The sequence below is a fragment of the Streptomyces sp. Edi4 genome (assembly GCF_040253615.1).
Classification (GTDB): domain Bacteria; phylum Actinomycetota; class Actinomycetes; order Streptomycetales; family Streptomycetaceae; genus Streptomyces.
In genome coordinates this window covers 2,172,160-2,229,830 of the sequence record NZ_JBEJGY010000004.1, presented here as the reverse complement: position 1 = coordinate 2,229,830, position 57,671 = coordinate 2,172,160, and the positions used below count along the sequence as shown (strand labels likewise).

The following is a 57,671-nucleotide window of genomic DNA, read 5'->3' as shown; positions in this document are numbered from 1 at the left end:
CGATCCCGAGGAAGACCGGGCTGATCCGCCGGTCGTGGTGGCGGGAGGGTGCGGTGGCCATGCGGTGTGCTCCAGTGCTGGCGGGACGGGCGGGCAGGTCGCGCGCCCGACCGTACAGGGGTGAGCGTCAAACGTCCCGGCCCCCCGTGTGAGTTCCCCGGCCCCGCCGCGAGTTACCCACCCCGGGGCCGGGAGATCGCCGCGTCCATGAGAATGGGGGGCGTGCGCTACCGGATTCTCGGCAACACCCAGGTCCACCACCCCGACGGCACCCCCGTCGCCCTCGGGGGCGCTCGGCTGCGCGCCCTGTTGACGGTGCTCGCGCTGCGGCCCGGACGGGCCGTCCCCGGAAGTGTCCTCGTCGGTGAGGTGTGGGGCGAGACGCCGCCCGCCGACGCGCCGGGCGCGTTGCAGGCGCTGGTCGGCCGGCTGCGCCGGGTCCTTGGCCACGAGGCGGTCTTCTCGGCCGAAAGCGGCGGCTACGGACTCGCCGCCGAGGCGGAGGACGTCGATCTGCACCGCTTCGAGCGGCTGACGGCGGACGGCGCCCGCGCCCTTGAGGAGGGCGATCCGGCCAAGGCGGCGACGCTGCTGGATGACGCGCTCGGGCTGTGGGCGGGCGCCGCGCTCGCCGACCTGCCCGACCCCGGCGCCCTCGCCGCCCGCGCCGAGGCCCGCCGGCTCGACGCCCGCCGGCTGCGGCTCGCCGCCGCCCTTTCGCTGGGCCGCGCCGATGAGACGCTGGCCGAACTCGCCGCCCTGTGCGCGAGCCACCCGCTGGACGAGCCGCTGCACGCCCTGCGGATCAGGGCACTGCGTGCCGCGGGCCGCCCCGCCGAGGCGCTGGCCGCCTACGAGAGCGTACGCACCACACTCGCCGACGGGCTCGGCGCCGATCCCGGGCCCGAACTGCGCGCCATTCACGCCGAGTTGCTGAACCCCGAGCCCGCGCCTTCGCCGCCCGCGCCCGGCGCGCGCGGCAATCTGCGGGCCCGGCTGACCTCCTTCGTCGGGCGCCAGGACGATCTGGCGGCCATCCGCGGCGACCTCGCGGCAGCCCGGCTCGTCACACTGCTCGGACCCGGCGGCGCCGGCAAGACGCGGCTCTCGCAGGAGGCCGCCGAAGGGGTCGCCGACCGCTGGCCCGACGGGGTGTGGCTGGCCGAACTGGCCCCCGTCAAGGGCACCGCGGGCCCCGCCGACCCGGCCGGGGTGGCCGCCGCCGTGCTCACCGCCGTGGGCGCCCGCAAGACGGTGCTGCACTCGGCGGGCGCCGAGGAGCTGAGGACCGCCGCCGACCGGCACGCCGACGACCCCCTGGTCCGGCTCGCCGAACACTGCGGGCCGCGCCGCATGCTGCTGCTCCTGGACAACTGCGAGCACGTGATCGGCGCCGCGGCGGCCCTCGCGGAGCATCTGCTGGCCCGCTGCCCGCACTTGGTGATCCTCGCCACGAGCCGTGAACCGCTGGGCGTACCGGGGGAGTTGGTGCGCCCCGTCGAGCCGCTGCCCGCGCCCTTCGCGCTGCGGCTGCTCGCTGAACGGGGCGCCTCGGCGCGGCCCGGGTTCCGGGTGGAGGACGATCCTGCGGCGGCCGAGGAGATCTGCCGGCGCCTGGACGGACTTCCGCTCGCCATCGAACTGGCCGCCGCGCGCCTCCGCATGCTGACGCCCCGTCAGATCGCGGACCGGCTCGACGACCGCTTCCGGCTGCTCACCAGCGGCAGCCGCACCGTGCTGCCGCGCCAGCAGACCCTGCGCGCCGTCGTCGACTGGTCCTGGGAGCTGCTTGAGGCCGCCGAGCGCGCCGTGCTCGGGCGGCTCGCCGTCTTCGCGGGCGGCTGCGACCTGACGGCGGCCGAAGCGGTGTGCGCCGAGGAGACCGGGCCCGGCGAGGCGGCCGGGGTGAGCGCCTATGCCGTGCCGGAGGTGCTGGGCTCGCTCGTCGACAAGTCGCTCGTGGTGGCCGCGCCGGACGACACCGGCCAGATGCGCTACCGGCTGCTCGAAACCGTCGCCGAGTACGCCGGCGAGCGCCTTGACGACGCGGGGGGCCGCGCCGGCGCCGAGCGGCGCCACCTCACGTACTACCGCGAGTTCGCCCGCCGCACCGACGCCGGGCTTCGCGGCCCGGGCCAGCGGGTCGCCATCGACGCCTTCGAGCGCGAGTACGAGAACCTGCGGACCGCGCTCGGCCGCTCGGTGGCGCTGCGCGACGAGCAGGAGGCGCTGTGCCTGGTGCACGCCATGCTCTGGTACTGGCAGATGCGCGACCTGCGCAGCGAGTCACGGCACTGGTCGCGGGAGGCGGCGGAACTCGGCCCCGACCCCTTCGCCCCGCCCGTGACGCCCGCGCCGCCGGTGTACACGCGGTGCGTGGACGCCCCGCCGCCCCTCGACCCCGAGGTGCTGTGGGAGGCGCGGCGCGGCGTACGCCTGGTGCAGCTGGCCTCGATGGACCACGCCAGGGACGAGTGGACCTCGCCCGACGCCCTGGAGCGCGTCCACGCGATCGTCTCCGCCTACCGCCCCGGCCTGCCCCAGACCTGCCACATGCCGGGATCGCTCTGGTTCTTCCCGCTGGTGCTCACCGGGGACCAGAACCGGCTGCAAGTGGTCCTGGACGCGACGGTGAGCGCCTGCGAAGAGCTGGGTCACGAGTGGGAGCTGGCCGCCGCCCTCCAGATGCGCGCCAACGTCCTGGCCAACCGCACCGCCTGGGCGGGCGACGCGGCCGGTGACGCCGAGGCCAGTCTGCTGCTGTTCCAGCGGCTCGGGGACGCCTGGGGCGCGGCGGAGGCGCTGGCGGCCAGGGGCGAGGCCCGGGAGAAGCGGCGCGCGTTCGCCCTGGCCGCGCAGGACTTCTCCGACGCCCTGCGCTACGCCGAACAGCTCGGCGCCCACGCCCAGGTGACGCTGCTCAGGGCCAGGCTCGCCTCCACCCTCCTGGAGACGGGGCAGGCCGAGCGAGGCGAGCCGATGCTGCGCGAGATCCTGGCCGACGACCGCCGCGCGGGCGTCGAGGCGCGGCTCGCGGCGCGCCTGGTGCTCGCCGTGTGGCTGGGCCGCACCCGCCGCTACGACGAGGCGCGCGAGCACATCGAGGTGATGCTGCGGGACTTCGGCTCCGCCACCCTCCTGCTGTTCGAGGGGTTCGTGCTCGGCGTCCGGGCCTGGCTGGACAACGAAGAGGGCCGTTATCGCGAGGCGCTGACCGGGGCGCTGGCCGCGCTGGAGCGGGCCCTTGAACCGCTGGCGCAGATGGTCGCGCCCGAGATGATCGCCGTCCACCTGCTCACGGCGGCCTGGGCGATCGCGGGACTCGGCGGCGATCGGAACGGCCTGGACGCGGCCCGCCTGATCGGCGCGCACGACGCGCTGCTTCCGGCCGGCCACTTCTCCTCGCCGGTGGAGGCGCAGCAGCGGGCCTCGGCGGAGCGGGCCGTGCGCGCCATGCTCGACGACGACGCCTACGCCGCCGCCCACGCCGAAGGCGGTGGCCTCTCCCGGGAGGAGGCCATCGCCCTGGCGCGGCGCGAAAGCAAGTCCTGACACAGCGTCAGGATCAGGTGCGCTTACGGAACTTGGCGACCGCCAGCGGCGCCATCACCAGGGTGATCCCCGCCGACCAGGCCAGCGTCATCAGGGCCGAGTGGGCGACGGGGCCGCCGCTGATCAGGCCGCGGGCCGCGTCCGCCAGGTTGGACAGCGGGTTGTAGTCGGTGAAGGACTGGAGCCAGCCCGGCATCGTGGTCGGCTTGGCGAAGATGGACGAACCGAACTGGAGCGGCATCAGAACGAGCATGGCCACTCCCTGGACGGCCTGCGCCGTCTTCATCGTGAGTCCGAGCAGGATGAAGATCCACATGAGGGACGCGCCGAACACCAGCGACAGACCGACGGCGGCGAGCAGGCCGAACACCGAGGTGCTGACGGTCAGGCCCAGGATGAAGCCCATGATCAGCAGGATCGTGGTGGCCACCAGCATGCGGCCGACCTCGACCACCATCTTGGCGATCAGGACGGAGGACCGGGCGATGGGCATCGTCCGGAACCGGTCCATCACGCCCTTCTTGAAGTCGTCGTTGACGCCGGTGCCGACCGCCATCGCGATGTTGATGCCCATCATCGCCATCAGGCCGGGCACCAGGTAGTTGACGTACTGGCCCCGGTTCCCGTCGCCGAACATCGCGCCGCCGAAGACGTACACGAAGAGCAGTACGAAGATGATCGGCATCAGGACGGCGTCGAACATCGACTCCGGGTCGGCCTTGATCTGGAGCATGTTGCGGCGCGCCAGGGCGCCGATGTGGCGCAGATTGGCGCGCGCTCCGATCCGCGCGTCGTCCCCGCCCCTGGCCGGCACCGGCGCCCTGGGGGCCGGCTGGGCAGGGGCGTTGACGGTGGCAGTGGTGGTGGTGCTCATGCCGCGACCTCCTCGGTCTGACGGGTGGCGTCCTGGGAGTCGGCGGTCTTCTGGCCGGTGATGGCCAAGAACACCTCGTCCAGGCTGGGAAGGTGGGTGCCTATGTGGGCTATGCCGAAGCCGCGCGCCCCCAACAGGCCGATGACCGCGGTCAGTTGCTCGTCGCTGAGGATCGGTACGTTCAGGACGTTCTCGTCGGGCACGGCCTGGGTGCCGGCGGCGCCGCCCAGGCCCGCCTCGGTGACGGCCCGCGCCATCGCGCCGAGCTGCCCGGGGTCCACGGGCCGGATCTGAAGCGTGCGGCCGCCGACCCGGGCCTTCAGCTCGTCCACCTCGCCCTCGGCGATGACCCGGCCCCGGTCGATGACGGTGAGCTCGCTCGCCAGCTGCTCGGCCTCCTCCATGTACTGCGTGGTCAGCAGCACGGTGGCGCCCTCGGCGACCATCCGGCGCACCTCGTCCCACACCTCGTTGCGGGTGCGCGGGTCCAGGCCCGTGGTCGGCTCGTCCAGGTAGAGCACGGCCGGGTGGCCGATCATGGAGGCGGCCAGGTCGAGCCGGCGGCGCATACCGCCGGAGTAGGTCATCGCGGGCCGCTTGGCGGCCTCCGTCAGCGAGAAGCGCTCCAGGAGCTCGTCCGCCCGCGAACGCGCCTCCTTGCGGGGCAGGTCGAGCAGCCGGCCGATCATGTACAGGTTCTCGCGGCCGGACAGCTTCTCGTCGACCGAGGCGTACTGCCCGGTCAGGCCGATCGTGCGGCGCAGCTGGCGCGGCTGGCTCACCACGTCGTAACCGGCCACGGTCGCGGTGCCGGCGTCGGGCACGAGCAGGGTCGAAAGGCAGCGCACGAGCGTGGTCTTGCCGGCGCCGTTGGGGCCGAGGACACCGAGCACGGTGCCCTCGCGGACGTCCAGGTCCACGCCGTCCAGTGCCAAGGTGTCGCCGAAGTGCTTCACCAGCCCCCGCACGGAGACGGCGATCCCGGCACCGGCTCCGTTGTTGTCGGGCTTCTTGTCGATTCGCGTCATGGACACCAAGGTGCCAGGCGTCACCGACAATCCGCCGACATGCCGCCGACAGCCGCGGCCCGCACCGCCGACAGTCCCCGCCCGCACCGCCGACAGGCGCGGTCACCGCTCCGACAAGCGCCGTCACGCCCCCGAAAGGCGCCGCGCGGCGGCCGGGGCCTGCAACGACGGACAGCCCGCCGATGGGGGAAGTCGGCGGACTGTCGTCGTGACCGCAGTGGCTGGTGGAGGAAGCCCGGAGGCTGCCAGGAGCTAGTGGAAGGTGTGCTCCTCGGCCGGGAAGGAGCCGCCGACGACCTCGCCGGCGAACGCCTTCGCCGCGTCCCCGAGGGACTGGCGCAGGTTGACGTACTGCTTGCTGAAGCGGGGGGCCTTGCCGGGAGTGAGGCCCACCATGTCGGTGTAGACGAGCACCTGCGCGTCGCACTCGATGCCCGCGCCGATGCCCACCGTCGGGATGTGCAGGATGCGGGTCACCTCGGCGGCGAGCTCCGCGGGGACCAGTTCGAGCACGATCGCGAACGCCCCCGCGTCCTGGACCGCCTTGGCGTCGCGCAGCAGCTGGTGCGCCGCCTCGTCGCCCCGGCCCTGCACCCGGTAGCCCAGTGTGTTCACCGACTGCGGGGTGAGGCCGATGTGGCCGACGACGGGGATGCCGGAGTCGACGAGCAGCCGGATCTGCTCGTGGCTGCGCTCGCCGCCCTCCAGCTTGACCGCGCCGACCCCCGCGTCCTTGACCAGGCGCATGGCCGAGCGCAGCGCCTGCACCGGGCCCTCCTGGTAGGACCCGAAGGGCAGGTCGGCCACGACCAGGGCGCGCGAGGTGCCCCGGACGACGGCGGCGGAGAGCATGGTGATCTCGTCGAGGGTGACCGGGACGGTCGTCTCGTATCCGAGGTGGCAGTTGCCCATGGAGTCGCCCACGAGCAGGACCGGGATGCCGGCCTCGTCGAAGACGGACGCGGTCATCGCGTCGTAGGCGGTGAGCATGGGCCACTTCTCGCCGCGCGCCTTGGCGGCGGCGATGTCGTGCACGGTGATGCGCCGGGTGCCCTTGCCCCCGTACAGCGCCTTGGGGTCGCTGCTGTCGGAAGTCTTCTGATTCTGGGCAGCCTGAAGGTGTTGCGTCATCGCAACGGCTCCTGTTCGTCATCTCGAAGCGCCCTTACGGCGTCTCCGGACCACATCCATGGTGGCACCCCGTGCCCCCTGCCGGGAAGTGGGGTGTGTCGGGAAAGACACGGCCCCGCGCGCCCGGCCATCGCCGTCCGGTGGCCCGAAAAGTAAAGTCCTCCCTATACGAGACGGTTCCGTTTCGAAATGGACTTAGGCTGTGCGCATGTCAACCACGTCTGCCGCGTCCGGCGCCCCGGCCGCACCCCGGATACCCGAAGCCGTCCACCGCCGGCGCTGGGCGATACTCGCCGTCCTGATGCTCAGCCTGCTGATCGTCGTCCTGGACAACTCGATCCTGAACGTCGCCGTCAAGACGATCGCGAGCCCAGCCCCCACCGGCATCGGCGCCACCCAGAGCGAGCTGGAATGGGCGATCAACGCCTACACCCTCGTCTTCGCCGGACTGCTCTTCACCTCCGGACTGCTCGGCGACCGGCTCGGCCGCAAGAAGATCCTGCTCTTCGGCATCACGGTCTTCGGCTTCGGCTCGGTCCTCGCCGCGTTCTCCGCCTCCCCCGACCAGCTCATCGCCTTCCGCGCCCTGATGGGCCTCGGCGGCGCCTTCGTGATGCCCGCCACCCTCGCCGTCCTCATGAACGTCTTCGAGCGCGAGGAGCAGCCCAAGGCGATCGGCATCTGGGCCGGCGGCGTGGGCCTCGCCATCGCGATCGGCCCCATCACCGGCGGCGTACTGCTCCAGCACTTCTGGTGGGGCTCGGTCTTCCTGGTCAACGTGCCGGTCGTGCTCATCGCCCTGATCGCCATGATCGTGCTCGTACCGGACTCCAAGGACCCGAACCCCGGCAGGCTCGACCCGGTGGGCGTGCTGCTGTCGGTGGTGGGCCTGGTGCTGCTGGTGTACGGGATCATCCACGGCGGCGAGCTCGCCGACTTCACCGACACGACGGTGCTCGCCACCACCCTCGGCGGCATCGCGGTCCTGGTCGGCTTCGTGGCGTACGAGAAGCGCTGCGAGCATCCCGCCATCGACATCGGTTACTTCAAGAAGCCCGCGTTCTCGGCCGCCGTCGTCGCCATCGCGCTGACGTTCTTCGCCCTGATGGGCGTGACCTTCTTCTCGGTCTTCTACATGCAGAGCGTGCGCGGCTACAGCGCCCTGCGCTCCGGACTGCTCATCCTGCCGCTCGCCGCCGCCCAGATGATCTTCGCGCCGCGCGCCCGGCTGGTCGTCGACCGCTTCGGCGCCCGCGCCGTGTGCACGGCGGGCCTTGTCCTGGTGGCCGTCGGCCTCGCCGCCTTCGGCGTGTTCGGCGTGGACACGCCCATCTGGGTCATGGAGGTCGTCTTCTTCGTCCAGGGCGCCGGAATGGCCCACATCATGCCGCCCGTCACCGTCTCGATCATGCAGGCGCTGCCGCGTGAGAAGGCCGGCTCGGGCTCGGCCGTCAACAACACCTTCCGCCAGGTCGGCGGGGCGCTCGGCATCGCCGTGCTCGGCTCGCTGCTGTCCACCGTCTACCGGGGCCGCATCCAGAGCCACCTCGACGCGGTCCCCGAAGGGGCGCGCAAGGCGGCCGGCGAGTCCATCGAGGCGACCCTCGGCGTCGCCGAACGGATGGGCCCGGCGGGCAAGGCCCTGATCGGCCCCGCCGACGACGCCTTCCTCCACGCCATGCACATCACCGCCTTCGCCTCCTCGGGCGTGGCCCTGCTCGGCGCCCTCGTCGTCGCCCTGTTCCTGCCGGGCAGGCCCGCCCAGGACCAGGCGCCCACCGCGCGGGACCGGCCCGCCGAGGCCGCCCGCCGATAGCCAGGGCCGCCCGCGGCAGGGCCGGGGGCCTTCGGGACAATCAACGGGCCGGTCGAGACGAAACGGAGCGGGCGTGACCTCGATGGACAAGCAGCACAAGGACGGCGGACCCCGGCGCGGGCGGCCCCGCTCGCAGGCCGCGGAGCGCCAGATCCTGGAAGCCGTCATCAAGCTGCTGGAGGAAGGCGTCTCGCTCGCCGACCTCTCCATCGAACGCATCGCGCGCACCGCCGGCGTCGGCAAGGCCACCATCTACCGGCGCTGGGCCGGCAAGGAGGAGCTGTACGTCGAGGTCGTGCGGTCCATGGAGTCGCCGAGCCCGTCGCCGGCCGGCCGCTGTCTGCGCGACGACCTCGTCGCGATGGTCGACAACGTACGGGTGCGCGGCGCGGCCAAGCAGTCCTCCGCCCTGCTGCACAACGTCTTCGCCCAGATGCAGAGTTACCCCAGGCTGTGGTCCAAGTACCACAGCCTGGTCATCGACCCCCGCCGCCGGCTCTTCGACGAAGTGCTGCGGCGGGGCATCGAGAACGGCGAGATCCGCGCCGGGATCGACCTGGAGATGGCCGGCGACCTCTTCGTCGCCCCGATGCTGGTACGCACCATGCTGCGGCCCGGCCGCGAACTGCCCGGGCCCGAGCTCGCCGAGCGCATCGTCGACGCCGTACTCGAAGGGCTGCGCCCGGAGCGCTGAATATGCGCGTTGTGTCACAGGGCTCCGCGCCGCGCCCCGGCTTGGAACCCCCCGCCGCGCCCACTCGTCCTGCTGGCCGTGGAGATGTCGTGCGCGAGGCACGACGGCAGGCAAGGCCGCCCCGTTTTCGCCTAGGGTCGAAGGACGGGGAACGGAGCACGAGATCAGCAGTGAGGACAGCGGTATGGCGCGGGCGTACATGACGGAGACGGGCGACGGCAGCGCGGAGGACGAGCGCAGCGGGTCCCGGTTCCGGCGCCTGGTCGACGGCTGGCGGGGCGACCGGGGCATCTGGCGCCGGGGCATGGTGCTCACGGGGATCGCCGTCGTGATCGCCCTCGTGATGATCCTGCACTCGCACATCCCCAACTCGGTGGGCAATCTCGGCTCGCTCTCCGAGACCTTCCTGCCCTGGCTCGGCCTGTTCGTGCCCGTCTTGCTCGGCCTCGCGCTGTGGCGCCGCTCGGCGACCGCGCTGATCGCGCTGCTGCTCCCGACGATCGTCTGGCTCAACATGTTCGGCGGGCTGCTCACCGACAAGCAGAGCGCGGGCGGCAATCTGATCGTGGCCACCCACAACGTCAACGCCGACAACCCCGACCCGGCCGGCACCGCCCGCCAGGTCGCGTCGTCCGGCGCGCAGGTCCTGGCCCTTGAGGAGATCCCGGGCGACGAGGTCGACACGTACAAGAAGGCGCTCGCGGGCCTCTACCCGTACCACTCGGTGCAGGGCACGGTGGGCCTGTGGTCCAAGTACGAGCTGAGCGACAGCCGTCCCGTCGACATCAAGATGGGCTGGACGCGCGCCATGCGCTCCACCGTGAAGACCCCGACCGGCGACGTCGCGGTCTATGTGGCCCACATGCCCTCGGTACGGGTGAAGCTGAACGCCGGGTTCACCGCCAACCAGCGGGACAACAGCGCCTACACCCTGGGTGAGGCGATCTCCGCCGAGCCGAACAAGAAGGTGATCCTGCTCGGCGACCTCAACGGCACGATGAACGACCGCTCCCTGAACAACATCACCGCCCAGATGCGCTCCACCCAGGGCGCCGCGGGCGACGGCTACGGGTTCAGCTGGCCGGCCTCGTTCCCGATGGCCCGGATCGACCAGATCATGGTCAAGGGCATCCAGCCCAAGTCGTCGTGGACCCTGGCCCGCACCAAGAGCGACCACCTCCCGGTCGCGGCCCGGCTCCAGGTGTGAGACGGGTCCGGGGCGTGGCCCGAGGCACGGCTCCGAGCCGCCCGCTCAGCGCGACTCGCGCCAGCGGTTGGTGATCGGCAGCCTGCGGTCCTTGCCGAAGCCCTTCGGTGAGATCTTCGTGCCCGGCGGGTACTGGCGGCGCTTGTACTCCGCCATGTCCACCATCCACAGAGTCCGGCGCACCAGTTCCGCGTCGTACCCGGCCGCCACGATCGCGTCCGCGCCCTGGTCCCGGTCGACGTACAGGGCCAGGATCGCGTCGAGTACGGGGTAGTCGGGCAGCGAGTCCGTGTCGACCTGGCCGGGGCGCAGTTCGGCGCTCGGGGGCTTGGAAATGGAGTTCTCCGGGATCGGGGGCGTCTGCCCGCGCTCGGCGGCCGCCCGGTTGCGCCACCGCGCGAGGCGGAAGACCGCCGACTTGTAGACGTCCTTGATCGGCCCGTACGCGCCCACCGAGTCGCCGTACAGCGTCGAATACCCCACCGCGAGCTCGGACTTGTTGCCCGGGGCGAGCACGAGGTGCCCCTCCTGGTTGGACAGCGCCATCAGGAGGGTGCCGCGCAGCCGCGACTGAAGGTTCTCCTCCGCGAGTCCGGTCAGCGCGAGGGAGCCCAGGTAGGCGTCGAACATCGGCTCGATGGAGACCGTGCGCAGATGCAGCCCCGTACGCCGTGCCAGCTCCGCCGCGTCCTTCTTGGAGTGGTCGGAGGAGTACTTCGAGGGCATGGAGACACCATGGACGTCGGCCGCGCCCAGCGCGTCACAGGCGATCGCCGCGACGAGCGCCGAGTCGATGCCGCCGGACAGGCCGATCAGGACGGACCGGAAGCCGTTCTTCGTGACGTACGCGCGCAGACCCGCCACCAGCGCCGCGTAGACTTCCTCGTCGTCGTCGAGGCGCTCCGCGCACGCGCCGCGCGGCTCCGGCTCGTACGGCGCGACCGGATCGTCGGAGATCACCACGTGATCCACCCGCAGCCCGTCGTCGACCACGCCCGAGGGCGCGGCGCCCGCGGCCGGCAGCTCCAGGTCCAAGACGAGGCAGACCTCGGTGAACTGCGGGGCACGCGCCAGGATCTCGCCCTGCGCGTCGACGACGATTGAGTCGCCGTCGAAGACCAGCTCGTCCTGGCCGCCGGTCATCGCCACATAGGCGAGCGCGCAGCCCGCCTCCCGGGCCCGCGCGCGGACCAGTTCGAGCCGGGTGTCGTCCTTGTTCTGCTCGTACGGCGAGGCGTTGACGGAGACCAGCAGGCCCGCGCCGGCGGAGCGGGCCGCCGGGACGCGCCCGCCGTCCTGCCACAGGTCCTCGCAGATGGCGAGCGCCACATCCACACCCCGCACCCGCACGACGGGCAGGGTGTCGCCCGGCACGAAGTAGCGGAACTCGTCGAAGACGCCGTAGTTGGGCAGATGGTGCTTGGCGAAGCTGAGCTCGACCCGGCCGCCGTGCAGCACCGCCGCCGCGTTCCGCGGGGCGCCGGCCGGCTGCCCGAGCCGGGGCACGGCGACCGGTGAACGGTCCAGATACCCCACCACCACGGGGATCTCACCGAACCCCTCCGCCGCAAGCCGCGCCGCGAGCGCGGTGAGCGCCTGCCGGGACGCCTCGACGAAGGACCCTCTCAGGGCGAGGTCTTCGACGGGGTAGCCGGTCAGCACCATCTCGGGGAACGCGACGAGGTGCGCGCCCCGCTCGGCCGCGTGCCGGGTCCAGCGCACGACCGCGTCGGCGTTGCCGGCGAGGTCTCCGACGGTCGAGTCGATCTGAGGGAGGGCGAGACGTAGTTGAGGCACGGCGCCACTCTAATCGTCAGAGCGACGCGATGGGGTGGAGCGACGCCGCGTGGCGCCCACGCGCCGGGCCGTTTCGGCAGGACGCGTCGCGTGCGGACCCGCCGCGCCCGACATGCGGGACCCGGCCGCCGCGCCGATCATGGGCGCATGACGACCACGGACGCCTCCGATGAAGAACTCGTCGCCGACGACGGCACCGCACGGCGGTTCGTCTCCTGGGTGACGCTCGGCCTCATGACGACGGCATCCGTCGCGAGCCTGCGCCCCTCGCCCTCGATGGCCATCTACGGCCTCGCCGCGGTCTTCCTCTATCTCCTGCCCGCCGTCGTCTTCCTGCTCCCGACCGCCCTGGTCGGCGCGGAGCTGGCGTCCGGCTGGACCGGCGGCATCTACCGCTGGGTGAGCGAGGCGCTGGGCAAACCGCTCGGATTCCTCGCCGTGTGGTGCCAGTTCGCGATGACGATCGCGTACTACCCGAGCCTGCTTGCCTACGTCGCCTCGACCTTCGCGTACGTCATCGACCCGAGCCTGGCCGAGAACGGGCTCTACGTCGCCGTCGTCATCGTGGTCATCTACTGGACCGGAGTATGGATCTCCTCGCGCGGCACCAAGACCGTGGCCGGGCTCAGCTCGCTCGGCCTCGTCATCGGCACACTCATCCCGGGCGTCGTCCTCGTGGTCCTCGGGCTCGTCTTCCTCGGCCAGGGCAATCCCTCGGCCGCGCCGATGAACACCTCGCACTGGCTGCCGCCCTGGACCGGGCTCGCCAGCCTGGTCCTGATCGTCAACAACTTCCTGTCCTACGCGGGCATGGAGATGAACGGCGTCCACGTGTCCTCGCTGCGCGAGCCCAAGCGCGAATATCCCAGGTCGATGCTGCTCGCGACCGGCCTCGTGCTGCTGATCTTCATCCTTCCGGCCCTAGCCATCTCCTGGGTGATGCCGTCCAAGGAGCTGAGCCTCACGGCCGGTCTGATGCAGGCGTTCCAGGCGTTCTTCGACCACTTCCACATCGGCTGGATGACCAAGGTCGTCGGTGTGATGCTGGTGGCGGCCGCGCTCGGCGGGATGCTGACGTGGCTTGCGGGGCCCGCCAAGGGCCTGGTGCTGCTCGCGCGCCAGGAGGGCTATCTGCCGCCGGTCCTTCAGCGCCTGAACAAGTACGGCACCCCGCGCAACGTCATGGTCGCCCAGGGCGTCATCACCACGCTGATCGGCATCCTGTACGCCTTCAGCGGTGACGTGTCGAGCGCGTACTGGATGTTCTCCGTCATCACCGTCCAGATCTATCTCATCGCCTACCTGCTGATGTTCGTCGCGGTGGTGAGGCTGCGCAGGATGCGGCCCGAGGTGGAGCGCGGCTTCCGGGTGCCCGCGGTCGCCTGGGTGGCGGGCATCGGGTTCGTGGCGTCGGTGGCCGCCCTGTGCATCGGGTTCGTGCCGCCGGACCAGTTCGGCGGCCAGCCGCTGTGGCGCTATCTGCTGATCGTCGGCGGCGGCCTCCTCATCCTCGGCATCCTCGCCCCACTCGCCTTCCTGACACTCCGCAAGCCCACGTGGGTACACCCGGACCACCAGTAGCCCGGGCCTTCGTTCCCCCACCCCCCGGAGGGTTTCGGAAAAGGGGTGGGGTCGGGGAACGAGCGCGGCCCCGTCCCCGGCCCATGGGAGGCCGGGGACGGGGCCGCAGGCCCGGGTCGGCGGGTCAGCGGCGGAACGGGAAGCCGTACGAGGCGACGTAACCCGGCGCGGGCGAGCCCACGCCCGTCACGTCGTCGTACCCCTTGACCGCGGCCAGCGAGCTGTCCTTGCCGAGCGAGCGCACCGAGGTCAGCACACCCTTGGACGCGTCCACACTGTTGGCGAAGTCGACGCGAGCGACCGCGAGATCACGGTGCGCGCCCAGCGGGTGGTCCGTCACGTCGTGGAAGAGCGGCGAGTGGTACCGGGCGTAGATCCCCGGGTTGGCGAAGCCGATCGGGAAGCGCTGGGCCTGCTGGGCCAGGGCCTGGATGCCCGCGATGACCGGCGCGGCCAGCGAGGTGCCGCCGATGCGGTACTCGTCGTACTTCACCGACCCGTCGGGCCACGCCTGCGTCTGGCCCACCAGGAAACCGGTGTTGGGGTCGGCCACGGCCGCGATGTCCGGCACCGTGCGCATGGGGGTCGCGCCGTTGGCCTTGGCCAGCGAGTCCGGCACGATGCCGCGCTGGTAGAACGGCTGCTTCACGGTGGAGCTTGTGCCGCCGCCCGCGCCGCCGGTGTAGGCGCCGGGGAAGTTCACCCAGCTCTTGCCGTCGGCGGACAGGGTGGCCTTCTCGGTGCCCCAGCCGGTCTCGAACTGGTAGGTGTTGTGCTTGCCGACGGCCAGCGAGGTGCCGCCGACGGAGGTCGCCCAGGCGGAGTTCGCCGGGGTGTCGACCTGCTTCTTGCCGGCGTGGGCGGCCTCGTCGCCGTTGTCACCGGAGGAGAAGTAGAAGCCGATGCCCTCGATCGCGCCGAGCTTGAACGTCTGGTCGTAGGCGGCCTGGACGTCCGGGGTCTCATTCGCCTCGACGTCGCCCCACGAGTTGGAGACCATGTCGGCGAGACGGTTGTCGACGACCTTGTTCAGGGCGTCGAGCAGATCCGGGTCGTTGCAGGACGCGCCGCCGACGTAGACGATGTTCGCCTCGGGGGCGACCGCGTGCACGGCCTCGACGTCGAGGGATTCCTCGCCGTACCAGCCGGACGCGTCACACGCCTCGGTGCTGTTGAACTCCGCCGGCAGGACCTCGGTGTACTGGCCCTTCTTGTAGGCCTTGTCACCGTTGTTCTTGGCGTACTGCGCGGCGTCCTTGGCCATGGTCGGCGAGGCGTACGCGTCGGTGATCGCGACGGTCACGCCCTTGCCGGTGTACTTGCCGGCGCCGTAGGCGGCGCGCAGCTGCTCGCCGGTGTAGCCGTGCACCGCGTACGGGATCTTCGTGCCGTACGCGTCCGGCAGCGTCTTGGCGACGTTGGAGCCGTAGTACGTCGAGAAGGGACCGGCGTTGTGGAAGCCCGCGCCGGGCCCGGGCAGGGTGTCCTGGTGCGTCGCCCGGTGCGGGGCGTTGTCCAGACCCGTGACCGTCAAAACGGCGCCGGCCAGCGCGTCGGGCGCGGACGCGGCCTTCGCCGGCGCCCGGTAAGTGCGCTGGTCCTTGCGGTAGTTGTGCAGCGGCGTGGCGAACGCCTTCTGCGCGGCGGCCGCGTCACCGGAGACCGAGATGTAGTGCTGGTTGGAGCCCGTGATGGTCAGTCCGGACGACTTCAGCCACTTGGTGACCGCGTCGATCTGCCCCTTGGTCGCGCCGAAGCGCGCTTGCGTCTCGGCGGCGCTCAGGTACTTGCCGTACGAGGCCGACCGCGGGTCGGACACGGCCGCGGCGTACGCGTCCAGGCCCTTCGCGTCCCGCCCGGCGAGGTAGACCCGGGCGTTCACGGTGGTGGACGCGGCCGTCGCTCCCTGGTCGGCGGAGCCGGTGGCCCAGACGGGCTTGGTGCCCGCGAGGGCGGCCCGCCCGCTCGGGACCGGGTCGGCCGCCTGGGCGGACGGTATGCCGAGGGCGAGCGCGCCGGCGAGCAGAGGCAGTGTCGCTGCCATGCTCATGCCGGTACGCCGCCATGCGCGGCTTGTTCTCATGTAACCCCCTGCGTGAGGTCTTACGCCTGCTGCGCATGCGCGGTCTGATGTGCGCATGTAATGCGTCACTCTTGTCAGGAACGGTTCATGCGGGGGGCATGTGATCACCAAGAAACGCCAAAGAGCGTTTACCAATGGACAGTTGGAAAACGGCGAAGGGTCCGTTTTCTGTGCGGTTGGGCGCGGCGGCGGGCGCCCGGGGGCGCGTCCGGGGGAGTGCGCGAGGGAGCGCACCGGGGGAGTGCGCGGGCGCGCAGGCGGGCGGGGGCGCGGGGAGGCCCGCTTCGGGTGCGCTGTGCCCCGGCGCGCTGGACCGGTCCCGAGGGGGCACACGCGGGGAGGGGACGTGCCGCAGGTCATACCGGGTGCGTAATGTGGAGGTAATCCCGCGCCTCGATACTGAGGATTCCCCCGCCGTCCCCCTTCGCGGGGCCCCCGGCGCACAGGCCGTCTGAACTGCAAGGATGTGGCTATGGACAAGCAGCAGGAGTTCGTGCTCCGAACCCTGGAGGAGCGCGACATCCGGTTCGTGCGCCTGTGGTTCACCGATGTGCTCGGCTTCCTGAAGTCGGTGGCGGTCGCCCCGGCCGAGCTGGAGCAGGCCTTCGACGAGGGGATCGGCTTCGACGGCTCGGCCATCGAGGGCTTCGCCCGGGTCTACGAGTCCGACATGATCGCCCGCCCCGACCCGTCCACCTTCCAGATCCTGCCCTGGCGCGCGGAAGCGCCCGGCACGGCTCGCATGTTCTGCGACATCCGGATGCCCGACGGCTCCCCGTCCTTCGCGGACCCGCGCTTCGTCCTCAAGCGCATCCTGGCCAAGACCTCCGACCTCGGGTTCACCTTCTACACCCACCCCGAGATCGAGTTCTTCCTCCTCAAGGACAAGCCGCTCGACGGCACCCGCCCCGTCCCCGCCGACAACTCGGGCTACTTCGACCACACCCCGCAGAACGTCGGCATGGACTTCCGCCGCCAGGCGATCACCATGCTCGAATCCATGGGCATCTCGGTCGAGTTCAGCCACCACGAGGGCGCGCCGGGCCAGCAGGAGATCGACCTGCGCTACGCCGACGCGCTCTCCACGGCCGACAACATCATGACGTTCCGTCTGGTCATGAAGCAGGTCGCGCTGGAGCAGGGCGTGCAGGCCACGTTCATGCCCAAGCCGTTCTCGGAGTACCCGGGCTCGGGCATGCACACCCACCTCTCCCTCTTCGAGGGCGACCGCAACGCGTTCTACGAGTCGGGCGCGGAGTACCAGCTCTCCAAGGTGGGCCGCTCCTTCATCGCGGGCCTGCTCAAGCACGCCGCCGAGATCGCCGCCGTCACCAACCAGTGGGTCAACTCCTACAAGCGCATCTGGGGCGGCTCGGAGCGCACGGCGGGCGCGGGCGGCGAGGCGCCCTCGTACATCTGCTGGGGCCACAACAACCGCTCGGCCCTCATCCGCGTCCCGATGTACAAGCCGGGCAAGACGGGCTCCGCGCGCGTCGAGGTCCGCTCCCTCGACTCGGGCTGCAACCCCTACCTCGCCTACGCGCTGCTGCTCGCGGCCGGCCTCAAGGGCATCGAGGAGGGCTACGAACTCCCGGCGGGCGCCGACGACGACGTCTGGGCCCTCACCGACGCCGAACGCCGCGCCATGGGCATCGAGCCCCTGCCGCAGAACCTGGGCGAGGCGATCGCCCTGATGGAGCGCAGCGAACTGGTCGCCGAGACGCTGGGAGAGCACGTCTTCGACTTCTTCCTGCGCAACAAGAAGCAGGAGTGGGAGGAGTACCGCAGCGAGGTCACGGCCTTCGAGCTGCGGAAGAACCTGCCGGTGCTGTAGGCGCGGGCCGCTTCGGGCGCGGGGCTCAGGGCTGGGGCGCTTCAGGCACGGGTCGCGTGGCGGTCGAAGGCGGCGCGCAGGGCCTCGACGTCGCCGGCGCCCCGCTTGGGCAGGATGGTGACGGTCGTCGCGTTCTTCTCAGGGCCGAACAGCACGAAGAGGTGGGCGGTTCTCCAGATACCGGGTGACCGCCTGCCAGGTCAGGGTCGTGGCCCGCCTGCCAGGTCAGGGTCGTGGCCGCGTGCTGGTGGGCGATGGAGACCCCGGCGTCCCCCACCGTCGCCCGGTACTCGCCGTGGCGCGCCGCCACCTTGTGGAACTGGCGGGCCTGGAGGCGCGGACTGACGATCATGACCACCATGAAGAAGACGCTCCCCAGAAACAGGGGCATGGGGACATCCTGCCCGTTCGCCAGCGCCACTGCCCCGGCCGCCAGGACCGGCGCGCCGCACACCAGCGAGTAGATGAGCTGGCGGCGGGCGGCGACCGAGACCTTCCTGCGGGCGCCCAGAGCCTGCGTGAAATCCTGGAGCGTCAACTGGTAGGTGAGGGTGAGCGGCGCCTGTCGGTCCGTGCCCGTGACCGCCGCCCGATCGTCCCCGTTGTCGTACATCTGTCCCCCGATTCGTCCCCGTTGTCCGCCGAGCATCCCAGCCGCAGGCCGGCGGCGCGCGGCGGCGCCAGGACGCCTGCGGCAGCACGCCGCCGCCGACCAGCCGCCCCTGCTCAAGCCCACTACACAAGGGAGAACGCTCATGCCCTTCATCACCGTCGAGTACTCCGCACCGCTCGCGCCCACGTTCGACCGCCAGGCCTTCGCCCAGGAGGTCCACGAGGTCGCGCCCGCCGGGATCAACGCGCCCATCGACGCCTTCAAGTCCCGGTTCCGGTGTGTGGAGGAGAGCTGGTTCGGCGCCGGTGAGGACGACCTGGACGCCGTCCTCATCCAGGTCGCCATCCTCTCCGGGCGCACCCCGAAGGCGATCGAGCACCTGAGCGAGACCGTCCTGGAGATCGCCCGCAAGCACGTGAGCGCGGCCCCCGGCCGGCGGCTGCACATCACGGTCGAGACGCGCGAGATGGAGCGCGACTACTACCGCGCCCACAAGGAGTAGCGGAGGACAGGACAGGGCCCGCCGGCGGGAGCGGGCTCAGCCGAGGTAGGCCGGCGCGAGCCCCGCCGTCAACAGGCGGCCGGGCTTCCCGGTGCCGTCCGCCGGGACCGTGTACAGATCGGTGCCGTAGTCGCCGGGCAGGGCGTAGACGACGGTGTGGTCGTCCTGCCAGACCACCTGGTCGTCCACGCTCCTTCGCTCCGCGAGCGCCGTCTCGCGCATCGTCGCCAGGTCCAGGGCGTACAGGTGCCAGGGGGCGTCGGCGGGCAGGCCCGCGACCCGTTTCTTGTAGACGATCCGGGTGCCGTCCGGCGAGAGCGAGGGGCACTCGACGTTGGCGTGCAGGGAGGTCACCGTACGCGCCACGAGGTCGCCCCGGACGAGGTAGGTGTGGCCGCCGGTCGCCATCGTCGCGTAGAAGCTCCGGTCGTCGGCGGCGAAGGTGACGCCCCAGAAGTTGGTGTCGGCGGCGTGGTGCTCCTTGCCGTCCAGGTACGCGGTGAAGTCCTCCAGGGACGAGGTGAGTTGGCCCGTACGGGTGTCGAGGACCGCCGTGCGCGTGGAGAAGTTGGTGCCCGCGTACGAGTCGCCGCCCACGAACACCGTCCACGCCACCCAGCGCCCGCTCGGCGAGACCCTGGCCCGGGTCGGGATGCCGGGGAGGCTGTAGCGCGCGCGCTCCTTGAGTCCGGCGTCCAGGACCACCGCCCGGTAGGAGTCCGTCATCGCGCCGCGCTCGGCCTGGAGGCAGATGCCGGTGCCGGCCGCCGCGAAGAAGCGCAGGCACTTCACGCCGGAAGCGGTGCGCGGGCCCGCAGGGTCGCTCGCCGCGACGGTGGCGAGCTCGTCGCGGTGCGGGCCCCACGCCATGGTGCGGAACACGATCAGGGGAGTGGGGCCGGGCTTGAGCGTCACGGAACCGGCGGTGACGGCCGGGCCGCCTGCCTGCGCCCGGTTCTTGCGGTCCTCGCGGCCCGCCGCGTGCAGCACGGACGCGACGGCGACCGCCACCAGGACCGCGAGGGCCGCCACCAGGACGAGCAGCTTGTTACGGAGCGTCAAGTGCGGCCTGCCTCTGGGGGGTTGGAGGGACGAAGCAGCGGGACGGCGAGCGTGGCGCACCCGGCGAGCAGCGCCGCAGCCGTGCCGAGCGCCGTGCGGTCGCCCCACGCCGTCCAGGCCGCGCCGAAGGCGATCGAGCAGGCGAAGCGGGCCAGCGCCTGGCCGGTCTGGATCAGCGCGAGCCCCGAGGAGCGCAGCGCGGCGGGGACCGATCCGGCCGCCGCCGCCATCAGGACGCCGTCGGTGGCCGCGTAGAAGGCGCCGTGCAGGGCCAGGGTGAGCGACGCGAGAACGGGGCCGCCGGGGCCGTGGCCGCCGGTCAGGAGCAGGACGTACGCCAGGAGCAGGGCCGCGTGGCCGCCGAGGAAGACCTGCCGCCGGCCCAGCCGGTCGGCGAGCCGGCCCAGCGGGATTGCCAGCAGCAGGAAGGCGGCCGCCGTGCCGATGGGAAGCAGCGCGAACCAGCGGTCGGGGACGCCGAGGCGGCGCTGGAGCAGGAGGTAGACGAACGAGTCGCTGACCGTGGCGAGGCCCAACAGGAAGGCGACGAGCGTGAGTTGGCGTACCGGACGGATGCGCAGCAGAGCCAGGGCCGCCCTCGGGGAGGGGCGCGGGCCACCCTGAGGTGGCGTATCCAGGCGTGGCGCATCCAGGCTTGGCGCGCCCGCGCGTGCACCGCCCGCGCGTGGCGCGTCCTCGGGCGGCGCGGCGAGCGGGGTGCGCGCGGGTACGAAGAGGATCAGGACCAGGACGCCGAGCGCCGCCACGCAGAAGCTCACCGTGAACACCGCGTCGTAACCGTCCACTGCCTGACGCAGGATCAGGAAGGCGGTCAGCGGGCCGAGCAGGGCTCCGGCCGTGTCCATCGCCCGGTGCACTCCGAAGGCGCGGCCCCGCGACTCGGGCGCCGACGCCAGCGAGATGAGCGCGTCGCGCGGCGCGGTGCGCAGCCCCTTGCCGGTGCGGTCGGCGGCGAGCACCGCGCCGATCACCGGGAGCGAACCCGCCACAAGGAGAAGGGGTTTGCACAGCGCCGAGAGCCCGTAGCCGAGCAGCGCGACCGACTTGTGGCGTCCGCCCCGGTCGGCGAGGTGGCCGCCCACCAGGCGGACCAGCGCGCTGAAGCCGTTGTACACCCCGTCGAGCAGCCCGAAGCCGAGCGGGGACAGGCCGAGCCCGGTGACCAGGTACAGCGGGAGCACCGCGGTGACCATCTCCGATGAGATGTCCGTGATGAGGCTGACCGTGCCGAGCGCCAGCACGGTGGAGGCCACGGCCGTACGCCGCCCGGAGCGTGCCCGGGCGGCGCCGGCGGGAGCCGCGGGAGTGCCGCGGCTGTCCGCTACGTACACGTCAGCTCGTCCAGATCCCCGTGATGTCCGAGGAGTTGGCAGCCTGACCCGCGTGCGCGGTGCCGTACATGTCCTCGATGGTGCGCAGCAGGTTGTAGTGGTTGTACGTCGTCGACGACGAGGAACCGGGGGCGACCTGCTGGCCGTAGAGGACGGTGGGGATCTTGTTGCCGGCGAGCCTGTTGTCCTCGTCGAAGGTGATGACGAGCAGACTGTTGTGGGTCTTGGCCCAGGTCGCGTAGGCACCCAGGTTGTTCTTGAGCCAGGTGTCGCCGGTGGAGACCGAGCAGTCGTGCATGTCGCCGCACAGGTTCGGCGTGACGAACGAGACCTGGGGGAGCTTGCTGTAGTCGGTGGGGAACTGGGCGAAGGTGTACGCGGAGGAGGTCGGCACGTTGGAGAAGCCGAACCACGGGTTGTGCTTCTGGGCGTACTTGCCGCTGGCGCATGTCGTGGAGCCCTGGCTGGGCAGCGACTCGTTGTAGCTCGCCCAGGTCTTCCCCGCCGCGATCAGCTCGGAGGCGAGGTTGGGCGCGGAGGAGAAGCCGGGGGTCACACAGCTGTCGTCGGTGACGCCCTGCGTGGAGCCGGAGAACATCGCGTAGTAGTTCGGCTGGCTGGGGTGGGTCTCGGCGTACGAGGCCGTCAGGTTCGCGCCGCCGGACTTGAGGGAGTTGATGTACGGGGCGCTCGAGCTGCCGATGACCTGGTCATAGGCGTGGTTCTCGAAGACGGCGACCACCACGTGGTCGGGTGTGGGGACGCTCGTCGAGGCCCCCGCGGCGGACGCGGAGCCGAGCCCGGCCCACAGGCCGGCCGAGGCGGCCGCGAGGCCGAGAGTGCTGAAGAGGGCGGTGCGGGTGCGCCGGGGTGTGGGGTCGCCGGACACGGCTGCCTCCGGGGTGAGGGGGAGCGGGCACCCAGAGATTAGGGGTGTCCATGTCAACTCGGAAGGGTGAAGCGGGTGAAGACCCCGGGAACGTACGGTGCCCGACGCGGTCGCTGCCCGGTCCGGGGCGCCCGGCCCCCTACGGTGGGCTGAATGACCAGCTCCACCCCTCACCCCGGTCCTGGAAGCCCTCGAACCCCCGCCCGCAGTCCGCTCTTCGACAACGCCAAGTTCCTGCTGATCGTCCTGGTCGCGCTCGGTCACAGCTGGGAGGAGATCATCACCCCCCACACCCCGGGCCTCAGAGCCCTGCACAACCTCGTCTACTGCTTCCACATGCCGGCCTTCATCCTGCTCTCCGGCTACTTCTCGCGCACCTTCACCGCCCGGCCCGACCAGGTGCGGCGGCTGCTCGGCGGGGTGCTCCTGCCCTACCTCGTCTTCGAGACGATCTACAGCTTCGTCTACCACTGGACGCGCGGCACGGACCTCGCGATCACCCCGACCTCGCCCACCTATCTGTGCTGGTTCCTGCTCGCGCTCTTCGTGTGGCGCATCACCACCCCGATCTGGCACGCGGTACGGCACCCGCTGGCCCTCGCCGTCGTGATCTCGCTTGGCGCGGGCACGACCGCGGTCGGCGGGGAGATGGCGCTCTCGCGGGTGCTGATGTTCCTGCCGTGGTTCGTCCTCGGGCTGCGGCTGCGCCCCGAGCACTTCGCCCGCCTGCGCACCCGCGCGGCCCGGGCGCTCGCGGTGCCCGTCGTCGCCGGCGCCCTGGCGCTCGCCTACTGGCTCTCGCCCGACCCCAGTGACGACTGGCTGTCCTCGGACGCGGGCAACACCGTCCTGCATGTCTCGCTCGTCCGGTATCTGCTGCTCAGGCTGGCCCTGTTCGCGGTGACCGCGCTCCTGGTGGCGGCGTTCTTCGCGCTGGTGCCGGGGCGCCGGACGCGGCTCACGGCGTTCGGCGCGGTCACCCTCTACCCGTATCTGCTGCACGGGATCGTGCTGCGGGTCGTCGAGCACTACGGCTTCTTCCGGACCGTACGGGAGGCGGGGCTTTCGGGGCAGCTGGTGCTGAGCGCGGCCGTGGTGGCGGCGGTGGCGCTGCTGTCGACCCGGCCGGTGCGGGCGGTGCTGTGGCCGCTGGTCGAGCCGCGCCTGCCGGGACGGTTCGCGGCCCGGACCGAGGTGCCCGCGCCGCCGGCCGCCCCCACGGAGGCGGTCGCGCGCGAGAAGACCCTGGCGCGCTGAGGAGAGAGCCCGGCGGTCAGTCCGACGCCGGCTGCCAGGGAGCGGCGGGGCTGCCCGGGCCCGCGGCCCGGGTCCAGTACAGGCGTCCGTCGAGGCCGATCGCGGCGGCCACCGCGCCCCGGCCGTCCGCTACCGCCGAGGGAGCGCCGGTGAACAGGATGCCGCTGTCCGCCGCCCAGCGCGTGCCGTCCGTGCCCGGCTCGGCGGTGGCGAGCGCGCCCGAGGCGGCGCGGCCCGCGACGAGCGGGCCCGCCGCGCCGACCATGCCGTAGCCGGAGGTGCCGCCGAGACCGGTGGGCGCGGCGGGGCGCGCGCCCGTGAACAGCACGGTGCGTACGTCGCCCGAGTCCGCCGCGCGGTAGTACACCCGCACGCCCGCGCCGTCCGCGTGGGCGGACAGGCCCGTCGTGTTGGGCGGGAGCCCGGTGTCCTCGGCGCGCGCGGGCATCGGGGCGCCCGGGTCCCGCTGGGCCCAGGTGGCCATGGAGGAGGGGGTGCTGGAGAAGACGTGGACGCGTCCGGCGCCGTCGGTCGCCGCCACCGGGTCGCCGATCAGCGCGGCGCCGCCGAGCGAGGTCCACGGCGTCCAGCCGCCGTCCCCGGTCAGGGTCGCCGAGTGCAGCCGGCGGTCGGCGCCGCGCAGGAAGACGGTGAGCTTTCCGGTGCCGTCCACCGCCGCGCTGGGAGTGGACATGTCGAAGACGCCGTCGGCGCCGCCCGCGCCGGGCGCGCCGCTGGTGCGGGGCGCCCCCAGGGAGCGCCACGGCCCGAACGTGCCGTCCGGCCGCTGCACCGTGGCGACCGCCTCGCGCTGGTAGCCGCCGGGTCCGGCGCCGAAGAGCGTACGGGTGCCGAACACCGCGAGGCGGCCGTCCGCCAGGCGCGTGGCGCTCACGCCCGGGTCCATGCCGTCGCCGGGCAGCAGGCCGGGCGCGTCCCAGGTGCTGTTCGCGCCGGGCGGCTTGTGCCAGACGGCGACGCGCTGGTTGAGCACGCCGAACGCCCACAGGCTGCCGTCGGCGCCGGAGGTGAGCCAGGAGGTGGAGTTGGTGCGGCTGTAGCGGATGGACTCGGCCCAGTTGTTGCCGTGCGGGTCGGGCGCGACCTTGCGGTCGCCACAACCGGCCGCACTGGCACAGTAGTTGTCGTCCGGGTCCATCCAGGCGTACGTCTCCACGACGGCGGCCTTGGCGTCGGCGGCCGCCTTGGGGAAGGTGTGCGGCAGGTGGCTGGTGTTGTAGCCGAAGTAGGTCTGGACGCTGAAGTCCGGGTGGTTGGCGGACCTGGCGTACTCCTGGAGGGCGGCCTGGGCGAAGCGGGCGCTGTAGATGTGGTCCTGGTGATCGATGATCTTCCCCGGCCTGCCGTCGAGGCCGGGCGTCGGATCCATGGTGCGTACGTGGGTGGGGCGGAAGCGCTCCATCAGGCCGGCCAGGGTCTTGACGACCTGGTCCTTGGTGTACGTGAAGGCGTGCGCCGGGCTGCCCGAGGCGATCTGCGAGGCGAGCGCGCCGGTCTGGCCGTTCCACAGGCCGCGCAGGCTGTGCGGCTGCTTGCCGAGGATGGTCTCGGCCTCGCGCAGCTGCACCCACACCAGGTGGATGCCGGGGTGGGCGTCGAGGGTGTCGAGTTCGGCGGTGCCACCGCCGGCGGTGGGTATGGAGCGGCGCGTCCAGGAGCCGGCCCGGTCGCCGGTCGCCATCTGCGCGTAGGCCCCGCGTATGCCGTTCTGGCGGGCTTCGGCGTACGCGGCCCGGTCGGCGGCGGGCCTGCGCTCGCCCTTCTTGGCCGGCGGCGAGTTCACGCCGTCCGCCTCGCCCGCCGTGACGTAGACCGACGTCATGGGGCGGCCCGAGCGCAGGGACTGGCCGGTGTCGGGGTTCATGAAGAACAGGTCGTCGTCCGGGTGGGCCATGATCTGCATCACCGAGCCGCCGTCCGGGCGCACGGGCGGCGGGGACGCGGGGCGGGCCTCCACGGGGCCGGCGTTCACGGGGTGGCCGCCCGTCCTGGCCTGCCCTTCGCTGTCGGACATGGCCAGTTCGGCGAACACGCCGCCCGAGACGAGCAGGACGACGAGGGCGGAACCGGCGACGGCGCCGCGCCGGGAGAGCAGGGCGGAGCGCAGCGGCGGCCTGGGGTCCATGGGTGTGGTCTTTCGGTACGGGCGGCTTGGGGCCGGACTGGTGCGTGAGCACGGGGTGCCGGGGCCGGCCGTGGGTGCGTGCTCGATCAGGTCTGGTCAGAACCTGATCGCTCGGGAAGACGAAAGGTCCCAGAATGGGGTTCACTTACGCGACCAAGCAAATGTGTGTCCTCGCTCACGCGGATCCGCGGGGGCGCGGGGAGGGGCCGAGGTTGCTGTGCCGGCCCACACCAGCGCCGCAGGGGGCGCGGGGGCAGGCTGAGGTTGCTGTGCCGGCCCCCACCAGCCCCGCCGGGGGAGGGGCTGAGGTTGCGGTCCGGACCAGCACGGACCCTGCCGGGGGCGCGGGGAACTGCGCGGCCGGCCGCGCACGGTCCGCAGTCGGGGTCCCTGGGGCTCCGCCCCGGACCCCGTTCGCGCTGAAGGCGCTCGTCCTCGATCTCCCCCAAGGCCTTGAGGGCCAGGGGGGACCGCCATGACGGGCTGAGGTTGCCGGTGCGGGCCAGCACGGACCCTGCCGGGGGCGCGGGGAACTGTGCGGCCGGCCACGCACGGTCCGCAGTCGGGGCCCCTGGGGCTCCGCCCCGGACCCCGTTCGCGCCTGAAGGGCGCTCGTCCTCAAACTCCCCCAAGGGGCCCCATGCGGGCTGGGTATGCCCATGCGGGCCAGCACCGGCCCCGTCAGGGGCGCGGACACAGGCTGAGGGTGCCGGTGCGGGCCCGCACCGACCCCGCCGCGCGAGCAACCCCCGCGCCGCCCGCGCCCGAAGGGCGACGCCTCGGGGCACGCGGGGGCCACCACCCCGCCCCCCGACCCCGGTCGCCGGATAGGCTCGACCCACGGACGACGTGGGAGGCGGCCACATGACGGTGCCGGCGCCGGGGCGCAGGAGCAGTACCTTCACACGGCTGCTGCGGCATGGCTTCACCGACCCCTCCGCCGCCGAGCGCCTGCTCGAAACCCCCGGCCTCACCCCCGTACGCACCGATCCCGTCCTCCTGGACGCACTCGGCGCCACCGCTGACCCCGACCTCGCCCTCGCCGGCCTGGTCCGCCTCGTGGAGGCGCCGGCGCAGGACGACGACGAGCGCCGCGCGCTCCTGGACACCCTGGTCACCGCGAAGCCGCTGCGCGACCGGCTGCTCGGCGTGCTCGGCGCCTCCGAGGCCCTGGGCGACCACCTCGCCCGCCACCCGCACGACTGGCACGCCCTGGTCACCTACGAGGCCGAGGACCTGCACCCGGGCGTCGCCGAGTTCGAGCGGAGCCTGGCCGAGGCAGGCGACCCCGTCAGCCTGCGCGTCGCCTACCGGCGCTGCCTGCTGGCCATAGCGGCCCGTGACGTGTGCGGCACCACCGACGTGGCCGAGGCCGCCGCCGAACTGGCCGACCTCGCCACCGCGACCCTGCGCGCCGCGCTCACCATCGCGTCCGCCGCCGCGCCCGACGACGCCGCCCAGTGCCGGCTCGCTGTCATCGCGATGGGCAAGTGCGGCGGGCACGAGCTCAACTACGTCTCCGACGTCGACGTGATCTTCGTGGCCGAGCCCGTCGACGGCTTCGAGGAGGGCAAGGCCATGCAGGCCGCCGCCCGCCTTGCCGCGCATCTGATGCGGATCTGCTCGGAGACCACCGTCGAGGGCGTGATCTGGCCGGTGGACGCCAACCTGCGCCCCGAGGGCCGCAACGGCCCGCTCGTACGCACTCTCTCCAGCCACCTCGCCTACTACCAGCGCTGGGCCAAGACCTGGGAGTTCCAGGCGCTGCTCAAGGCCCGCCCGGTCGCGGGCGACCCCGAACTCGGCCGGGAGTACGTCGAGGCCGTCGCCCCCCTGGTGTGGCAGGCCGCCGAGCGGGACAACTTCGTCGCCGACGTACAGAAGATGCGGCGCAGGGTCATCGAGAACATCCCCGCCGGCCAGGTGGAGCGCGAGCTGAAGCTCGGCCCCGGCGGTCTGCGCGACGTCGAATTCGCCGTCCAGCTCCTTCAGTTGGTGCACGGACGCAGCGACGCCACCCTGCACAGCGGCACCACCCTGGACGCGCTCGCGGCGCTCGCCGCCGGCGGCTACGTGGGCCGCGCGGACGCCGCCCAGCTCGACGAGGCGTACCGCTTCCTGCGGACCATGGAGCACCGCATCCAGCTCCACCGGCTGCGCCGCACCCACCTGGTGCCCGAGGACGAGGCCGACCTGCGCCGCCTCGGCCGCTCGCTCGGCCTGCGCACCGAGCCCGTCGCCAGCCTCAACAAGGAGTGGAAGCGGCACGCCTCGGTGGTGCGCCGTCTGCACGAGAAGCTGTTCTACCGCCCGCTCCTGGACGCCGTCGCCCAGCTCGCGCCGGGCGAGATCCGGCTCAGCCCCCGCGCGGCCGCGCACCGCCTCGAAGCGCTCGGTTACGCCGACCCGTCCGCGGCCCTGCGCCACCTGGAGGCGCTGAGTTCGGGCGTGAGCCGCAAGGCCGCCATCCAACGCACCCTGCTGCCCGTCCTGTTGGGCTGGTTCGCGGACTCCGCCGACCCCGACGCGGGCCTGCTCGGCTTCCGCAAGGTCTCCGACGCGCTCGGCAAGACCCCCTGGTACCTGCGGCTGCTGCGGGACGAGGGCGCGGCGGCCGAGAACCTGGCCCGGGTCCTCTCGGCCGGCCGGCTCGCCCCCGATCTGCTGCTGCGGGCCCCCGAGGCGGTGGCCATCCTCGGCGACCCCGACGGGCTCGTGCCGCGCGGCCGCGACCACCTCGAACAGGAGATCATGGCCGCCGTCGGCCGGGCCGAGACCGCCGAGGGCGCGGTCGCGGCGGTCCGGGGGGTGCGCAGGCGCGAACTGTTCCGCACCACGGCGGGCGACCTCATCGGCTCGTACGGCACCGAGGACAACCCCGCGGAGGAGGATCCGGGCGCGCTGGTCGACCGGGTCGGCGGCGCGGTCACCGATCTGAACGCGGCCACGCTCGCGGGCGCCCTGCGCGCGGCGGTGCGGGCCGAGTGGGGCGAGACGCTGCCGACCCGTTTCGCGGTCATCGGCATGGGGCGCTTCGGCGGCCACGAGGCGGGTTACGGCTCGGACGCGGACGTCCTGTTCGTCCACGAGCCCCGCGAGGGCGTCGAAGAGCAGGAGGCCGCGCGGGCCGCCAACCGGGTCGTCGCGGAGATGCGCCGGCTGCTCCAACTGCCCGCCGCCGACCCGCCGTTGATGATCGACGCGGATCTGCGCCCGGAGGGCAAGTCGGGGCCGATGGTACGCACCCTGAAGTCGTACGAGGCCTACTACCGGCGCTGGTCGCTGGGGTGGGAGAGCCAGGCGCTGCTGCGGGCGGAGGCGATGGCGGGCGACGCGGAGCTCGGGGCCCGATTCATCGAGCTGATCGACCCGCTGCGGTATCCGGTGCGGGGCCTGAGCGACGAAGCGGTGCGTGAGATCCGCCGTCTCAAGGCCCGCATGGAGTCCGAGCGGATGCCGCGCGGCGCCGACCCCACGCTGCATGCCAAGCTCGGGCGTGGCGGCCTCTCGGACGTGGAGTGGACGGTCCAGCTGCTCCAGATGCGGCACGGATGGGAGCTGCCCGGGCTGCGGACCACCCGAACCCGTGCGGCCCTGGCCGCGGCCCACGCGGCGGGGCTCATCGACACCGAGGCCGCGTCGATACTGGACGAGGCGTGGGTGCTGGCGACGCGGGTGCGCAACGGGGTCATGCTGGTGCGGGGGAGGGCCGGGGACACGTTTCCCTCCGACGGGCGGGAGCTGGCGGCGGTGGGTCGTTACCTCGGGTACGGGCCGGGGCATGTCGGGGACATGCTGGAGGACTACCGTCGCCTCACCCGCAGGGCGCGCGGTGTCGTGGAGGAACTGTTCTACGGCGCACACCTGTAACCCCGGAGCTCCGCCCCAGCCCCCGGACGGGCTGACCATGCCCATGCGGGCCGGCATGGACTCCGCCAGGGGCGCGGGGAACTGCGCGAGCGGCCCAGCGCGGCCCGCGGTGTGACTACGTCCGCGCCGGCCGGGCGGAGACCCCCTGGCCGGGGCCGCCGGGGCCGCCGGGGCCGACGCGCCGCGGCAGGCGGTGCGGCAGGGAGCCGTACCACGCGCGGGAGACCAGGACGCCGAAGGTGAGGCAGAGCAGACCCCCCACCGCGTCGAGCCAGAAGTGGTTCGCCGTGGAGACGATCACCACGAGCGTGGCCATCGGATACAGCAGACCCAGAATCTTCGCCCACGGCGCGGACGCCAGCGCGAAGATCGTCAGCCCGCACCAGGTCGACCACCCGATGTGCATGGACGGCATCGCCGCGTACTGGTTCGACATGTTCTTCAGGTCGCCCGAGGCCATCGAGCCCCAGGTGTGGTGCACAAGGACCGTGTCGATGAAGCCGCCGCCGTTCATCAGACGGGGCGGCGCGAGGGGGGTGAGGAAGTAGCCGACCAGGGCCACGCCCGTCGTCGCGAAGAGGACGAGCCGTGACGCCGCGTAACGGCCGGGGTGACTGCGGAAGAGCCACACGAGAACACTGATCGTGATGATGAAGTGCAGCGTCGCGTAGTAGTAGTTCATGCCGACGACGAGCCATGTCACCGAGTTCACGGCGTGGTTGACCGACTGTTCCACCGCGATGCCCAGGTGGTGCTCGGCGCTCCAGATCCAGTCGGCGTTACGGAGCGCCTTCGCCTTCTGCTCCGGCACGGCGTTGCGGATCAGTGAGTACACCCAGTAACTCACCGCGATCAGAAGGACTTCGAACCAGATGCGCGGCCGACGCGGCCGGCGCAGGCTTCGGACCCGGGCGGAAAAGCCGTTTCGCCCCGGTTCGTTGGCTGTGGAGGGTGAGGCCGGCGGTCCCTTGGTTGGAGCGGCCGTCCGGCCTTCCAGAGTTTTCACGGTCATGTCACCCATGGAGAGAGAGTCTGCCAGATGCACATACCCTCCGCCGATCATCCTCCGGTCGGGTTCGCTCCGCACCCGCTACTCCTGCGGGATGAGGATTTCCCCGGGTGCGTCAGGGGCGGGGATGGCGCGCGCCCGAGGTGGAACCGCGTACCACCAGCTCGGGCATGAACACGAACTCGCTGTGCGGCGCGGGGGTGCCCCCGACCTCTTCGAGCAGCGCGCGGACCGCGGCCTGACCCATCGCGGTCACGGGCTTGCGGATCGTGGTCAGCGGCGGGTCGGTGAACGCTATCAGCGGGGAGTCGTCGAACCCGACCACCGAGATGTCCCGCGGCACATCGAGACCCGCCTGGCGCGCGGCCCTGATCGCGCCGAGCGCCATCATGTCGCTGGCGCACACCACCGCGGTGCAGCCCTGCGCGATGAGCGCGGCGGCGGCCGCCTGGCCGCCCTCCAGGGTGTACAGCGAGTGCTGGATCAAGGACTCCGCGTCGGCGAGGCTCAGGCCGAGCCGGTCCTGCATCCCCGCCGTGAACCCCTCGATCTTGCGCAGGACCGGCACGAAGCGCTTGGGTCCCACGGCCAGGCCGATCCTGGTGTGGCCGAGCGCGGCGAGGTGGGTCACCGCGAGCCGCATCGCGGCCCGGTCGTCGGGGGAGATGAAGGGCGCCTGCACCTTCGGCGAGAAGCCGTCCACCAGGACGTAGGGGACGCCCTGGGCGCGCAGCTGCTCGTAGCGCTCCATGTCGGCGGTGGTGTCCGCGTGCAGCCCCGAGACGAAGATGATCCCGGAGACGCCCCGGTCCACCAGCATCTCGGTGAGCTCGTCCTCGGTGGAGCCGCCCGGGGTCTGGGTGGCGAGAACCGGGGTGTAGCCCTGCCGGGTCAGCGACTGGCCGATGACCTGCGCGAGGGCGGGGAAGATCGGGTTCTCCAGCTCCGGCGTTATCAGGCCGACGAGCCCCGCGCTGCGCCGGCGCAGTCGGACGGGCCGCTCGTAGCCCAGCACGTCGAGTGCGGCCAGAACGGATTCGCGGGTGCCCGCTGCCACGCCGGGCTTGCCGTTGAGCACGCGGCTTACTGTGGCTTCGCTGACCCCCGCCTGGGCTGCGATGTCGGCGAGCCGTGCGGTCACGGGATTGGACTGTACCGGTCCCACGTCAGATTGCCCACCAGACGGCGGATTCGGCCGGCAGCCAGGCGTGCGCGGCGCCGAACTCGACGGCGGCGCTGGTGAGCAACGGCCTTCCGGGAAGCGGAAGTTGGACCGGGTGGTCCGCCGTGTTGAGGGTGCACACGAAGCCGGGCCTTGCGAAGGCGAGCACGCCGTCGGGCGCGGGCAGCCAGCTCATCGTGCCGTCGCCGAGGCCCGGCAGTTCCCGGCGCAGGGCGAGGGCCGCGCGGTAGAGCTCGAGCGTCGAGTGCGGGTCGCCCGACTGGGAGGCGACGCACAGGCCCCGCCAGGACGCCGGCTGCGGCAGCCAGGGCGCGGCCGCGCCGAAACCGAGGGAGGGGCCGTCCGCCGTCCACGGCATCGGCACCCGGCAGCCGTCACGGAAGCCGTCCTGGCCGGACGCGCGGTGGAAGGCGGGGTCCTGGCGCACCTCGTCGGGCAGGTCGGTGACCTCGAAGAGGCCCAGCTCCTCGCCCTGGTAGAGATAGGCGGAGCCGGGCAGCGCCAGAGTGAGGAGCGCCGCCGCGCGCGCCCGGCGCAGGCCCTGCTCGCCGCCGCCGTAGCGGGTCACATGGCGTACGACGTCGTGGTTGGAGAGCACCCAGGTGGTGGGGGCGCCGACCGCGCCGGTGGCGGCGAGCGAGGCGTCGACGGTCGCGCGCATCCGTTCGGCGTCCCAAGGGCAGGTCAGGAACTGGAAGTTGAAGGCCTGGTGCAGCTCGTCGGGGCGTACGTACAGGGCCAGGCGCTCGGGCGAGGGTGCCCAGGCCTCGGCGACCGCGACGCGCTCGCCCTCGTAGCCGTCGAGCAGTTCGCGCCAGTGGCGGTGGATCTCGTGGACGCCGTCCTGGTCGAAGAAGGGGAGCACCTGGTTGCCGATGAGCTTGGCCTGCTCCTTCGCGCCGATGTCGGGCAGCCCGGCCGCCTTGACCATGCCGTGGGCGACGTCGACGCGGAACCCGTCGACGCCGAGGTCGAGCCAGAAGCGGAGTACGGAGTCGAACTCCTCGCGCACCTCGCGGTGGTCCCAGTTCAGGTCGGGCTGTTCGGGGGCGAACAGATGCAGGTACCACGCGCCGTCGGCGACCCGCGTCCAGGCCGGTCCGCCGAACACCGACTCCCAGTCGTTGGGCGGCAGTTGACCGCTCTCGCCCCGCCCGGGGCGGAAGTGGTAGCGCTCGCGCGCGGGGCCACAGGCCAGGGCCTCCCGGAACCAGGGGTGCTGGTCGGAGGTGTGGTTGGGGACGACGTCGACGATGACCCGAAGCCCGATCCTGTGAGCCTCGCGCACCAGGTCGTCCGCGTCGGACAGGGTGCCGAAGAGCGGGTCCACGCTGCGGTAGTCGGCCACGTCATAGCCGCCGTCGGCCTGCGGGGACGCGTAGAAGGGGGTGAGCCAGACCGCGTCGGCGCCCAGCTCCCTCACGTACGGCAGCCGGGCCGTGATGCCGGGCAGATCGCCGACGCCGTCGCCGTCGCCGTCCGCGAAGGAGCGCACGTACACCTGGTAGATCACCGCGTCGCGCCACCAGCCGGTGCCCGGGCGGGTGCGCTCCTGGACGGCGGCGGGGGTCGTCAGCTCCTGCGTCATGTCTGGTCCCTCTCGAAAGCCCTGCGGCGACGGTCCTCGCGTCCCCGGGATGAACGCCGTCGGCCCCTCGAAAGTAACAGCCTTGCAAGGGCTTGCGGAAGCCTTGCAGGTCCGGCCCGGTTCCTCATGGACCAGCCGTACCGGCTTTGACAAGGCGCACAACGGCAACCGTGCGGACACGCTGGTGTAACGATCGACCGGGCTTGCAGAAATTCTTCGCAAGGTCTTTCGGTCGCCTTTCATCCTTGTTACGTTCCTGGCGATCCGGCGCCGTGATGGACGGCACCCAGTGAAGGAGTTCTCATGCGACGTGGCATAGCGGCCACCGCGATCGCGGCGACCCTCGCTCTCGCGGCGACGGCCTGCGGTGGCAGCGACAGTGACGGCGGCTCGGCGGACGGCCCCGTCACCCTCACGTGGTGGGACACCTCGAACGCCACGAACGAGGCCCCCGTGTACCAGGCGCTGGTCAGTGAGTTCGAGAAGGCGAACCCCAAGATCAAGGTCAAGTACGTCAACGTGCCCTTCGACCAGGCGCAGAACAAGTTCGACACCGCCGCCGGCGCCAAGGGCGCCCCGGACGTGCTGCGCGCCGAGGTCGGCTGGACGCCCGCCTTCGCCAAGAAGGGCTACTTCGTGCCGCTCGACGGCACCGAGGCCCTGGCCGACCAGGCCAAGTTCCGGCCGAGCCTGATCAAGCAGGCCCAGTTCGAGGGCAAGACCTACGGCGTCCCGCTGGTCACCGACACCCTGGCCCTGGTCTACAACAAGGCCCTGTTCGCCCAGGCCGGCATCGTCAAGGCCCCCGCCACCTGGGACGAGCTGAAGGCGGACGCCGCGCTCGTCAAGGAGAAGGCCGGCGTCGACGGGTTCTGGGGCTCCACCGCCGGGTACTACGCGCAGCCGTTCCTGTACGGCGAGGGCACCGACACCGTCGACACCGCCGCCAAGAAGGTCACCATCGCCAGTGCCCCGGCGGTCAAGGGCCTCGACACCTGGAAGGGCCTGTTCGACGGCCCCGGCCTGCACAAGGCGGACGTCACCGCCGACGCGTACGCCCACATCCAGGACGCCTTCGTCAACGGCAAGGTCGCCGCCATCATCCAGGGCCCGTGGGAGATCACCAACTTCTACAAGGGCTCCGCGTTCAAGGACAAGGCCAACCTCGGCATCGCCACCGTCCCGGCCGGCTCCGCCGGCACGGCGGGCGCCCCGACCGGCGGCCACAACCTGTCCGTGTACGCCGGCTCCGACAAGGCGCACACGGCCGCCGCCATGAAGTTCGTCAACTTCATGACCTCGGCCAAGAGCCAGGAGACCATCGCCCTGAAGAACTCCACCCTGCCGACCCGCGACGACGCCTACACCGCGCAGGTCAAGGCCGACCCGGGCATCGCCGGTTTCCAGAGCGTGCTGCCCGCCGCCAAGCCCCGGCCCGAGCTGCCCGAGTACAGCTCGCTGTGGACCCCGATGGACACCACCCTGCCCAAGGTCGCCGACGGCAAGGAGTCCGTCGCCGACGCCACCAGGAGCCTTGAGCAGGACATGGCCAAGCTGGTTCCCGGCTTCACCAAGTGAGCCCCGCCGCCGGGCCGTTCCCCCACCGGGACGGCCCGGCGGTACGCACGTGTGCCGAACTCCCCGGAAAAGGTGTCGAGATGACCGTTGCCGTCGATGGCGCGGCCCCCGCGAGCGCGTCCACGGCGCGCCGTGGACCGCTGGAACGCCTGCGGCGCTCCTGGCAGAAGCACTGGTACGCGTACGCGATGGTCGCGCCGATCGTCGTCGTGCTCGGCGTCCTGGTGCTCTATCCGCTCGTCCAGGGCGTGTACTACACGCTCACCGACGCCGACAGCCTCAACTCGGCGCGCACCATCGGCGCCAACCACATCCCGGGCACCTACGAATTCGTCGGCCTGCACAACTACGCCGACATCCTGTGGGGGCCGACCTCCTGGGACCGGTTCTGGTCGCACTTCATCTGGACGGTGGTGTGGACCGTCGCCTGTGTGACCCTGCACTACACCATCGGGCTCGCGCTGGCCCTGCTGCTCAACCAGAAGCTGCGCGGGCGCACCTTCTACCGGATGACGCTGATCCTGCCCTGGGCGGTGCCCACCTTCGTCACCGTCTTCTCCTGGCGCCTGATGCTCAGCGACTCCGGCATCGTCAACACCGTGCTCGGCGCGGTGCACCTGCCGCAGCCCCAGTGGCTGGAACAGCCGCACTTCCAGCAGCTCGCCGCGATCCTCGTCAACACCTGGGTCGGCGTGCCCTTCATGATGGTCTCGCTGCTCGGCGGCCTCCAGACCATCCCCGGTGAGCTGTACGAGGCCGCCGAGATGGACGGCGCGAGCCCCTGGCAGCGCTTCCGTCACGTCACTCTGCCGGGCCTGCGCCCGGTCAGCGCCACCGTCGTCCTGCTCGGCATCATCTGGACGTTCAACCAGTTCGTGATCATCTTCCTGCTGTTCGGCAACGGCGGCGCCCCCGACGCCCAGATCCTCGTCACCTGGGCCTACCGGCTCGGCTTCGGCCAGCAGCCCCGCGAGTTCGCGCAGTCGGCGACCTACGGCGTGCTGCTGCTCTCCATCCTGATCGTCTTCTCCTCCTTCTACCGTCGCTGGCTGGCCCGCAATGAACAGGTCTGATGCCCCCATGACCACCAAGGCCGTCTCCCGCGACCACGGCCGGCGCCGCACCGCCGTCCTGTCGCACCTCGCGCTGAGCCTCGCCAGCCTGGTCGCCCTCTTCCCGATCGCCTGGCTGGTCTTCGTCTCGCTCGGGCCCGACAAGGACGACTATCTGCACCCGGGCCGCATCTGGTCCAAGCTGTCCTTCTCCAACTACGCCTTCGTCACCGAGCACACCAAGTTCTTCACCTGGCTCGGCAACACCGCCCTGGTCGCCGTCCTGACCTGCGTCATCGGCGTGATGTTCGCGGCGACCACCGGCTACGCGGTGTCCCGGATGCGTTTTCCCGGCCACAAGAAGCTGATGTGGGTGCTGCTGGTCACCCAGATGTTCCCCATCGCCGTACTGATCGTGCCGATGTACCAGATCCTCGGCGACATGGGCCTCATCGACACCTACGGCGGCCTGATCCTCGTGTACTGCTCCACCGCGGTCCCGTACTGCGCGTGGATGCTCAAGGGGTACTTCGACACCATCCCGGTCGAGATCGACGAGGCGGGCCGGGTGGACGGGCTGACCCCGTTCGGCACGTTCTTCCGGCTCATCCTGCCGCTGGCCCGGCCGGGCCTGGCCGTCGCCGCCTTCTACACCTGCCTCACCGCGTGGGGCGAGGTGGCGTTCGCCTCCACGTTCATGCTCGACGACAGCAAGTACACGCTCGCGGTGGGCCTCTCCAGCTTCGTCAGCCAGCACGACGCCCAGTGGAACTACATGGCCGCCACCGCCGTCCTCATCGCGATCCCGGTCTCCGCCATCTTCTACCTGGTGCAAAAGCACCTCGTCACCGGCATGACCGCGGGTGCCACCAAGGGCTGAGCCGGGCTCGGACCCGGCCCCTCGACACCGAAGGCTCGGGGCGTCACGCCCCCAGACCCCCCTTTTAAGGACGACATGACCCAGCACTTCACCGCCCCCGACCGCCTCACCGGGACGACCGGAACCCAGTGGTGGCGGGACGCCGTGATCTACCAGGTCTATCCGCGCAGCTTCGCCGACGGCAACGGCGACGGCATGGGCGACCTCGACGGCGTGCGCAGCCGGCTGCCCTACCTGCGCGACCTCGGCGTCGACGCCGTGTGGCTCTCGCCCTTCTACGCCTCCCCGCAGGCCGACGCCGGTTACGACGTCGCCGACTACCGGGCCATCGACCCGATGTTCGGCACCCTGCTCGACGCCGACGCGCTGATCCGCGACGCCCACGAGCTCGGCCTTCGCATCATCGTGGACCTCGTGCCCAACCACTCCTCCGACCAGCACGAGTGGTTCAAGCGCGCCCTCGCCGAGGGCCCCGGCTCGCCGCTGCGGGCCCGCTACCACTTCCGCCCGGGCAAGGGCGAGGACGGCGGGCTCCCGCCCAACGACTGGGAGTCCATCTTCGGCGGGCCCGCCTGGACCCGTACCGAGGCGCCGTCAGGCGATGGGGGCACCTCCCAGCCGGAGGCCGGGGGAGAGTGGTACCTGCACCTGTTCGCCCCCGAGCAGCCCGACCTCAACTGGGACCACCCGGCCGTCGCCGACGAGTTCCGCTCCATCCTGCGCTTCTGGCTCGACATGGGCGTCGACGGCTTCCGCGTCGATGTGGCGCACGGCCTGGTCAAGGCGCCGGGTCTGCCCGACATCGGCGGCCACGACCAGCTCAAGCTGCTCGGCCAGGACGTCATGCCGTTCTTCGACCAGGACGGCGTGCACGAGATTTACCGCTCCTGGCGGACCATCCTCGACGAGTACGACGGCGAGCGCATAGCCGTCGCCGAGGCCTGGACCCCCACGGTCGAGCGCACCGCGAACTACGTACGCCCCGACGAACTGCACCAGGCCTTCAACTTCCAGTATCTGGGCGCCCCTTGGGACGCGGCGGCGCTGCGCGAGGTCATCGACGTCTCGCTCGCCGCGATGCGCCCGGTCGGCGCCCCGGCCACCTGGGTCCTGTCCAACCACGACGTCACCCGGCACGCCACCCGCTTCGCCAACCCGCCCGGCCTCGGCACCCAGCTGCGCACCCCGGGCGACCGCGGACTCGGCCTGCGCCGGGCCCGCGCCGCCACTCTCCTGATGCTGGCCCTGCCCGGCTCCGCCTACGTCTACCAGGGCGAGGAGCTGGGCCTTCCCGACGTCACCGACCTGCCCGACGAGGTGCGCCAGGACCCCTCCTTCCACCGCGCCGCAGGGCAGGACGGCTTCCGCGACGGCTGCCGCGTGCCGATCCCGTGGACCATCGAGGGCAGCTCGTACGGATTCGGCGAGGGCGGCAGCTGGCTCCCGCAGCCCGACTCCTGGGCCGGGCTCAGCGTCCAGGCGCAGACCGGCGACGCCGACTCCACCCTGGAGCTCTACCGCCGCGCCATCGCCGCCCGCCGCGCCCACCCGGGCCTCGGCGCGGGGGACGACCTGCGCTGGCTGGAGGCGCCCGACGGGGTGCTGGCCTTCGCCCGCGAGGGCTTCGTGTGCACGGTCAATCTGACGGGCCGTCTGGTGTCGCTTCCCGTGCCCGGCCGCCTCGTCCTGGCCAGCGCCCCCGTCGCCGTGGACGGCGACCGGTTCGAGCTGCCCGCCGACACGACGGTGTGGTGGACGGTGTGAACCTCGCCGCGCAGCCGGCCGGGCCGCGCCTGGCGGAGATAGCGGCCCAGGCCGCCGTCAGCGAGGCCACCGTCAGCCGCGTGCTCAACGGCAAACCGGGGGTGGCGGCCCCCACCCGGCAGCGGGTGCTGGCCGCCCTGGACGTCCTGGGCTGGGAGCGCCCGGCCCGGCTGCGCCGGCGCAGCGCGGGTCTGATCGGCCTGGTGACCCCGGAGCTGACCAACCCGATCTTCCCCGCCTTCGCCCAGGCGGTCGAGCAGGTGCTCGCGGGCCACGGCTACACGCCCGTCCTGTGCACCCAGCTGCCGGGCGGGCCCACCGAGGACGAACTGGTGGAGCAGCTGGAGGAGCGGGGCGTCAACGGCATCGTGTTCCTTTCGGGACTGCACTCCGACACCTCCGCCGACCCGGCCCGCTACCGGGCGCTGGCCGAACGGGGCGTGCCCCACGTCCTGGTCAACGGGTACAACGACGCGATCCGCGCGCCCTTCGTGTCGCCCGACGACCACGCGGCGATGCGGATGGCGGTCGGTCACCTCGCCGACCTCGGGCACACCCGCGTCGGACTCGCGATCGGCCCGCCGCGCTACGTCCCCTCGCGCCGCAAGACCGAGGGGTTCACCGCGGCGCTCGGCGAACGGCTCGGGCTGCGCGAACAGGAGGCGTCGGCGTACATCAGGCCCACCCTGTTCAGCGTGGAGGGCGGTCAGGTGGCGGCGGGCGCGCTGCTCGACCAGGGCTGTACGGGGATCGTCTGCGGCAGCGACATGATGGCGCTCGGCGTGGTGCGCGCGGCGCGCGAGCGCGGTCTGGACGTGCCGCGCGACGTCTCGGTGGTGGGCTTCGACGACTCCCAGCTCATCGCCTTCACCGACCCGCCCCTGACCACGGTGCGCCAGCCGGTGCAGGCGATGGCGGCCGCCGCGGTCTCCGCGCTCCTTGAGGAGATCGGCGGGACGCCCGTCCAGCGCACCGAGTTCGTCTTCCAGCCGGAGCTGGTGGTGCGGGCCTCCACCGCGCGGGTGCGCGGCTAGAAGGCCGATGAAAATCTTGGTGAGGGGCTGTCCGCCGTCAAGCCGGACAGCCCCTGCGGTCATGCACTGGCTGGTGCGATGTGCCGGGTGCCCCTGGTGTGGGTGAGTCCGAGGTTGATCAGTCGGCGGAGGTTGAGGGCGGCGGCTCGGGTGTGGAGCCAGGTGTCGTTCTTGATGGTGGTGCGGTAGCGCAGGCGCCGGTTGCCGTGGTGGACGAGCCGGGCGACGGCGCGTTTGACCGGTGGCCGCCAGCGGCGGTAGTCGGCCTACCAGCTGGGGTCGGTGGCGACCTGGTGGCGGGCGGCTGTCTGGAGGCCGTGGTGCGGGCGGATGGTCAGGATGCGTCCGGCCCTGGCTTTGGTGCACCGCTCGCGCAGGTGCATCCGGTGCATAAGTCCCTGAAAGAGGCTTTGCGCTGGTGGTGCTGCCCCGCCGGGGGCAGACAGGCCCGGCCCACGGTGTGTCCGGCCGGGCAGGTCACGACAGCGTCTGTGGTGTCGATGGCGAAGTCGTCGAGGGTGAAGCCGCCCGGGACGGCGGGCCGCAGCGGGGCGGGTTTGAGGAACAGCCGGTGTCCAGCCCCGTCCAGGGCCCGGCGTATCTCACCGGTGGAGTAGGCGGTGTCGCCGAAGACGTCTACCGATGCGCGGCCACTCGTGGGAGACCCAGCGGGCAATCTCCGATTCATCCCGCTCCACCGCGCGCCGCTCGGGCCGCTGAAGACTCCATCCCAGCCGGCCGGTCAGCAGCCGCCACACCGACGCCCGCAACAGGATCACCCCCGTCTCCCGTTCTACGACGGTGCCGACCCGCTCCAGGGTCCACAGGCCGGCCTCGAAACCGTGAGCCTGGGCCCCTCGCTCCAACGCGGCCCGGACCACCTCGACCTGTGTGTCGTCCAGCTTGGGCGGCCGTCCGGTCGCCGCACGCCGCCGTAACGCTGAAGCACCGCCTTCCTCCCACACCCGACGCCAACGCCGCACACTCTCCGCACACACCCCCACCGCCCGCGCGATCTCCGTATTCGAGACACCCTCCTCGAACAACTCGACCGCCCGAACACGCATCGCCTCCGCCAACTGAGGCCGCGTCAAAGGAGGAAGAGGCGAGCCGGCAGCCGGGGAAACAGGTTGATAAGCCACCCCAACAGCGTCCCACTCCGGCGTATGCCGATTACCGAACCGAGTGATCAAAGACAGCGGGGGCCGTAACGCCAGTCCGACGTATTCAATTTCCAGCTGGAACGTCTCAGATAGTCGGGAGACGTGGACTCTCGACAGCACTGTGGGGGCCCTCTACCTCTGAGGCCCCACAGTGTTTCAGCCAGATCTTACCCTACGGAGACTGTCGGATTGCTTCCAGGGAAGCCCGAGGGAAGGCCATAGGGTGGAACGGTTCCCGCGCAGAGTCCGGCGAGGTAGTCCGTGATGCCGCCATTATGGTGATACCAGTCGTCGTTCGCGCCAGCCACTACGACGGTCCATCTATCGGGCTCACCCTTCGTAACCCAATGGAATTCATCGCCGTCCACCGAAGACCCCCACGGGAACAGCCCGCCAGGCGTAGGGAAGGCTGGATATCCTCCGCTCATGTCTTGCTGCGACATTTCATCGAGCGCTCCGAGATTCTCCCGCATCTGCTCAACAAATGCGCCCTCGGCTCCGGGGACAGGTGAGGTGACAGCGAGGAACTGGTTGATCTTCAGCCACGGATAGAGTTCGGCCAGATCGATGTAGTCGCCAGGCAGACTGGTTCCGAGTCGCCCGCAGACGGTCTTCCAGTCGACTCGCCGCCGAACCGGCAGCCTATGGGTGATCAAGCCCGGCAATGCGGCCTCTAGCGATTCGATACTCAACATCCTCCCCCTCTGACATTCACGTTTTGCATTCGCTTGGTAAACAGGTTGCCGCTTGGCGTCGATGCGGTCATGTTGATCGCGGTGGGAATCGGAGACGATGGATTCCCGTATTCGAGACTTGCGCCGTATGTAACTGGCTGACCACTGTGGAGCGCGGATGCCATTCTATTCTCACACGATTTCATGCCGCTTGTATTCATGAGTCGGAACCCTGTGAATATATTTTCCGGTATGCCCTTCCCGTAAAACCTGTCGCCAATTATCTGCGATCTATTGTGGAGCCACCCGCCAGTTGAATCCTGGACGTTGCCAGCAGGAAATCCGGGCGGGTTCGGGAGACCGCCAGTGTCTCGCGAGTTCGGGGGCTTGAGGTCTTGGCCAGGGCACATCGGCGCCGCAGCGCCAGTCGGTTTTCCGGCCATGAGCGGAGAGTATATGTATCGCTGGTCGCGTGACTGTTCGGAGCACCTGTACCGGTCTGTGATGCCGCGCGGGTTGACCTTCTTGCTGCCACCGGACGAAACGAGGGCGTCAAGCGGATTCTTCCCTTCCCAGATACCCACAAAAGTACCTACTGCCGCTCCCGCCACGTTGCGCTTGAGAACGGATCCGCCCACCTGCCAGATAGAACCCCAGCGGCTGGAGCCTGCGCTCCCGGTGGGGCAGGCATTGACCTCGCCTGATGAAATGCCCGGGGGCAAGGTTCCGATAGCTGTCTGGAAGCCGGTGTGCCAGCCATGATCAAGCTCATGTCAAGAAGGCCTTCCGGCCTGCCGGGCCGCCTGGGCGGAATGCTGCAGCCAGAGTCCTGGGCGTAGACCGGCGGGGTTGCAGTGCCAGTCCGTAACGGCGGGGCTGGGGAACCGTGTGCAACGGCCGACGCCCCAACCCTCTACAGCTCTCTGGCCTCGGCCTCGATGACGGCGCGTGGGTCGTCCTACCGGCATTGGCCGTGCCGCCCGGCGCTCTCGCATACGGGCCCGCATCCAGGCGGTGAACACGGCGAGATCAGAGCTGCCCGCCCGTCAGTTGAGGGCGCAGTCCGGTGGGTGCGGCGCAAGCGCAAGGCGCTGGCCATGCTGCCGCAGCCCAAGGCCGCGGACCGGTATGGTCCTGGCCGTCGATGTCTTCGCGTGGCTGCGGCCCGACGCACCAACCAGCCCGGACCGCCTGTTCTGCCACGTCTACGGCCGCTCGGGATCCTCCAGCGACCAGTTCGCCCTTCGGCTTGCCCTGGCGGCGCCGCCCTGCCGACCCCAACTCGAACCCCACGATGGCTATTTCAGACGGGTGGCAGGTCCCGCACGGTGGTGTCGAGCCGCAGTTGTCCCTGGCTGGCCGTGTGGGGGATGAGGTATCCGACGCGTCCTGCCTGGGTTCCGAAGCAGGCGGTCACGCCGTCGGGAAAGTCCGCGCTGCGGGATCCGAGGTTCGTGTTCAGGAGAGCGACGCAGTCCTGGCGCTGGGGGTCCCGGATTCGTGGAAGACCACGATGCTCTGGCTGGTGTAGCGGCCGGCGTCGCAGGTGAGGAGACGGGGCAGGGAGATGTCTCCCGCGGGGCGGGAGGGGGGCGCTGCGGCGGAAGGGGGTCCAGCGACCACCCGGTGGTGCTGCCGTCGTCCAGGGGGAGCGTCCCGTGCCACCTCACCCGCACCGCCACGGGGATCGTCGCTGTGGCTGTGGACGACGGGGATGGGAGTGGCGGAGAGGACGATGGGCTTGGATGGCGACGGGGGAGCGGGCGTGGAAGGCGAAGGCGGGAGGTGGCGGCGGGGATGACGCTGTCGGCTGTCGGAATGGGGCCGGAGACCGGAGCATCTCGCCGGAGCAGGACCACCCCCAGATGATCGTGGCGACGGCGAGCAGGATGGCGAGGAGTACGAAGGGCCGTTTCTAGGGGGAATATCGCTTGGGCCAGGCGAGGGAACACCCCGGCGGGAGGGGCCTTCCGGAGTCCTGGAGTACGGCGCCAGTTCAGCGGTGTCCTCCACGGGCAGCTTGGCCAGGAGGCCGTCGATCGTGATCAGGACGTGCTCCCGCTTCGCGGCCAGGCCGACGCGGTCTGTTCAAAATTCGGCGACCTGAGCTGCCAGTGCGTCGTGTCGGACCGGACTCGTGGAACCGGCTCCATCCCAGCCTGCACATCAACCACCTGCCCGGCGGAGCAACACCGAAGCCCGCCTGGCTGTGGCGGTCAGGCACCGACGCCACCACTCCGCAAGACACCAACTGCCTCTGGCAGACCTGCCTGCGACGCTTCGACATCGAGCACACCTTCCGTCTGTTCAAGCAGACCCTCGGCTGGACCACACCGAAAATCCGAACCCCCCAAGCAGCCGACCGCTGGACCTGGCTGATCCTCCCCGCCCACGCCCAACCCCGCCTCGCACGGCCACTCGCAGCCAGCCGACTCCGCCCCTGGGAGAACCAAGCCCACCACATCGACTCGCCCCTGCCCGCGTCCGCCGGGACTTCCCCCACATCCGCCCACACACCCGCTGCCCGGCCCAGGCACCGAAACCCACCCGACCCGGCCCCGGACGACCACCAGACAGCACGAACACCCACCCGACCCCACGACGTGCACACACCCCGAAAACGCGGCCACCCAAACGACAAACGAAGACAACAGCCACCCCACAACCCCGCCGCACAGATTAAAGATCAAGCTAGGCCGGCCCCCGGGCCCGGCGCGCGGGGATCACTGGGCGCTTGCGGCGGGACGTACGACGATCTCGTTCACGTCCACCCCGGCCGGCTGGGAGACGGCGTACGCGATCGCGTCCGCGATGGCCGACGCGGGCAGCGCCACCGCGCGGTAGGCCTTCATCGCCTCCCGCGCGACGGGGTCCTCGATGCCGTCGGCGAGTTCGGACTCGGTCACTCCGGGGGAGACGAGCGTGACCCGGATGTCCCCGGGCGACTCCTGGCGCAGCCCCTCGGAGATCGCGCGCACGGCGAACTTGGTGGCGCAGTAGACGGCGGCGGTGGGCGAGACCTCGTACGCCCCGACGGAGGCGATGTTGACGATGTGCCCGCCGCCCCGCGCGCGCATCGCGGGCAGGGCGGCGGCGATGCCGTGCAGCACCCCGCGCACATTGACGTCGATCATCCGGTCCCACTCGTCAGTCCTGAGCGCGTCCAGTGGCGCCAGCGGCATCACACCGGCGTTGTTGACGAGCACGTCCACCCGCCCGTAGCGCTCGCGGGCGGCGCCGATGAAGGCGCGGACGTCGGCGGCGTCGGTGACGTCCAGGCGCCGGAAGGCCGCGGTGGCGCCCCGGGCGGTCAACTCCTCGGTCAGGGCGGCGAGTCGGCCGGTGCGCCGCGCGCCTAGCAGCAGGCGGTGCCCGTCGGCGGCGAGCCGGCGGGCGGTCGCCGCCCCGATCCCGCTGCTCGCGCCCGTGATCACGACGACCTTGGCCGCGCCGTCGGTGCCCGCTGTCGCCGCCGTCGCCGGCGCTGTTCCCGTCGCGGCCGTCGTCGCTGTTCCTGTCATGCGTGGCTCCCCTGGTCCATGGGTGGTGGTGTCTGCCCGGCCGAGTCTGGGCGGGCCGGGGTGCGCGGGCCAGGGTGAGCGCTGCCCGGGTGCGGGACACCCGGGCAGCCCCTCGCGCGGGGCACCCTGCGCCTCGCGGTGACCCCGACCTTCACCGCCCACCTCGTCGGCCCGCTCATCGCCGAACTGCACACCCGCCACACCGGACTCACCCTGGACGTACGGGAGTCGTCCCAGGACCGGATCGAGCGGGGCTGCTCGCCGACGAGCCGAGAGCGGCTATGTCAGCGCGGCCGCCCGGGAATTCACCCGCCTCATCGGGGAGTTCGTCCGGGCCCGTGGCTACGCCCCCGCCTGACCGGACCCGGGTGCGGACCCGGGCGCGGCGCGGCCCGCGCCACCGCTCCCGCGCGCGTACGGGGCGCCCTCGCGGGGCGCGCAAATCCTTGCAGAAGGGCAGTTCCCGGCCTCGGATTCTGCCCAAACCGTTGACCTGAGCGTTCCTTGGCTCCTACGGTCACCTGCTCAGAAGCCCTTTCAGCCTTGCAGCAAGAACATGCAAGATCCCCACTGAGAGACCTCCCAGAGCCGCAGGAGGATCCGCCCCCATGCAACCCCCCAGCAGGCAACGCAGAACCGCGTCCGCCCTCGCCCTCATCACGGCCGCTGCCTCGGCCTTCCTGGCCGTGCCCGGCGCCCCCACCGCCGCCGCGTCGGCCCCCGGTGACCGGGACGTCACCGCCGAACTCTTCGAGTGGCGTTACGACTCGGTCGCCCAGGAGTGCGCCTCCACACTCGGCCCGGCCGGTTACGGCTACGTCGAGGTGTCACCCGCCACCGAGCACATCCAGGGCAGCCAGTGGTGGACCTCGTACCAGCCCGTCAGCTACAAGATCGCCGGGCGTCTCGGGGACCGCGCGTCCTTCCAACACATGGTCGACACCTGTCACGCGGCCGGCGTGAAGGTCGTCGCCGACGCCGTCATCAACCACATGGCCGCGGGCTCCGGCACCGGCACCGGCGGCTCCACGTACACCAAGTACAACTACCCGGGCATATACCAGTCCGCCGACATGGACGACTGCACGAGCCCGGTCACCAACTACGCCGACCGCTGGAACGTGCAGCACTGCGAGCTGGTCGGGCTCGCCGACCTGGACACGGGCGAACCCTACGTCCGCACCAGGATCGCCCAGTACCTCAACGACCTGCTCTCGCTCGGCGTGGACGGGCTGCGCATCGATGCCGCCAAGCACATCGCGGCCGAGGACATCGGCGCCATCAAGTCCCAGCTCTCCAACCCGAACGTCTACCTCAAGCAGGAAGTGATCTACGGCGCGGGCGAGGCCGTCCAGCCCTCGGAGTACCTGGGCAACGGCGACGTGCAGGAGTTCCGGTACGGGCGCGACCTCAAGCGGGTCTTCACCGGCGAGAAGCTGGCCGAGCTGAAGAACTTCGGCGAGGCCTGGGGGTATGTGCCAAGCACCCAGGCGGGCGTGTTCGTCGACAACTGGGACACCGAACGCAATGGTTCCACCCTCAGCTACAAGGACGGCGCCGACTACACCCTCGCCCAGGTCTTCACGCTGGCCTGGCCCTACGGCTCACCCGACGTCCACTCGGGGTATGAGTTCACCGACAACGACGCGGGCCCGCCCAACGGCGGTACCGTCAAGGCCTGTCACGCCGACGGCTGGAAGTGCCAGCACCGGTGGCCCCAGATCCAGAGCATGGTGGGCTTCCACAACACCGCGCGCGGCGAGGCCGTCACCAACTGGTGGGACGACGGCGCCAACCAGATCGCCTTCGGCCGCGGCGCCAAGGCGTACGTCGCCATCAACCACGAGTCCGCCGCCCTGACCCGCACCTTCCAGACCTCGCTGCCCGCGGGCGACTACTGCGACGCGCAGAGCGGCAAGGGCGTCACGGTCGACTCCGGCGGGCGCTTCACCGCCACCCTGGCGCCCGACACCGCGCTCGCCCTCCAGGTGAACTCCCGCACCTGTGCCGGCGGTTCGAGCACGGGCAGCGGCAGCACCGGCACCGCCACCGCGTCCGGTGCCTCCTTCGCCGTCGACGCCACCACCGTCGTCGGCCAGAACATCTACGTCACCGGCGACCAGGGCGCGCTCGGCAACTGGAATCCGGCCGCGGCCCTCAAGCTCGACCCCGCGGGCTACCCCGTGTGGAAGCTCGACGTCGCGCTGCCGGCCGGCACGTCGTTCGCGTACAAGTACGTCCGCGAGGACGCGAGCGGCCAGGTCACCTGGGAGAGCGGCGCCAACCGCACCGCGACCGTGCCCGCCGACGGGAAGGTGACGCTGAACGACACCTGGCGCACCTGACCCGCGCCCCGAGAACCGGGCCGTCCGGCGCCCCTCCCGTCCCGCCGGACGCCGGGCGGCCCGCCCCTGTCCCTCTCCCGTGCCGATGACCCCGTCCCGTGCCGATGGCCCCGTCCCGTGCCGAGAACCCCGTCCCGTGCCGATGACCCCGTCCTTCCCCCGTGCCGAGAACCCCGTCCGACCGAGGAGCACCCGGTGATCCCCCTGCGAAGAACGGCGGTCGCGCTCGCGGCCGCCCTGTGCGCGGCGCTCGTTCCCGCGCTGCCCGCGTCCGCCGCGCCGAAGCCGCCCGCGCCGCCCAGCGACGCCCGGCTGGCGGCCGAGCCGGCCCGGCACGACGCGACACGCGAGCAGTTCTACTTCGTGCTGCCCGACCGGTTCGCCAACGGCGACCGGACCAACGACCGGGGCGGCCTTGCCGGTTCGCGGCTCGACACGGGGTACGACCCCACCGACAAGGGCTTCTACCAGGGCGGCGACCTCAAGGGCATCACCCAGAAGCTCGACTACATCAAGGGCCTCGGCACCACCGCCATCTGGCTCGCCCCGATCTTCAAGAACAAACCCGTCCAGGGCACGGGCAAGGACGCCTCGGCCGGCTACCACGGCTACTGGATCACCGACTTCACTCAGGTCGACCCGCACTTCGGCACCAACGCCGACCTCACCCGGCTCATAGCCGCCGCCCATGCCAAGGGCATGAAGGTCTTCTTCGACGTCATCACCAACCACACCGCCGACACCGTCTCCTACGCCGAGCGGCAGTCCGGCTACCGCCCCAAGGGCGCCTACCCCTACCTCGACACCAGCGGCCGCCCCTTCGACGACCGCGAGGGGATGCGGAAGGTCGACGCGAACTCCTTCCCCTACACGCCCGTCGTGAACGAGAAGAAGGTCCCCGACTGGCTGAACGACCCCACGATGTACCACAACCGGGGCGACTCCACCTTCGCGGGCGAGAGCGCCGAGTACGGCGACTTCTCCGGGCTCGACGACCTGTGGACCGAGCGGCCCGAGGTCGTCTCCGGCATGGAGAAGATCTACGAGAAGTGGGTCCACGACTTCGACGTGGACGGCTTCCGCATCGACACCGTCAAGAACGTCGACCTGGACTTCTGGACGCAGTGGGCGAGCGCGCTCGACGCGTACGCCAAGAAGCGGGGGCGGCCGGACTTCTTCATGTTCGGCGAGACCTACTCCACCGACCCCGCCGCCACCTCGCCCTACGTCACCCGGGGCCGTCTGGACGCGACCCTGGACTTCCCCTTCCAGGACGCGGCCCGCCAGTACGCCTCCCAGGGCGCCCCGGCGACCAAGCTCGCCTCGCTCTTCGCCGACGACTACCGCTACACCACCGACAAGGCCAACGCCTACGAGCAGGTCACCTTCCTCGGCAACCACGACATGGGGCGCATCGGCTCCTTCCTCAAGCAGGACCATCCGGGGGCGAGCGAGGAGGAACTGCTCCAACGCGACCGCCTGGCCCAGGAGTTGATGTTCCTCAGCCGGGGCAACCCGGTCGTCTACTACGGCGACGAGCAGGGCTTCACGGGCGCCGGCGGCGACAAGGACGCCCGCCAGACCATGTTCGCCTCCCGCGTCCCCGACTACCTGGCCGACGACGAGCTCGGCACCGACCGCACCCACGCCGCCGACTCCTACGACCCCACCCACCCGCTCTACCGCACCATCGCGGACCTCTCCCGCCTCACGAAGGCCAACCCGGCGCTGCGCGACGGCGTCCAGAGCGAGCGCTATGCCAAGGACTCCGTCTACGCCTTCTCCCGCACCGACACCAAGACGCGCACCGAGTACGTGGTGGCCGTGAACAACGCGACGGGGGCGAAGAAGGTGAGCGTCCCGGTCGGCGCGGCCGACGCCGCCTACACGACGCTCTACGGCGGTTCGGGCGCCGTACGCAGCGGCCACGACGCCACCGTCGAGGTGACCGTGCCCGCCCTGTCCGCACTGGTCCTCAAGGCCGCCGCCCCGCTGCCCGCGCCGGCCGTCAAACCCTCGATCACGCTGAAGGCCCCCGCTCCCGGGGCCACCGGAACCGTCGAGGTGTCCGCCGACGTCAGCGGCGGACAGCTGGACCGGGTCGTCTTCGCCGCGCAGAGCGGCAACGGCGCCTGGCGCACCCTCGGCTCCGCCGACCACGCCCCCTACAAGGTCACCCAGTACCTGGACGTGGCCGCCACAACTCCCGTGCGCTACAAGGTGGTTGCCGTCGACAGCCTGGGGCGGACCGCGAGCGCGAGCGCCGCGACGACGGCGGGGCAGGCGCCCGCGCCCGGCAAGCCGACGGCACAGGCGCGCGAGTACGCCGTCGTGCACTACCAGCGCCCGGCCGGCGACTACGACGGCTGGCAGCTCAAGAGCGACGGCCAGGGCGCCGGCTTCACCGGCCGCGACGCCTACGGCGCCTTCGCGTGGCTCAAGGTGCCCGAGGGCGCCTCGTCGCTGACGTACACGGTGGCCAAGGGCGAGGCCACCGACGGACCCGCGCGCACCGTCGATCTCGCCGCCACCGGGGAGGTGTGGATCGCCCAGGGCAAGGACGGCCAGGCGGACCGGGCGCCCACCGGCGCCCGCCCGCCGCAGGACACCTCCAAGGTGGTGCTGCACTACCACCGGACCGACGGCGACTACGACGGCTGGGGGCTGCACACCTGGACCGGCGCCGCCTCGCCCACCGACTGGGCCAGGCCCCTGATGCCGACCGGCCGTGACGCCTACGGCGTGACGTTCGAGGTGCCGCTCGCCAAGGGCGCCACCACGCTCAGCTACATCCTGCACAAGGGCGACCAGAAGGACCTGCCCGACGACCGGTCCCTGGACCTCGCCACCTACGGCAACGAGGCCTGGCTGCTGGCGGGGCAGCCCACGTACCTGCTGCCGCAGGCCAGTTCGGGCGTCTCACTCGACCTGACCAAGTCCGCCGCGCAGTGGATCGACCGGGACACCGTGGTCTGGAAGGTCAAGGCGAGCGCCGCGACCAGCGAGCAGCTGGTGTACGCGCCCGGCGGCGGCATCACCGTCAAGGACGGCGCGCTCTCCGACGAGGGGCACTGGCTGCGCCTGACACCGGCCACCCTGAGCGACGCGCAGAAAGCCAGGTTCCCGCAGCTCAAGGACTACCCGGCCTTCACCGTCGACGCCCGCGACCGCTCCCGGGTCCGGCCCGCCCTGACCGGACAGCTCATCGCCACCCAGCGCGCCGCCGACGGGGCGCTCCTGGCGGCCACCGGCGTCCAGACCCAGGGCGTCCTCGACGACCTGTACAGCGCCGCCGCCGTCAAGGCGTCACTCGGCCCGGTCTTCGCGCACGGCCGCCCCACGCTCTCCCTGTGGGCGCCGACCGCGCGGACCGTCTCCCTCGAACTCGACGGGCGTACGGTCGCGATGCGCCGCGACGACGCCTCCGGCGTCTGGTCGGTGACCGGGCCCGCGTCCTGGTCGGGCAAGCCCTACCGCTACGCCGTGACGGTGTGGGCGCCCAGTGTCCGGCGCGAGGTCACCAACCTGGTCACCGACCCCTACTCCACCGCCCTGACCACCGACTCCGCCCGCAGTCTCGTCGTGGACCTCGCCGATCCGTTGCTGGCCCCCAAGGGCTGGTCCACGCTGAGGAAGCCGGCCGCCGTGCCGCTGCGCGACGCGCGCATCCAGGAGCTCCAGATCCGCGACTTCTCCATCGCGGATCCCACCTCCCGCCACCCCGGCCAGTACCTTGCGTTCACCGACACCGCATCCGACGGCATGAAACACCTGGCCCAGCTCGCGAAGGCGGGCACCTCCTATGTGCATCTGCTGCCGGCCTTCGACATCGCGGGCATCCCCGAGAAGAAGTCCGAACAGGCCGTCCCGGCCTGCGACTTGTTGGTGTACGCACCCGACTCCGACGCGCAGCAGGCCTGCGTGGCGAAGGCGGCCGCCAAGGACGCGTACAACTGGGGCTACGACCCGCTGCACTACACCGTCCCCGAGGGCTCCTACGCGAGCGACCCCGACGGGACCCGCCGCACGGTGGAGTTCCGGCAGATGGTGCAGGGGCTCAACGGGGCGGGCCTGCGGACCGTGATGGACGTGGTCTACAACCACACCGCCGCGAGCGGACAGGCCGACAACTCCGTGCTCGACCGAATCGTGCCGGGCTACTACCAGCGTCTGATGGAGGACGGCAGCGTCGCCGACTCGACCTGCTGCGCCGACACCGCGCCCGAGAACGCCATGATGGGCAAGCTCGTCGTGGACTCCGTGGTGACCTGGGCCAAGCAGTACAAGGTCGACGGCTTCCGCTTCGACCTCATGGGCCACCACCCCAAGGCCAACATCCTCGCCGTGCGCCAGGCCCTTGACGCGCTGACCCCCGCCAAGGACGGCGTGGACGGAAAGAAGATCATCCTGTACGGCGAGGGCTGGAACTTCGGCGAGGTGGCCGACGACGCCCGCTTCGTGCAGGCCACCCAGAAGAACATGGCGGGCACCGGCATCGCCACGTTCTCCGACCGGGCCCGCGACGCGGTGCGCGGCGGCAGTCCCTTCGACGCCGACCCCGGCGTGCAGGGCTTCGCCTCCGGCCTCTACACCGACCCCAACGCCTCCCCGGCCAACGGCACCCCGGCCGAGCAGAAGGCCCGCCTCCTGCACTACCAGGACCTGATCAAGGTGGGCCTGAGCGGGGACCTCGCCGCGTACACCTTCACCGACAGCTCCGGGCGCACCGTCAAGGGCTCCGACGTCGACTACAACGGCGCCCCTGCCGGCTACGCGGCCGCGCCCGGCGACGCCCTCGCCTATGTGGACGCCCACGACAACGAAACGCTCTACGACGCCCTCGCCTACAAACTCCCCGCGGCGACCCCGGCCGCCGACCGTGCCCGCGCACAGGTCCTCGCGCTCGCGACCGCCGCGCTCTCGCAGGGGCCCGCGCTGTCCCAGGCCGGAAGCGACCTGCTGCGCTCCAAGTCGCTCGACCGCGACTCCTACAACAGCGGCGACTGGTTCAACGCCCTGCACTGGGACTGCCGGGCCGGCAACGGGTTCGGGCGCGGGCTGCCCATGGCCGCCGCGAACCAGCCCAAGTGGCCTTACGCCAAGCCCCTGTTGACCAACCCGACGCTCAGCCCCGGCTGCGAGGGGATCGAGGGCACATCGGCGGCCTACCAGGACCTCCTGGCGATCCACGCCGAGGAGAGCGCGTTCGGTCTCGCCACCGCCGGACAGGTCCAGTCGGCGCTCTCCTTCCCGCTGTCGGGGCCGGGCGAGACGCCGGGCGTGATCACCATGCGGCTCGGTCCGCTGGTCGTCGTCTTCAACGCCACGCCCACAAGCCAGGAGCAGCGCGTCGCCGCCCTCGCCGGGACCGCCTACGCGCTGCATCCGCGCCAGGCGGCCGGGGCCGACCCGGTGGTGAAGTCGGCCACTTACGATCAGGGTTCGGGGAGCTTCACAGTCCCCGCACGCACCGTAGCGGTCTTCAAGCAACGCTGAACCGATCATTCCAAGTCGCTCGACGAGTGATTTCGGTTGTTCCCCGCCGCGGGTTCCGTCCGGGACCGCACTGTGGTCCAGACTGTGCCCGTGGTGGGGAATCTTCCTGCGGAGAGCACGAGTTTCATCGGGCGGTCGGGCGAACTGGCCACCCTGGACGGCCTCCTCGAACGACACCGGCTGGTCACGGTCACCGGGCCCGGCGGCGTCGGCAAGTCCCGCCTCGCCCTGCGGGCCGCCCGGCGGACCGAGCAGCGCTACCCCGACGGCGTCTGGTGGGTGGAGCTGTCGCCGCTGCGGGACCGCGACCTGCTGGCCGCCACCGTCGCCGACGCCTTCGACGTCACCGACCAGAGCCTGCGCACCGCCTGCGAAGCCCTCTGCGGCCGCCTCGCCGGCCAGCACGCCCTCCTGGTGCTCGACACCTGCGAGCACCTGATCAGCGCGTGCGGCCACCTCATCGGCGAACTGCTCCAGGCCTCCCCCGGACTCACCGTGCTCGCCACGAGCCGCCAGCCGCTGGGCAGGCCGCAGGAGCGCGTCTTCCCGCTGGAGCCGCTGCCGGTCGCGGGCGCGGCGCTGACCCTGTTCAAGGAGCGCGCCGGCGAGGCCGTGCCCCACCTCAGCTTCGACGACCCGGCCCGCGCGGCCGCCGCCGCCGACGTCTGCCACCGCCTCGACGGCATCCCGCTGGCCCTGGAACTCGCGGGCGCCCGGCTCAAGACGTGGACGGTCGAACAGCTCGCCACCCGGCTAGGTTCCCGCTTCGACGTGCTCGCCGACACCGGGGTCGCCGCCCTGCCCCGCCACCAGACGCTGCGGACCGCCATCGGCTGGAGCCACGAGCTGTGTGAGCCCCTGGAGCGGCTGCTGTGGGCCCGGCTCTCCGTGTTCGCCGGCGGCTTCGACCTCGCCGCCGCCCAGGAGATCACGGCGGGCGGCCCGCTGCCCGCGTCCGCCGTCGAGCAGGTCCTTGCCGGCCTCGTCGACAAGTCGGTGGTGCGCACCCGCCTCGCACCCTCGGGCCGCCTCAGCCACCGCATGCTGGACACCATCCGCGAGTACGGACTGCGCTGGCTCGACGAACTCGGCGAGAGCCACGAGGCGGCCGACCGGCACGCCCGGCGCCTGCGGCGCGTCGCCCGCGAGGCGGAAGCGGCCTGGATGGGCCCGGACCAGCTCGACGGTCACCGGCGCCTGGAAGCCGAACACGCCGACCTGCGCACCGCGCTCGAACACCTCCTGGCCACCGACCCCGAGGCCGCCCTCGACATGGCGGGCTCCCTCTGGTTCGTCTGGTTCTGCTGCGGCCGGGTGCGCGAGGGCCGCGGCTACCTCCAGCGCGCCCTCGACGGCTGCCCGGGGCCGGGGCCCCACCGCGCGGCCGCCGTCTGGGCGCTCGGCATGTGCGCCTTCCTCCAGGGCGACTTCGTCATCTCCCAACGCCTGGGCGAAGAGGCGTCCCGGTCCGCCCGCGACCCCGAACAGCGCCTGCGGGCGGCCTACTTGTACGGCGGCAGCGTCCTGATGCCGGGCGACCCGGAACGGGCCCTGGACATCCTCGACGCCGCCCTCGCCCGGGACACCGGGTTCTCGCCGGGCCGCGCCCTGTGCGCGCTCGCCCGGATCTACGCCCTCACCAACCTGGAGCGCCACACCGAGGCGTCCGCCGAGGCCGTCCGGCTGCGCGACGAGTGCGCGGCGCGGGACGAACGCTGGATGCGCGCGTACGCCGACTACATGCTGGCCGCCGGCGCGCTCGCGCTCGGCCGGCCCGCCGAGGCCGCCGCCCACGCCCGCGCCATGCTCGCCGGCAAACGCCTCCTGCACGACCGCTTCGGCATCGCGATGGGCCTCGACCTGCTGGCCTGCGCCGTCGCCGCCCAAGGTGAGAGCGAGGACGGCGCGCTGCTGCTCGGCGTGGGCCAGGAGTGCTGGCGCACCGTGGGCAAGGCACAGATGGGCGCGCCCGAACTGCGGGCCGTACGCCGCCAGGGCGAGCGCCGGGCCCGCGCGGCGCTGGGCGACGGGGCGTACGACTCCGCCTTCGGCCGGGGGGTCGCCACCGGCCTGGACGACGCCCTGTCCCTCGCCCTCAAGGGACCCCGCGGGCACGGAGGTTGAGCCCGGCCGCCGCCCGAGGTGAGGCGCCCCGGCCCGCTGCGGCATGATCGTCCCATGACGTCCGGACCAGCGCTCGCCCTCGCCCTCGCCGACGAATCCGATCTGCCCGCGCTCACCGCGCTGTACGACGGCGCCGCGCGCTGGATGCGGGAGCGGGGCATCGACCAGTGGCAGCCCGGTGGCAAGGACGCCGCGCACTTCCGGCTGCGGATGCGGGAGGGCGAGGTGTGGCTCGCCCGCGCCGGCTCCGCCGTTGTCGGCGCCTGCGAACTGTGGTGGCGCGATGAGCCGGCCTGGGGCGAGCAGCCGCCGGTGGCCGGTTATGTGCACCGTCTGATGGTGGACCGCGCCACCGCGCCGCGCGGCACCGGGCGCGCCCTGCTCGCCCACGCGGAGCGGCGCGTGGCCGAGGCCGGACGGGCGCTGTGCCGGCTGGACTGCCGCTCGGACAACGCGGCCCTGGTCCGCTACTACGAGGGTGCGGGGTATGTGGTGGTCGGCGAGCAGGGCTCCAAGACGGACGGTGGGGGCAGCCCGTACGCGGTAACCCTGATGGAGAAGCCACTCCCGGCCCCTTGAGCCAACCCCCCCACCACCCGAGCCGCGCTGGGGCTTCGCTCCGGCCCCGGGAGTCACCCCGCCCCGCCCCTTCCCGAAACCCTCCGGGGGTGAAAGCCGGGCCGGGACCTCCGGGGCGGCGCCCCAGGGGCCTCGGCTGCGGGCCGTGTGTGGCTGAGCGCGCGGTTCCTCGCGCCCCCGGCAGGGTCCGTGCCGGCCCGCACCGGCGAACTCAGCCGGCCTGGCGCGTGAGGACGGGCGGCGCGGCGCCGGGGAGCAGGGCGGTCAGCCGCGTCACCAGCTCGGCGAACGGGCCGTCCGCCGGCTCCGCAGCCAGCATCCGCAGCATGATCGCCGCCATCTCCTCGTCATAGGCGGCGCTCACCGCCGCCAGCGCCGCGAAGTCGTGCACCAGCTGCAACTCCAGCTCGCCACGCGGAATGCGCCGCCCGTCCAGCCAGATCAGCGCCGTCGACTCGGCGAGCGAGACCCACGACCGCACGACCAACTCGAGCCGTGCGGACGGCTGTTGGACACCCAGGTGGGCCAGGATCTGGAGCCGGGCGGCGTCGCGCACCTCGTCGATCATGGCGTTCGCGGTGGACGAGCCGACGGCCGGGCCGCCCCGCATCAGGGCGGAGAAACCGGGCCCGTGCTCCTCGACGAAGTCGAAGAAACGGCCCATCACCCGCAGCAACCGGGCCCCCAGCGGCCCCTCGTGGGGCTCCATGAAGCGGTCCGCGAGCTCGTCCGCCGCCCGGCGCAGCGCCGCCTCGTACAGGCTCTGCTTGCCGGGGAAGTAGTGATACACGAGCGGCCGCGAGATCCCCGCGGCCGCCGCTATCTCGTCGATGGACACATCGTCGGGCGAGCGGTGGCTGAACAGGTCGAGGGCGACCTGGATCAACTGCTGCCTGCGCTCCTCGACGCCCATCCTGCGCCGTACCCCGGTCGTCATGCGAACAGAGTACCTATAGGTCGAGCACCAGCCTCCCGCCGCGCGACCTCGATACGCAGACCAGCAGGGAATCCTCGCGCTCCGCGTCCGTCAGGAGCTCGTCGCGGTGGTCCATCTCGCCTTCGATGACGCGCTGTTGGCACGTTCCGCAGAAGCCCTGCTCGCAGGAGTAGGAGATGCCGGGCACCTCGGCGCGCAGCACCGACAGCAGCGTCCGGTCGGCCGGGACGGCCAGCGTGCGGCCCGAGCGGCGCAGTTCGACCTCGAACCCGGCGCCCGTCGAGGCCGCGCCGGGCGCGAACCGCTCCAGGTGCGGGAGCCGCCCCGGACCGAGCACCGCGGCGACCGCGTCCATCAACGGTTCGGGTCCGCAGCAGTAGACGGCCGCGTCGGCGGGGCAGGCGGCGAGGAAGGCGGCGAGGTCGGGCAGCCCGGACTCGTCCTCCGCGACGACACTGACCCGCGCGCCGAACCCCTCGATCTCGTCGAGGAAGGGCATGGCCGCCCGCGACCGTCCCCCGTACAGCAGCCGCCACGGCACGCCTGCGGCCTCAACTGCCCTGATCATGGGCAGGACGGGCGTGATCCCGATGCCGCCGGCGACGAACACGTACGAGGGGGAGGCCACCAGCGGGAAGCGGTTGCGGGGCCCGCGCACGGAGAGCTCGACCGCCTCCTGAAGCTGTTCGTGCACCTCGCGCGAGCCGCCCCTGCCGTCCGCGATGAGCCGGGTGGCGATGGTGTAGGAGGTGCGGTCGGCGGGGTCGCCGCAGAGGGAGTACTGCCGTACGAGACCGGAGGGCAGCACCAGGTCGAGGTGGGCGCCGGGCTCCCAGGCGGGCAGATCGGCCCCGTCGAGCGCTTCGAGGCGCAGCCGTACGACGCCTTCGGCGGGCTCGGTCCGCTCGGTGACCGTCAGCCTCAGGGCGACGGTGGAGCGCCGGGCGCCGTGCCCCGATATGGGGTGCTCAAGGGCGGGCAGCGGCCACAGCGGGGAGGCGCCTATGCGGCGGCGCAGGGCGCGCCGGGTGAGCAGCGCGGCCCCGGTGGCCAGGGCGAGGGTGGTGGCACGGCGCATGTCAGCCGCCTCCGTTGGCGCCGGGGGACGCGGCGAGGTACGCCAGGGCCTGCGCCGTACTGCCCTCCTGCGAGGGGTGGTAGGCGCGGCTCAGATAGCGCGGTATGGACTTCAGCATCGCGGGCGTGGACGGCAGCATCCCGCTCCTGCCCGCGCGGTAGAACCGGCCGAGGCTCGCCCGGCCCGTGCCCGGCGTCGGGTCGTGGTCCATGAAGAAGCGGGCGCCGCGCTGCCACAGGAAGGCGAGCGCGGCGAACGCGGTCGCCCAGGTCCGCACCCGGCGCCGGTAGCCGCCGTCGACGTGCTGGAACAGCTCGAAGGCGACCGAGCGGTGCTCGACCTCCTCGGCGCCGTGCCAGCGCAGCAGGTCCAGCATCA

General features: G+C 71.8%; 39 protein-coding genes and 4 pseudogenes (2 of these 43 only partly in view). 21 read left to right on the top strand and 22 right to left on the bottom strand.

The annotated features are described in order from the left end of the window. Positions 1 to 61 carry the start of a site-2 protease family protein gene (locus ABR738_RS12085; protein WP_350229971.1) on the bottom strand. It extends 734 nt beyond the left edge of the window, so 61 of the gene's 795 nt are visible here — the first part of the coding sequence; the start codon lies at positions 59 to 61; its stop codon lies off the left edge, out of view. Positions 62 to 213: 152 nt separating this feature from the next. On the opposite strand from ABR738_RS12085, the gene ABR738_RS12080 reads away from it, so the two are divergent. Continuing rightward, positions 214 to 3,552 carry an AfsR/SARP family transcriptional regulator gene (locus ABR738_RS12080; protein WP_350234537.1) on the top strand — a complete coding sequence of 1,113 codons (3,339 nt, stop codon included), beginning with the start codon at positions 214 to 216 and terminating at the stop codon, positions 3,550 to 3,552. A 13-nt stretch (positions 3,553 to 3,565) separates the two neighbouring features. On the opposite strand, the gene ABR738_RS12075 is transcribed toward ABR738_RS12080, so the two are convergent. The 3 genes from ABR738_RS12075 to panB all read right to left on the bottom strand — a co-directional run bounded on the left by ABR738_RS12075 (position 3,566) and on the right by panB (position 6,585). Continuing rightward, positions 3,566 to 4,426 carry an ABC transporter permease gene (locus ABR738_RS12075; protein ID WP_350229970.1) on the bottom strand — a complete coding sequence of 287 codons (861 nt, stop codon included), beginning with the start codon at positions 4,424 to 4,426 and terminating at the stop codon, positions 3,566 to 3,568. Then, positions 4,423 to 5,454 carry an ATP-binding cassette domain-containing protein gene (locus tag ABR738_RS12070; RefSeq protein WP_350229969.1) on the bottom strand — a complete coding sequence of 344 codons (1,032 nt, stop codon included), beginning with the start codon at positions 5,452 to 5,454 and terminating at the stop codon, positions 4,423 to 4,425. The genes ABR738_RS12075 and ABR738_RS12070 overlap by 4 nt, the downstream gene beginning before the upstream one ends. Before the next feature lie 252 nt (positions 5,455 to 5,706). Next, positions 5,707 to 6,585 (bottom strand): 3-methyl-2-oxobutanoate hydroxymethyltransferase, encoded by an 879-nt coding sequence (gene panB, locus ABR738_RS12065; RefSeq protein WP_350229968.1) that lies wholly within the window; start codon positions 6,583 to 6,585, stop codon positions 5,707 to 5,709. Between the two features lie 208 nt (positions 6,586 to 6,793). On the opposite strand from panB, the gene ABR738_RS12060 reads away from it, so the two are divergent. From ABR738_RS12060 to ABR738_RS12050, 3 genes are all read left to right on the top strand, one after another. Further along, complete coding sequence (locus ABR738_RS12060) at positions 6,794 to 8,401, top strand: MFS transporter (RefSeq protein WP_350229967.1); 1,608 nt, start codon at positions 6,794 to 6,796, stop codon at positions 8,399 to 8,401. Between the two features lie 82 nt (positions 8,402 to 8,483). Beyond that, positions 8,484 to 9,095, top strand: a complete 612-nt coding sequence (locus tag ABR738_RS12055) for a TetR/AcrR family transcriptional regulator (RefSeq protein WP_350234536.1) — start codon at positions 8,484 to 8,486, stop codon at positions 9,093 to 9,095. A gap of 304 nt (positions 9,096 to 9,399) precedes the next feature. Beyond that, positions 9,400 to 10,302 carry an endonuclease/exonuclease/phosphatase family protein gene (locus ABR738_RS12050; protein WP_502964218.1) on the top strand — a complete coding sequence of 301 codons (903 nt, stop codon included), beginning with the start codon at positions 9,400 to 9,402 and terminating at the stop codon, positions 10,300 to 10,302. A gap of 45 nt (positions 10,303 to 10,347) precedes the next feature. Here the strand turns inward: ABR738_RS12050 and ABR738_RS12045 are convergent, their stop codons facing one another. Continuing rightward, positions 10,348 to 12,099 carry an NAD+ synthase gene (locus tag ABR738_RS12045; RefSeq protein WP_350229965.1) on the bottom strand — a complete coding sequence of 584 codons (1,752 nt, stop codon included), beginning with the start codon at positions 12,097 to 12,099 and terminating at the stop codon, positions 10,348 to 10,350. Between the two features lie 147 nt (positions 12,100 to 12,246). Here ABR738_RS12045 and gadC point away from each other — a divergent pair, with 147 nt between their 5' ends. Further along, entirely contained in the window at positions 12,247 to 13,680 is a 1,434-nt protein-coding gene (gadC, locus tag ABR738_RS12040; protein WP_350229964.1) for a glutamate/gamma-aminobutyrate antiporter GadC, read from the top strand. Positions 13,681 to 13,804: 124 nt separating this feature from the next. Here the strand turns inward: gadC and ABR738_RS12035 are convergent, their stop codons facing one another. Next, positions 13,805 to 15,724, bottom strand: coding sequence for a S53 family peptidase (locus ABR738_RS12035; protein ID WP_350229963.1), 1,920 nt, complete (start codon positions 15,722 to 15,724; stop codon positions 13,805 to 13,807). A 511-nt stretch (positions 15,725 to 16,235) separates the two neighbouring features. Here ABR738_RS12035 and glnA2 point away from each other — a divergent pair. Together glnA2 and ABR738_RS12025 are read left to right on the top strand one after the other, a co-directional pair. Beyond that, positions 16,236 to 17,597: a gamma-glutamylpolyamine synthetase GlnA2 gene (gene glnA2 / locus ABR738_RS12030; protein WP_053723940.1), complete on the top strand. Its 1,362-nt coding sequence runs from the start codon at positions 16,236 to 16,238 to the stop codon at positions 17,595 to 17,597. Between the two features lie 755 nt (positions 17,598 to 18,352). Next, a complete protein-coding gene (locus ABR738_RS12025) occupies positions 18,353 to 18,712 on the top strand; it encodes a 5-carboxymethyl-2-hydroxymuconate Delta-isomerase (protein WP_350229962.1) in 360 nt (119 codons plus the stop codon). Positions 18,713 to 18,748: 36 nt separating this feature from the next. Here ABR738_RS12025 and ABR738_RS12020 read toward each other — a convergent pair whose 3' ends face one another. From ABR738_RS12020 to ABR738_RS12010, 3 genes are read right to left on the bottom strand one after another with little or no spacing between them, the layout of a single operon-like run. Further along, complete coding sequence (locus ABR738_RS12020) at positions 18,749 to 19,774, bottom strand: TolB-like translocation protein (protein WP_350229961.1); 1,026 nt, start codon at positions 19,772 to 19,774, stop codon at positions 18,749 to 18,751. Then, positions 19,771 to 21,126: an MFS transporter gene (locus tag ABR738_RS12015; protein WP_350229960.1), complete on the bottom strand. Its 1,356-nt coding sequence runs from the start codon at positions 21,124 to 21,126 to the stop codon at positions 19,771 to 19,773. The genes ABR738_RS12020 and ABR738_RS12015 overlap by 4 nt, the downstream gene beginning before the upstream one ends. Before the next feature lies 1 nt (position 21,127). Continuing rightward, a complete protein-coding gene (locus tag ABR738_RS12010; protein WP_350229959.1) occupies positions 21,128 to 22,015 on the bottom strand; it encodes an alkaline phosphatase family protein in 888 nt (295 codons plus the stop codon). A gap of 153 nt (positions 22,016 to 22,168) precedes the next feature. Here ABR738_RS12010 and ABR738_RS12005 point away from each other — a divergent pair, with 153 nt between their 5' ends. Next, entirely contained in the window at positions 22,169 to 23,272 is a 1,104-nt protein-coding gene (locus tag ABR738_RS12005; protein ID WP_350229958.1) for an acyltransferase family protein, read from the top strand. A gap of 16 nt (positions 23,273 to 23,288) precedes the next feature. On the opposite strand, the gene ABR738_RS12000 is transcribed toward ABR738_RS12005, so the two are convergent. Then, positions 23,289 to 25,418, bottom strand: a complete 2,130-nt coding sequence (locus ABR738_RS12000; protein WP_350229957.1) for a PIG-L family deacetylase — start codon at positions 25,416 to 25,418, stop codon at positions 23,289 to 23,291. Between the two features lie 864 nt (positions 25,419 to 26,282). Here ABR738_RS12000 and ABR738_RS11995 point away from each other — a divergent pair. Continuing rightward, complete coding sequence (locus tag ABR738_RS11995; RefSeq protein WP_350229956.1) at positions 26,283 to 29,288, top strand: bifunctional [glutamine synthetase] adenylyltransferase/[glutamine synthetase]-adenylyl-L-tyrosine phosphorylase; 3,006 nt, start codon at positions 26,283 to 26,285, stop codon at positions 29,286 to 29,288. 115 nt (positions 29,289 to 29,403) lie between these two features. On the opposite strand, the gene ABR738_RS11990 is transcribed toward ABR738_RS11995, so the two are convergent. The 3 genes from ABR738_RS11990 to ABR738_RS11980 form a co-directional block, all read right to left on the bottom strand. Next, positions 29,404 to 30,123: a phosphatase PAP2 family protein gene (locus tag ABR738_RS11990; RefSeq protein WP_502964072.1), complete on the bottom strand. Its 720-nt coding sequence runs from the start codon at positions 30,121 to 30,123 to the stop codon at positions 29,404 to 29,406. A gap of 289 nt (positions 30,124 to 30,412) precedes the next feature. Continuing rightward, positions 30,413 to 31,438 carry a LacI family DNA-binding transcriptional regulator gene (locus tag ABR738_RS11985; protein ID WP_350229954.1) on the bottom strand — a complete coding sequence of 342 codons (1,026 nt, stop codon included), beginning with the start codon at positions 31,436 to 31,438 and terminating at the stop codon, positions 30,413 to 30,415. A gap of 25 nt (positions 31,439 to 31,463) precedes the next feature. After that, a complete protein-coding gene (locus tag ABR738_RS11980; protein ID WP_350229953.1) occupies positions 31,464 to 33,068 on the bottom strand; it encodes a glycoside hydrolase family 13 protein in 1,605 nt (534 codons plus the stop codon). Positions 33,069 to 33,371: 303 nt separating this feature from the next. On the opposite strand from ABR738_RS11980, the gene ABR738_RS11975 reads away from it, so the two are divergent. From ABR738_RS11975 to ABR738_RS11955, 5 genes are all read left to right on the top strand, one after another. Beyond that, positions 33,372 to 34,646, top strand: a complete 1,275-nt coding sequence (locus ABR738_RS11975) for an extracellular solute-binding protein (RefSeq protein WP_350229952.1) — start codon at positions 33,372 to 33,374, stop codon at positions 34,644 to 34,646. A gap of 80 nt (positions 34,647 to 34,726) precedes the next feature. Next, a complete protein-coding gene (locus ABR738_RS11970; protein ID WP_350229951.1) occupies positions 34,727 to 35,719 on the top strand; it encodes a carbohydrate ABC transporter permease in 993 nt (330 codons plus the stop codon). Positions 35,720 to 35,726: 7 nt separating this feature from the next. Continuing rightward, a complete protein-coding gene (locus tag ABR738_RS11965; protein ID WP_350229950.1) occupies positions 35,727 to 36,578 on the top strand; it encodes a sugar ABC transporter permease in 852 nt (283 codons plus the stop codon). Between the two features lie 75 nt (positions 36,579 to 36,653). Beyond that, a complete protein-coding gene (locus tag ABR738_RS11960; protein ID WP_350229949.1) occupies positions 36,654 to 38,342 on the top strand; it encodes a glycoside hydrolase family 13 protein in 1,689 nt (562 codons plus the stop codon). Then, the gene (locus ABR738_RS11955) at positions 38,327 to 39,376 is read left to right on the top strand and encodes a LacI family DNA-binding transcriptional regulator (protein WP_350229948.1); all 1,050 of its coding nucleotides are present in this window, start codon (positions 38,327 to 38,329) and stop codon (positions 39,374 to 39,376) included. Before ABR738_RS11960 ends, ABR738_RS11955 begins: the two co-directional genes overlap by 16 nt. A 59-nt stretch (positions 39,377 to 39,435) precedes the next feature. Here the strand turns inward: ABR738_RS11955 and ABR738_RS11950 are convergent. From ABR738_RS11950 to ABR738_RS11930, 5 genes and pseudogenes are all read right to left on the bottom strand, one after another. Further along, a pseudogene (locus ABR738_RS11950) lies at positions 39,436 to 39,627 on the bottom strand (IS5/IS1182 family transposase); the annotation flags it as partial. 15 nt (positions 39,628 to 39,642) lie between these two features. Then, entirely contained in the window at positions 39,643 to 39,768 is a 126-nt protein-coding gene (locus ABR738_RS11945; protein WP_350229947.1) for a hypothetical protein, read from the bottom strand. A gap of 210 nt (positions 39,769 to 39,978) precedes the next feature. Further along, on the bottom strand, positions 39,979 to 40,443 hold the full coding sequence (locus ABR738_RS11940) for a winged helix-turn-helix domain-containing protein (RefSeq protein ID WP_350234535.1): 465 nt from the start codon (positions 40,441 to 40,443) through the stop codon (positions 39,979 to 39,981). Between the two features lie 263 nt (positions 40,444 to 40,706). Continuing rightward, positions 40,707 to 41,234, bottom strand: a complete 528-nt coding sequence (locus ABR738_RS11935; protein ID WP_350229946.1) for a hypothetical protein — start codon at positions 41,232 to 41,234, stop codon at positions 40,707 to 40,709. Continuing rightward, positions 41,228 to 41,623: a DNA/RNA non-specific endonuclease gene (locus tag ABR738_RS11930; RefSeq protein ID WP_350234534.1), complete on the bottom strand. Its 396-nt coding sequence runs from the start codon at positions 41,621 to 41,623 to the stop codon at positions 41,228 to 41,230. The genes ABR738_RS11935 and ABR738_RS11930 overlap by 7 nt, the downstream gene beginning before the upstream one ends. 666 nt (positions 41,624 to 42,289) lie before the next feature. Here ABR738_RS11930 and ABR738_RS11925 point away from each other — a divergent pair. Beyond that, positions 42,290 to 42,452 (top strand): annotated as a pseudogene (locus tag ABR738_RS11925) (transposase); the annotation flags it as partial. Positions 42,453 to 43,348: 896 nt separating this feature from the next. Further along, a pseudogene (locus ABR738_RS11920) lies at positions 43,349 to 43,896 on the top strand (NF041680 family putative transposase); the annotation flags it as partial. Positions 43,897 to 43,936: 40 nt separating this feature from the next. Here ABR738_RS11920 and ABR738_RS11915 read toward each other — a convergent pair. Then, positions 43,937 to 44,734 carry an SDR family oxidoreductase gene (locus ABR738_RS11915; protein ID WP_350229945.1) on the bottom strand — a complete coding sequence of 266 codons (798 nt, stop codon included), beginning with the start codon at positions 44,732 to 44,734 and terminating at the stop codon, positions 43,937 to 43,939. A gap of 111 nt (positions 44,735 to 44,845) precedes the next feature. Between ABR738_RS11915 and ABR738_RS11910 the strand changes: the two are divergent. From ABR738_RS11910 to ABR738_RS11890, 5 genes and pseudogenes are all read left to right on the top strand, one after another. Then, positions 44,846 to 44,983: pseudogene (locus tag ABR738_RS11910) on the top strand (LysR substrate-binding domain-containing protein); the annotation flags it as partial. Positions 44,984 to 45,342: 359 nt separating this feature from the next. After that, positions 45,343 to 47,079: a carbohydrate-binding module family 20 domain-containing protein gene (locus ABR738_RS11905; RefSeq protein WP_350229944.1), complete on the top strand. Its 1,737-nt coding sequence runs from the start codon at positions 45,343 to 45,345 to the stop codon at positions 47,077 to 47,079. 195 nt (positions 47,080 to 47,274) lie between these two features. After that, the gene (pulA, locus tag ABR738_RS11900) at positions 47,275 to 52,575 is read left to right on the top strand and encodes a pullulanase-type alpha-1,6-glucosidase (protein WP_350229943.1); all 5,301 of its coding nucleotides are present in this window, start codon (positions 47,275 to 47,277) and stop codon (positions 52,573 to 52,575) included. Positions 52,576 to 52,668: 93 nt separating this feature from the next. Then, positions 52,669 to 54,699: an ATP-binding protein gene (locus tag ABR738_RS11895; RefSeq protein ID WP_350229942.1), complete on the top strand. Its 2,031-nt coding sequence runs from the start codon at positions 52,669 to 52,671 to the stop codon at positions 54,697 to 54,699. Between the two features lie 54 nt (positions 54,700 to 54,753). Continuing rightward, the gene (locus ABR738_RS11890) at positions 54,754 to 55,278 is read left to right on the top strand and encodes a GNAT family N-acetyltransferase (protein WP_350229941.1); all 525 of its coding nucleotides are present in this window, start codon (positions 54,754 to 54,756) and stop codon (positions 55,276 to 55,278) included. A 211-nt stretch (positions 55,279 to 55,489) separates the two neighbouring features. Here the strand turns inward: ABR738_RS11890 and ABR738_RS11885 are convergent, their stop codons facing one another. The 3 genes in view from ABR738_RS11885 to ABR738_RS11875 are tightly spaced (at most 13 nt apart) and all read right to left on the bottom strand, a layout consistent with a single transcriptional unit that may run on beyond the window. Further along, positions 55,490 to 56,215, bottom strand: a complete 726-nt coding sequence (locus ABR738_RS11885; protein WP_350229940.1) for a TetR/AcrR family transcriptional regulator — start codon at positions 56,213 to 56,215, stop codon at positions 55,490 to 55,492. 13 nt (positions 56,216 to 56,228) lie between these two features. Beyond that, complete coding sequence (locus ABR738_RS11880) at positions 56,229 to 57,293, bottom strand: PDR/VanB family oxidoreductase (protein WP_350229939.1); 1,065 nt, start codon at positions 57,291 to 57,293, stop codon at positions 56,229 to 56,231. Between the two features lies 1 nt (position 57,294). Next, positions 57,295 to 57,671, bottom strand: the 3' end of a protein-coding gene (locus tag ABR738_RS11875; protein ID WP_350229938.1) for a metal-dependent hydrolase. The gene runs 511 nt beyond the window's last position; the window shows 377 of its 888 coding nt (coding positions 512-888); the start codon falls outside the window, past its right edge; the stop codon is at positions 57,295 to 57,297.

Bases quoted from the DNA above. Each gene is read 5' to 3' on its own strand.
- ABR738_RS12005 (WP_350229958.1), top strand. From the start codon at position 22,169: ATGACCAGCTCCACCCCTCACCCCGGTCCTGGAAGCCCTCGAACCCCC.
- ABR738_RS12080 (WP_350234537.1), top strand. From the start codon at position 214: ATGGGGGGCGTGCGCTACCGGATTCTCGGCAACACCCAGGTCCACCAC.
- ABR738_RS11890 (WP_350229941.1), top strand. From the start codon at position 54,754: ATGACGTCCGGACCAGCGCTCGCCCTCGCCCTCGCCGACGAATCCGAT.
- ABR738_RS11880 (WP_350229939.1), bottom strand. From the start codon at position 57,293: ATGCGCCGTGCCACCACCCTCGCCCTGGCCACCGGGGCCGCGCTGCTC.
- ABR738_RS11960 (WP_350229949.1), top strand. From the start codon at position 36,654: ATGACCCAGCACTTCACCGCCCCCGACCGCCTCACCGGGACGACCGGA.
- ABR738_RS12050 (WP_502964218.1), top strand. From the start codon at position 9,400: ATGGTGCTCACGGGGATCGCCGTCGTGATCGCCCTCGTGATGATCCTG.
- ABR738_RS11935 (WP_350229946.1), bottom strand. From the start codon at position 41,234: ATGTTGAGTATCGAATCGCTAGAGGCCGCATTGCCGGGCTTGATCACC.
- glnA2 (WP_053723940.1), top strand. From the start codon at position 16,236: ATGGACAAGCAGCAGGAGTTCGTGCTCCGAACCCTGGAGGAGCGCGAC.
- ABR738_RS11965 (WP_350229950.1), top strand. From the start codon at position 35,727: ATGACCACCAAGGCCGTCTCCCGCGACCACGGCCGGCGCCGCACCGCC.
- ABR738_RS12060 (WP_350229967.1), top strand. From the start codon at position 6,794: ATGTCAACCACGTCTGCCGCGTCCGGCGCCCCGGCCGCACCCCGGATA.
- ABR738_RS12075 (WP_350229970.1), bottom strand. From the start codon at position 4,426: ATGAGCACCACCACCACTGCCACCGTCAACGCCCCTGCCCAGCCGGCC.
- gadC (WP_350229964.1), top strand. From the start codon at position 12,247: ATGACGACCACGGACGCCTCCGATGAAGAACTCGTCGCCGACGACGGC.
- ABR738_RS11915 (WP_350229945.1), bottom strand. From the start codon at position 44,734: ATGACAGGAACAGCGACGACGGCCGCGACGGGAACAGCGCCGGCGACG.
- ABR738_RS11945 (WP_350229947.1), bottom strand. From the start codon at position 39,768: ATGCACCGGATGCACCTGCGCGAGCGGTGCACCAAAGCCAGGGCCGGA.
- ABR738_RS11940 (WP_350234535.1), bottom strand. From the start codon at position 40,443: ATGCGTGTTCGGGCGGTCGAGTTGTTCGAGGAGGGTGTCTCGAATACG.
- ABR738_RS12000 (WP_350229957.1), bottom strand. From the start codon at position 25,418: ATGGACCCCAGGCCGCCGCTGCGCTCCGCCCTGCTCTCCCGGCGCGGC.
- ABR738_RS11905 (WP_350229944.1), top strand. From the start codon at position 45,343: ATGCAACCCCCCAGCAGGCAACGCAGAACCGCGTCCGCCCTCGCCCTC.
- ABR738_RS11930 (WP_350234534.1), bottom strand. From the start codon at position 41,623: ATGTGCCCTGGCCAAGACCTCAAGCCCCCGAACTCGCGAGACACTGGC.
- ABR738_RS12055 (WP_350234536.1), top strand. From the start codon at position 8,484: ATGGACAAGCAGCACAAGGACGGCGGACCCCGGCGCGGGCGGCCCCGC.
- ABR738_RS12025 (WP_350229962.1), top strand. From the start codon at position 18,353: ATGCCCTTCATCACCGTCGAGTACTCCGCACCGCTCGCGCCCACGTTC.
- ABR738_RS12035 (WP_350229963.1), bottom strand. From the start codon at position 15,724: ATGGCAGCGACACTGCCTCTGCTCGCCGGCGCGCTCGCCCTCGGCATA.
- ABR738_RS11885 (WP_350229940.1), bottom strand. From the start codon at position 56,215: ATGACGACCGGGGTACGGCGCAGGATGGGCGTCGAGGAGCGCAGGCAG.
- ABR738_RS11995 (WP_350229956.1), top strand. From the start codon at position 26,283: ATGACGGTGCCGGCGCCGGGGCGCAGGAGCAGTACCTTCACACGGCTG.
- ABR738_RS11970 (WP_350229951.1), top strand. From the start codon at position 34,727: ATGACCGTTGCCGTCGATGGCGCGGCCCCCGCGAGCGCGTCCACGGCG.
- panB (WP_350229968.1), bottom strand. From the start codon at position 6,585: ATGACGCAACACCTTCAGGCTGCCCAGAATCAGAAGACTTCCGACAGC.
- ABR738_RS11975 (WP_350229952.1), top strand. From the start codon at position 33,372: ATGCGACGTGGCATAGCGGCCACCGCGATCGCGGCGACCCTCGCTCTC.
- ABR738_RS11980 (WP_350229953.1), bottom strand. From the start codon at position 33,068: ATGACGCAGGAGCTGACGACCCCCGCCGCCGTCCAGGAGCGCACCCGC.
- ABR738_RS12070 (WP_350229969.1), bottom strand. From the start codon at position 5,454: ATGACGCGAATCGACAAGAAGCCCGACAACAACGGAGCCGGTGCCGGG.